This window comes from Azovibrio sp. (genome assembly GCF_049658005.1).
Classification (GTDB): domain Bacteria; phylum Pseudomonadota; class Gammaproteobacteria; order Burkholderiales; family Rhodocyclaceae; genus Azovibrio.
On the sequence record NZ_JBASOH010000119.1, the window covers coordinates 1 to 53,667 of the forward strand.

The following is a 53,667-nucleotide window of genomic DNA, read 5'->3' on the forward strand; positions in this document are numbered from 1 at the left end:
GGCCCGCGACGCGCGCGACAGCCAGCGGCCGGTCGCCCCCCTGCGCCAGGCGCCCGACGCCGTCTTGCTTGATACCGATCATCTGGGGATTGAAGCGGCGGTGCAACAGGTGCTTGACGGATACGCCGCGGCCGTCCCGTAATCCATCATTGCCGCTGCGAATTGACAGTCTCATGGCTGACAGGGAGAATCGGCAGGCTCTGGAGTTTGATGCCAATTGCCCACAGGAGTCGTATATGTCGAAGGCAGAGGGAAGTAACGACGCGGTCCATCCGATGTTTCAGCAATTTTTTCAGGCCGGTCAATCCATGGCCCAGGGCTTCATGGCCTTTCTCAACCAGATGCCCCGGGATGGCGGCTTCACGCCCCCAGCGGTGCAGCTCCCACCGCAGGCAGAGGCGCTGAAATCCCTGCAGCAGGAATTCATGGCCCAGCAGGCAAAGCTCTGGCAGGCCATGCTGGCCCGCAGCCAGGGGGGACAACCCGAATTCCAGGTGGCGCCCGAAGCCGGCGACCGCCGTTTCTCGGCCCCCGAGTGGTCCGAAAGCCCCATTTACGATTACATCCGCCAGAGCTATCTGCTCAACGCCCGCTACCTGAAGGAACTGGTGGAAAAGGTGCCGCTGGAAGATGAGCGGGCCCGGGAAAAGCTGCGCTTTGCCGCCCGTCAGTACGTGGATGCACTGGCCCCCTCCAACTTTGCCGCCACCAACCCTGAATTCGTCAGGCTGGCGGTGGAAACCAAGGGCAAGAGCATCACCGACGGCATCAACAACCTGCTCGCCGACCTGGAAAAAGGCCGTATTTCCATGACCGACGAATCGGTCTTCGAGGTCGGCAAGAACATCGCCACCACCCAGGGCGCGGTGATCTTTGAAAACGAGCTGATGCAGCTGATCCAGTACGAGCCCCTGACCGCCAAGGTGGCCAAGCGCCCCTTGCTGGTGGTGCCGCCCTGCATCAACAAGTTCTACATCATGGACCTGCAACCGGAAAATTCCCTGATCCGCTTCATGGTGGAGCAGGGCCATACGGTGTTCCTGGTGTCCTGGTGCAATCCCGGCGCCGAGCAGGGCCACCTGGGCTGGGACGACTATCTGGAGCAAGGTCCCATTACCGCCATCCGGGTGGTGCAGGACATCAGCCGCCAGAAGGAAATCAACACCCTGGGTTTTTGCGTCGGCGGTACGCTGCTGGCTTCGGCCCTGGCCGTGCTGGCCGCCCGGGGCGAACAGCCAGCCGCTTCGCTGACGCTGCTCACCACCTTGCTCGACTATTCCGATACCGGCGAGATCGGTCTGTTCATCGACGAGCAGTTCCTGGCCGCCCGGGAGGCCGCCATCGGCAAGGGCGGCCTGCTCCAGGCCCGGGAACTGCAGAATACCTTCTCGGCCTTGCGGCCCAACGACCTGATCTGGAATTACGTCGCCAACAACTATCTCAAGGGCCAGAAGCCCCAGGCTTTCGATCTGCTCTACTGGAATTCCGATTCCACCAACCTGCCCGGGCCCTTTGCCTGCTGGTACATGCGCAACCTCTACCACGACAACAGCCTGCGCATTCCGGGCAAGCTGGAAATGTGCGGCGTCAAGGTCGACCTGAGCAAGCTGGAAATGCCCACCTACCTGTTTGCCGCCCGGGAAGATCACATCGTTCCCTGGCATTCTGCTTATCAGAGCACCCGTTTGCTCTCGGGCCGGACCCGTTTCGTACTGGGGGCTTCCGGCCACATTGCCGGGGTCATCAATCCGGCATCCAAGAACAGGCGCAGCTACTGGATTCATGACGAAGTGAAAATGGATTCCGAGTCCTGGCTGGGCGCCGCCCAGGAACAGAAGGGCAGCTGGTGGAACGACTGGGCGCTGTGGATCAAGGAACATGGGGCGGGAGAAAAGGCGGCGCCCAAGAAACCGGGCAATGCCAGATACAAGGCCATCGAGGCCGCACCCGGACGTTATGTAAAGGAAAGAGTGGTTTGATTCCAGCTTGAGTCCAGATTGAGTCCAGCTTTTGAGTCCAGCTTGAGTCTAGATTGAATCGAGATTGAATCCAGCTTGAATCGAGTGAGGCGGTTTCTTTTGCGTGTCATCCTCAGGTGAGACAATATTTTGATGAGGCGGCCTTTGTCACGAATGCCAATGCACGGGCGCCAGTATTTCCATGAACGGAGGCTGGCACAGTTCTGAAGCAGAACGGTGCCTTCTCTGTTAGTTTGTCGTTGCAGTAACTCAATCAACAAAGGAAGGAAAGTCTATGACCCAACGTGTAGCTCTCGTAACTGGTGCAATGGGTGGTCTCGGTACCGCCATTTGTCAGGAACTGGCCAAGGCTGGCCACAAGGTGGTTGCTGCCTATCATCCTCAATTTGATAACAAGGATGAGTGGCTGAAGGAAATGGAAGCTGCCGGCTTCAAGGATTTCATTCCCGTGGCAGGCGACGTCGCCGATCTGGCCTCCGTCCAGGCCATGGTGGCCGAGGCCGAAGCCAAGGCCGGCCCCATCGACATCCTGGTCAACAACGCCGGCATCACCCGCGACAAGATGTTCGCCAAGATGGAAAAGGAACAGTGGGATGCCGTCATCTCCACCAACCTGACCAGCCTGTTCAACGTCACCAAGCAAGTTTCCGCCAAGATGGCCGAGCGTGGCTGGGGCCGCATCATCAACATCTCCTCCGTCAATGGGGTCAAGGGTCAGGCCGGTCAGACCAACTACTCGGCCGCCAAGGCCGGCGTCATCGGTTTCACCAAGGCCCTGGCGCAGGAACTGGCCGCCAAGGGCGTGACCGTCAATGCCATTGCCCCCGGCTATGTGGCGACCAAGATGGTCATGGCCATCAAGCCTGAAATCCTGCAAACCATCATTGATTCCGTGCCCATGAAGCGCCTGGCCAAGCCCGAGGAAATCGGTTTTGCCTGTGCCTTCCTGTCTTCCGACCTGTCCGGCTTCACCACCGGCGCCACCCTGAACATCAACGGCGGCCTGTACTACCAGTAAGCCTGTTGCCTCGCAAGGTGATGGCGGGCTCTCCGGGGCCCGCTTTTTTCATTTATAATGCTGCGCTGCACACAAAAACCCTCCAGGAATATTCCATGATAGAACCGGTCCGGCTGATCAAGAAGTATCCCAATCGCCGCCTCTATGACACCAAGACCAGCGCCTACATCACCCTTGCCGACATCAAGGAACTGGTACTGAAGTTCGAGAATTTCAAAGTGCTGGATGCCAAGACTCAGGAAGACCTGACCCGCAGCATCCTGTTGCAGATCATCCAGGAAGAGGAAACCGGCGGCGTGCCCATTTTCTCCACCGAACTGCTGGGCCAGATGATCCGTTTCTACGGCAATGCCATGCAGGGCATGCTGGGCAAGTACCTGGAAAACAACATCAAGATTTTCGTGGAGTTCCAGCAGAAGCTGCAGGATCAACCCCGTTCCCTGTATGGCGAGAACCCCCAGATGCAGACCGATTTCTGGGCCCAGTTCCTCAATTTCCAGCAGCCGGCCATGCAAAGCATGATGTCCGCCTACATGGACCAGAGCAAGAAGATGTTCCAGCAGATGCAGGACCAGATCCAGAGCCAGACCCGCAACATATTCACTGGCGTTCCCCCCCACCCTCCTGCCGGAGACGACAAGCCGTAAGACCGGCCCGGCTCGGTTCGGCAGCGCCGCGGCCCGTAAAAAGCCCATCCCCTCGCGGGAATGGGCGGCAGGGGTAAGGCGGGGAAAGACTAGACGCCGACCGGGCCGCCGTCGTTACGGGTAATCACCAGCGTGGTGGAGCGGGGCCGGGCCGTGCCGCCATCCGGGTAGTGGCTCTCGTAATGGGCCGGAGTAGCGATGTCGGCGGCGGCAGTGTTTTCACCCGGGTGCTGGATGTTCACGAACAGGGCCTTGCCGTCCGGCGTTTCGGTGATGCCGGTGAGCTCGCAGCCCTTGGGGCCGACCAGGAAGCGCTTTAGCTGGTCGCCGGGCGCCTTGCCGACGTAGGTGCTGACGTTCTGATCCGCGTCGCCATGGGCGGGGACCCCCTTGCTGGTCACCGTGACGGCGCCGCCATCGCCGACCGTGCCGGGGAGGGCGGCCAGGAGCATGCAGTTACTCACGTCCGTGTAGGCGCCATCGTCGGTCTGCAGCCACATCAGGCCCGGAGTCTTGCGACTGAACCAGAGTCCGTCAGGGCTGGAGAAGTCGTTGTCGTCGGTCAGGTCGGAGAGGTTGATGTGGGCCTGGTAGAAGGCTTCGTCATAGTTCACGTTGGCGGCATCGGCCTTGGCCTGGGCCCCGAACAGGTACACGTCCCAGACGAAGCTCAGGGCGGTGGGGTCGCTGCCGTTTTCGCGCCAGCGCACGATGTGGCCATTGACGTTGCCCTTGCTGGGCGCCTTGCCGCCCTTGCTGTCCTGGTAATAGCGGGGGTTGGCCGCGTCCAGGCCCTTGCCGGCGGAGCCGCGGCTGGCGTTGTTGGTCAGGGTCACATAGACATCGCCATTGACCGGGTGGATGCCGGCCCATTCGGGACGATCCATCTTGGTGGCGCCCAGGGCGTCGGCCGCCAGGCGGCAGTGGATCAGCACATCGGCCTGGTCGCTGAAGCGGTAGGTGGCGTAGCCGGCGATGGCGGCCTCGGTGATGTCCAGCTTCAGCCAGTTGCCGCTGCCGTCGGCGTTGAAGCGGGCCACATAGAGGCTGCCGTGATCCAGGTACTTGTCCCCGGCAGCCAGGCCCTTGCTGGTGTCGGCCGGGTCCCAGTTGGCGGCGGAGACATACTTGTAGATGTACTCGTTCTGGGCATCGTCGCCCATGTAGAACACCAGGGGCTTACCGGCGGTGACCTTGGCACAGTTGCAGCTCTCGTGGCCCATGCGCCCCAGGGCGGTGCGCTTACGCGGTGCTGCGGAGGGATTGAAGGGATCCACCTCGACCACCCAGCCGAAGGTGTTGGGGATGTTGCGGTAGTCCAGGTTGGCGCTGGCATGGGTGACGCTGGCATTCCAGCGCTCATGGAGGTCGCCGGCGGGAGTGGCGTTGGCCCAGCCGTAGCTGCCGTTGCTGCTGGTGATGCCGTAACGCTGCATGGCCAGCTGTTCCTGGGCGGTGTGGGTGGCAACGCCGCTCTTGAAATAGCCGGCCCAGTTTTCCTCGCAGCTCAGGTAGGTGCCCCAGGGGGTGTCGCCGTTGGCGCAGTTGTTGAGCGTGCCCCGGGTCTGGGTGCCGTCGGGGGAGTAGGCGGTGACCATCTGGGCATGGCCGCGGGCGGGACCATGGAGGCCACAGGGCGTGGCGGCCGTGATGCGGCGGTTGAAGCTGGAGGCGGTATGCAGTGCGAACGCCCCGGATTGCTTCTGGATTTCGATGACGGACACCCCGTGGGCATGGACTTCCTTGTCCACCTCGGCGGCAACCCGGGCGCTGACGTTGTAGGCGGCCACTTCGGCCGGGGTGTGCAGGAAGATGCGGGTGATGTTCTCGTGGTTGATGCAGAGGATGCCGCGCTCGGAATTGCCCGCATCCCAGCCCTTGCCGGCGCGGTCGAGACCGAAGTAGCTCATGCCGTCATTGTGGTCGCCGCAGCGGTACTGGAAGCTGGCGGCTGTATCGGTGCCGTCGTTGGCGTAGGCGGGCGTGCTGGAGTTGATGGGGTCGCCCAGGCGGTAGAGGGGCGTGGCGGTATAGCCGGCGGGAACCACGACCCTGTCGGCCAGGCTCTTGGCGACGGGATTGAAGCGCAAGGTGAACGGCGGGGGCGGGTCGGGGCGGTCGGCATCCTTGCCGCGGGCGAGGCCAGGGACGAAGAAGGCGGTGCTCAAGAGGCCGAGGCTGCCCTTGAGCAGGCTGCGGCGGCTCATGCGGGCTTCCAGGATGTCGGCAAAGCTGGGGCCGGCGCTAAAGTTGTGGCCGGTATCGTCAGCGCTCTGGAACTCGCGCTTGGTCATGGGGAGTTTGTCGTGCACGCAGAGCTCCTTTGCTCGGTAAAACCTCGGAATCTAGAGCGTCTCGGTTACGCTTTCATGTTGCCAGGAGGGCGGGGATCGAAGTGGAGCCGTCGGGCCGGAGCCGTCGGGCTGAACCCGTCGGGCCGGATCTGTCCCGATGGCGATATTTTTCGCGCCGTCGTTGCGCCGCCGTGATGCCTCGGGATTTCCCTCTGCCATGCGGGCCCGGAAAAGGGGCGTGACTGGGCGCGGCAAGGAGGAGGCGCCGCCTCGAAGGCGGCGGCGGCGTGTCCTGGGGGCGGCAGGCGGTATACTCCCGGCTCGTTCATTTGCTTTTTTTGCCATGTCTCAATCCAAACGTGTAGGGATGGTCTCCCTGGGCTGCCCGAAAGCTTCTTCCGACGCGGAGCAGATTCTCACCCGTCTCAGGGCCGAGGGCTACCTGATCGCTCCTTCCTACGAGGATGCCGACCTGGTGGTGGTCAACACCTGCGGCTTCATCGATGCGGCCGTGGCCGAATCCCTCGATGCCATCGGCGAGGCCCTGGCCGAAAACGGCAAGGTGATCGTCACCGGCTGCCTGGGCGCCCGGGAAAATGTGGTGCTGGAGGCCCATCCCCAGGTGCTGGCGGTGACCGGCCCGCATGCCACCGAGGCGGTGATGGCAGCCGTGCACCAGCATCTGCCGCCCCGCCACGATCCCTTCACCTCCCTGGTGCCGCCCCAGGGCATCCGCCTCACGCCGGACCACTTCGCCTATCTGAAGATTTCCGAAGGCTGTAATCACGACTGCACCTTCTGCATCATTCCCTCCCTGCGCGGCCCCCTGGTGTCCCGCCCGGTGGGGGATGTGCTGGAGGAGGCCAGGAAGCTGGCCGAGGCCGGGGTCAAGGAATTGCTGCTGATCTCCCAGGATACCAGCGCCTATGGCGTCGATCTCAAGTACCGCACCGGCTTTTGGGGCGGCAGGCCCGTCAAGACCCGCCTGAAGGAACTCTGCGAAGCCCTGGCGACTTTGGGCATCTGGGTGCGGCTCCATTACGTCTATCCCTATCCTGCCGTGGATGAGCTGATTCCCCTGATGGCCGAAGGCAAGCTGCTGCCTTATCTCGATGTCCCCTTCCAGCATGCCAGCCCGCGCATCCTCAAGGCCATGAAGCGGCCGGCGGCGACCGAGAACACCCTGGCGCGCCTTCGCCGCTGGCGCGAGATCTGCCCGGACATCACCATCCGCTCGACCTTCATCACCGGTTTTCCCGGCGAGACCGAAGCAGAGTTCCAGGAACTCCTCGATTTCCTCGTGGAAGCCCAGCTGGACCGGGTCGGCGCCTTTGCCTACTCGCCGGTGGCGGGGGCCGCCGCCAATGAAATTCCCGGCCTGCCCGCCGAGGAAGTCCGGGAAGACCGCCGCCGCCGCCTGATGGAATTGCAGGAGGACATCAGCGCCGACAAACTTGCCGCGAAGATCGGCCGGGAAATGACGGTGCTGGTCGATGCACGGGACGAAGAGGGCGTCATGGCGCGCACGCCGGGCGATGCGCCCGAGATCGACGGCCTCGTGTATGTGGATGGCTTTTTTGATGCCGAACCCGGCGATTTCATCGAGGTCCGGATCGTGGATGCGGATGAGCATGACCTCTACGCCGAAGCCCTCTGAGACTTCCCGCTTCCTGGAGCGGCTCGCCGCCATCGTCGGCCCCGGACATCTTTGCACCGACCCGGCCGATCTCGACCCCTGGCTCACCGACTGGCGCGGCCGCTACAAGGGCCGCGCCCTGGGCCTCGCCAGGCCCGGCAGCACGGCGGAAGTCCAGGCCCTGGTCCGGGCCTGTGGCGCAGCAGGAGTGCCGATGGTGCCCCAGGGCGGCAACACCGGCCTGTGCGGCGGCGCCACCCCCGATACTTCCGGCCGCGCCCTGCTCATCCAGCTCGGGCGGCTGAACCGCATCCGCAGCCTGGATGCCGGCAATCACTCCCTGATCGCCGAAGCCGGCTGCACCCTGGCCCAGGTCCAGGAGGCGGCGCAGCAGGCGGGCTTGTTGTTTCCGCTTTCCCTGGCTTCGGAAGGTAGCTGCCAGATCGGCGGCAACCTCTCCACCAATGCGGGCGGGGTGCAGGTGTTGCGCTACGGCACTACCCGGGAGCTCGTCCTGGGTATCGAGGCGGTGCTGCCCAATGGCGAGTGCTGGGAGGGCCTCCAGGCCCTGAGAAAGAACAATACCGGCTATGACCTCCGGCAGCTCCTCATCGGCGCCGAAGGCACCCTGGGCATCATCACGGCCGCCGTGCTAAGACTCTTTCCCCCGCCCAGCATCCGGGTCACCGGCTGGCTGGGCGTGGCCTCCCCGGCCGCCGCCGTCACGCTGTTGAACCGCTTTCAGCAGCGTTTCGATGCCCATCTGACGGCCTTCGAGCTGGTCTGCCCGCTCTCCCTCGCCCTGGTGCGGCGCCACATCGGCGGCATTCCTAAGCTCCCCGATGCTCCCTGGCATGTGCTCTGCGAGCTGGGGGAGAGCGATCCAGCCGCCGATCTGCAAGCCAGGGTGGAAGCCTTTCTGGCGGCAGGCTGCGAGGCGGGCGAGCTGACCGGCGCCGTGCTTGCCCAGTCGGACAGCCAGCGCCAGGGGCTCTGGCGCATCCGGGAAACTATTTCCGAGGCCCAGAAGCAACAAGGCCCCAGCATCAAGCACGACCTCGCCCTACCCATCTCCGCCATCGCCGCCTTCCTGGAGCAGGTCGCCCAGCCGCTGCAGCAGGCGTTTCCCGGCATACGCCATGTAGCCTTCGGGCATCTGGGGGATGGCAACCTGCACTTCAACCTGTCGATGGCCGATGCCGCCGCCAACCGCGCCCTGCTCGAACGCCAGGCCGAAGCCAACCGCATCGTCCATGACCTCGTGCATGCACTGGGCGGCAGCATTTCCGCCGAACATGGCCTGGGGCAGTTGAAGCGGGAGGAGATCCGGCGCTACAAGTCCGCCGTGGAGATGGCGGCCATGCAGGCCATCAAGAACGCCCTCGACCCGGCGGGCCTCATGAATCCGGGCAAGGTCCTGTAACGGCTTGCAGAGCCCTTGCGGCCTTTTTCAACATCTTGATGATCGTGTCGCTGTAGAGTGCCACCAAGGGATCATGGGGCATCAGCCGGATCGGCTCGACAAGCGCTTGGGCCACGAGGATGCGGTCAAACGGGTCTTGCTGGTGCGCAGCGAGTTCTTCAACGGCGAGCGCATGTTCGGTCTCGATTGCCAGGAAACGATCGCCGGATTCGCCAAAATAGCGCACGGCATCCTGGCTAGAGACGGGCATGTTCCCCCGGCCAAGGGCGTACTTGATGGCAATCTCCCACACGCTTGCGGCGCTAATCCAGACGGTCGTCTTCGGAGACAGAATCCGTTCCCGTGTACGGCAGCTTCGGGCTGTCCGTGATCGCCCATAGGGCAACATGGGTGTCCAGCAACAGGTTCAAGCTTGCTCCCCACCCATGAAGAAGCGTGCCACTTCCTCGTCATGGGCGTCGATGGTGTCCAGCACCTCGAACTTCCCCTTGGCGACACCGCTACGCTGAGCTGTCGGCACCGTATCCATCGGAACCAGTCTGGCTGCCGGGCGCCCATTGCGGGCAATGACGATTTCGCGCTCCTGGCCCTGCTCGATAGCGTCCACCAAACGGGACAGCGAGGACTTGGCTTGCAACATATTGACGGCTTGCATGGCATGCTCCAAAAACAATGCGCTCAGTCTAGTCTAGCCAAGCACTGAAGATCAGCGCGTGAAAACCAGCGCGTGAAAACCAGCGCGGATCATGCGATTGCTTTCATCAGGCTCCCATGCGCCCCTTTCAGCTGCGCTGCAAACCCTGCAAGAAGATTTTCACGACAAGGATCACTCGCCATCCGCCCGACACCTTTGACGCTATCCTCATAGCAAAAAATTAAGCCAAACCACATTTTCCGGTCATTGTCCTGTCATTCCCGTTACTGATAATCTGCCTTCGGACCCGGTGGATTTGTTGTGGGTCAAAACTAGGAGGTCCCATGAAAAGCTACGACACGGAGCCGCAGAACGGAACTCTTGCCAACCGCCCTGATGCCCTGGAAATGGGCTTGATCGGAATCATCGAAGTCCCTGCCAAGGAAGTCGAATTCGTGGAGCGGGCCTACCGTTCCAGCATCTTCTGGCTGATTGGTATGGGAGTCGGCTGCCTGGGGCTCGTCGGTTTCGGCTTCCTGGCCTGAAACCCGGGCTGGGAGCCGGGGCTGTCCCTGTCAGTGCAGGGGCTTCTTGGCAAACAGGGCGGCTATCTCTTCGGGCGTGAAGTGGTACTCCCGGTTGCAGATGTCGTCCTTCACCAGGATTTCCCCATGCTCGGCCAGGATGGCCTCGGCTTCCTCGCGGCCCAGGGCAAGCAGCATGTTTTCCACCTTTTCCCGATCCTCCGGGCAGTGGTGGGTGACCGGACGGGGATCATAGAGCCGCACTCCCTTGCTGCCGTCCTGTTCGCCCTGGAGGATTTCCTCGTGAAACAGACGGCTCAGCAGAGTGGCTGCGTCCAGTTCCAGCAGTTCATCCTGTTTCATCGTGGCGGCCAGGTGGCTGATCCGCGTCCAGCCGTCTGGGTCGAGGGCATCGGCACCGGGCATTTTCTGCAGAAAGAGGCAGCAGGCAGCCTGGCCGCTGGCGGCCAGGAACAGGCGGGCGGGCAGCTGTTCGGACTGCTCCAGGTAGTGTTCGAAGATGCTGGCGATGGAATCCCCTACCAAAGGCACGAAGCTCTGGTAGGGATGCCGGGCCGTGGGGAAATCGAGGTTGAGCATCAGCTGGCCGCCCTTGTCGGCACCCAGCAGCTGCGGTACCGGGGCCGGGGTCAGACCCGGCGCGGCCCGGGCCATGCCGCGCAGGCGCAGCTGTTCGTCGCAGTCCATGATCAGCAGGGAAATGGGGCCTTCGCCGCGCAGCTGGAAGGTGAGCCGGCCCGGCTGCTTCAGCTGGGCGGCGATGAGCACGGTGACGGCGGCCATCTCGCCCAGCAGCCGGGCTTCCACGGGGCCGTAGCCCCGGCCCTTTTGCAGACTCTGCCAGCAGGGGCCGAGGTGCACCAGGGCGCCGCGGATATCGAGGCCCTCGAACAGGAAACGGGTGACGGAATCCGGGCTCACGGCAGCTCCCTGGCGTATTGTTCCGGGTCGAAACCCACGAGCAGGGTCTTGCCCGTATCGAGCACCGGGCGTTTGATCAGGGCCGGATAGCGGGCCATCAGGGCCTGGGCCTTGGCGGCGTCCACGTCGGCCCGCTCCGCCTCCGTGAGCTTCTTCCACATCAGGCCCCGGGTGTTGAGCAGGATCTTCCAGTCGCTCCTTGCCATCCAGTCGGGCAGCTGGCTTGCGGCCACGCCGGGCTTCTTGTAGTCGATGAATTCGTAGGCGATGCCCTGTTCGTCCAGCCAGCGCATGGCCTTCTTCATGGTGTCGCAGTTCTTGATGCCGTAAATCTTCAACATGGGAACTCCAGAATGCGTTGCGGCCCGCTCCGGGGGCGCTTGGGGGCAAATGATAGCAGGGCGGGCCAGCCCCTGGCAGCCTGGGCGGCGCTTACAGGAAGCGCATCAGGAATTTACGGCTCTGGCGATCCAGGGCCTGGCGGTCGCGGATCAGGTACTGGAGACCGTGGTGGTCGGCGATGATCAGGGCGCTTCCCCCCAGGCGGCGGATGTCTTCTTCACCTTTCAACACCAGCCGGGTGGGGCCCCGGTCGGTGTCCACTTCCCAGGTGCTGGGCGTGGCGAAGCTGCTGACGTGGCGGATGGCGCGGATTTCCGGCATGAATTCCCGCTGTTCCAGTTCTTCTTGCAGGAGCCGGGCCATGGTTTCCGGCAGTGCCGCCAGGGTGTCGATCCAGAGTAGTTCGTGGCCTTCCGGGCTCATCAGGGCCAGGCCCTGGTCGGGGGCGGTGATGGCGAAGGCGCGCACGGGCACCACGCCCGTGTGGCGCTGGCCAGCCGCGTCGGTGAACACCAGCTGGCCGAAGGCGTTGCGTTCCAGTTGCAGGGTCTTCATGGTGGGGGGTCCTCAGGCTTCGGCGGGCGCCGGGTCCGATACTGCGCCCAGCACTTCGTCCAGCTGCTTGGTCTGGGCCTGGTAGAGGCGGTAATAGTGGTCTTTGCGCGCCATCAGTTCGTCGTGATTGCCGATCTCCACGATCTGGCCCCGGTCCATGACCACCAGCCGGTCGGCCTTTCTCAGGGTGGAGAGGCGGTGGGCGATGGCGATGGTGGTGCGGCCCTGGATCAGGTTGTCCAGGGCGGCCTGGATTTCCAGTTCGGTTTCCGTATCCACGGCGGAGGTGGCCTCGTCCATGATCAGGATCTTCGGGTCGATCAGCAGGGCCCGGGCAATCGAGATGCGCTGGCGCTCGCCGCCGGAGAGGGCCTGGCCCCGTTCGCCCACCAGCGAGTCGTAGCCGTGCGGCAGGCGCAGGATGAATTCGTGGGCGTGGGCGGCCCGGGCGGCGGCGACGATTTCTTCCCGGCTGGCGTCGGGGCGGCCATAGGCGATGTTCTCGGCGATGGTGCCAAAGAACAAGAAGGGCTCTTGCAGCACGAGACCGATGTGCTTCCTGTACTCGGCCACGGGCAGGCTGCGGATGTCCACCCCGTCGATACGGATGCTTCCCTCGGTCACGTCATGGAAGCGGCAGATCAGGTTCACCAGGGTGCTCTTGCCGGAACCCGAATGGCCCACCAGGCCGATCATCTCGCCGGGGCGGATGTCCAGGTCCACGCCGCGCAGCACGGTGCGGCTGCCGTAGCGAAAGCCCACCCGCTCGATGCTGATATGGCCTTCGACCCGCTCCAGGTGCTGGGGCCGGGTGGGTTCGGGGACGCTGGAGACATGGTCGAGAATGTCGAAGATGCGCTTTGCGGCGGAGGCGGCCTTCTGGGTCACCGAGACGATGCGGCTCATGGAATCGAGCCGGGTATAGAAGCGGCCGATGTAGGCGAGGAAGGCGGCCAGCACGCCGACGGTGATTTGATCGTGGGCCACCAGCCAGATGCCAAAGCCCCAGACGATCAAAAGCCCGACTTCGGTCAGCAGGGTGACGGTGGGGGTAAACAGGGACCAGATGAAATTGACCCGGTCATTGACCGTCAGGTTGCGCCGGTTGGCTTCCCGGAAGCGGGCGACCTCGCGCTTTTCCTGGGCAAAGGCCTTGACCACCCGGATGCCGGGGATGGTATCGGCCAGCACGCTCGTGACCTCGGCCCAGACCCGGTCGGCCTGCTCGAAGCCGTGCCGCAGCTTGTCGCGCACGAAGTGGATCATCCAGGCGATGAAGGGCAGGGGCAACAGCGTCACCACGGCCAGCCAGGGGTTGATGGAGATCAGGATGGCCGCGGTCATGGCGATCATCAGCACGTCGGTGGCGAAATCGAGCAGGTGCAGCGACAAGAAGACGCAGATCCGGTCCGACTCGCTGCCGATCCGGGTCATCAGGTCGCCGGTGCGCTTGCCGCCGAAGTATTCGAGGGAGAGGCCCTGCAGGTGTTCGTAGGTGGTGGTGCGCAGGTCGGCGCCGATGCGTTCCGAAACCAGGGCCAGGATGTAGGTCTTGGCCCAGCCCAGGGCCCAGGCCATGAGTGCGGCTAGCAGGAGTCCGCCCAGGTAGAGGGTCACCTTGTCCTGGTCGATGGGCTGGCCGTTCTGGTAGGGAATCAGCACCTCGTCCATGAGCGGCATGGTCAGGTAGGGGGGCACCAGGGTAAAGGCGGTGGCCGCCAGCGTCAGCAGGAAACCGGCCAGGAGCCGCCCCTGATAGGGTTTGGCAAAGCGCCAGAGGCGCAGCAGGGTCCAGGTGGAGGGGGGCTGCAGCAGGGCCTTGGCGCAGGTCGGGCACTCTTCCTGGCCGGGCACCATGGGGTTGTGGCAATGTTCGCAGAGAATTTCTTCCGGCGCCTCGGGAGCCTGGCCGGTCGTCAGTTCGTGGATGCGGGCGGCGAAGGCATCCATCAGCCGCCGGGCCTGCATGTCCTGCCCCAGGGTGTAATGCCAGAAGGCCAGCCGGCCATGGGCATCCATGAGTTCCAGGGTCACCACCCCGGCATGGTCCCGGCGCCGCAGGGCGAGGCCGGGCTGGCAGGTCCATTCCCGGATCGGGCCGGTGCCGCATTGGCTCAGCAGCCGCCGGGCGCTGAGCAGCAGCAGGCCGGGGGTGAAATGCAGGTTTTCATCGAGGTCGAGGGTCATGCTGGCCAGAACGCTTTCTTCCGGACTCAGCAGGGATTCGAGACGCTTGCGCAGATCGTCAAAGGGCATGGGTTGCATCAGCAAGGGAGGGCGGCAGGGCGCCCTGGGGGGAAACCGGGGGCGGCATTATCCGTAAAATGCCGGATGCCAGGGTTAACTGGCGATGGGGCCCCAGGTTGACCAGGGCCCGGGGTTTATTTGCCGGGCCGGGGCTCAGAAGGGTTCCGGCTGGTGCAGGGCATAGCCCTGGGCGTAGTCCACGCCCAGTTTGCGCAGGATGGGCAGGAGTTCCGGCACGGCCACGTATTCGGCCACGGTTTTCAGCCGATGGGCGCGGGCCAGGCCGACGATGGCTTCCACCGTGGCCCGGTCGATGGGGTCCTGCAGCAGATTGTGCACGAACTGGCCGTCGATCTTCAGGTAATCCACATGGAAGCGCTTCAGGTAGCCGAAGGAGGACAGGCCGCTGCCGAAGTCGTCCAGGGCCATGGTGGCGCCCATGCGGTGGGCATCGTCGATGAGGGCCAGGGCGCCGGCCAGATTGCCGATGGCCTGGCTTTCGGTGATCTCGAAGCAGATCAGGCGGGGGTCGATGCGGTAATGGGTGATGCGCTCGGCGATGAAGTGGCGCAGTTCCTCCTCGGCCAGGCTGCCGCCGGAAAGGTTGATGTTGAGATGGTGAAAGGGTAAATCTCCCGCATCGAGCCGGGCCCGGATGCGGGCCAGGGCATGGTCGATGACCCAGCGGTCGATGAAGGGCATCAGATTGTAGCGTTCGGCGGCCGGGATGAATTCGCCGGGAGGCACGATGTGATCATCCTGGCCGCGCATGCGGATCAGGATTTCGGCGTGATCGGCGCTGCGGCCATCCAGGCTGCTGATACGCTGATGGTAGAGCACGAAGCGATCTTCCTGCAGGGCGGCGGTGATGCCGGTCAGGGATATGAGTTCCTGCTGGCGCTGGCGGAAATAGTCATCGCCCGGCGCATAGACTTCCACCCGGTTGCGGCCATGCTCCTTGGCGGCATAGCAGGCGGTATCGGCGGCAATCAGCAGGCTGGTCACCGTGTTGATCTGGGGCGAGGCCTGAACGAGGCCGATGCTGGCGCCTAGCTGGAAAGACTTGTCTTCCCAGATGAAGGGCAGGGTGCGGATCTCCTCGGTCATCCGCTGGGCGCTCTGGCGGGCCTCTTCCTGGGTCTGGTTGAGGAGGACGAGGCCGAACTCGTCGCCCCCCAGGCGGGCCACGAAATCGGCGTCGAAGCGCTCGCTCATGACCTGGGCCAGGTTCTGCAGCAGGCGGTCCCCGGCGGCGTGGCCGCAGCTATCGTTGACGGCCTTGAACTGGTCCAGGTCGAGATAGAGCACATACAGGGGCTGGTTGCGGCACAGGCGCAGGGCTTCCTCGAGATAGGCCTCGAAGGCGCGGCGGTTGTGCAGCCCGGTGAGGGGGTCGTGGCCGGCCTGGTGGGCCAGTTCCTCCACCCGGGTTTCCACGGCGCTGGTCATGGCGTTGAAACTGCGGGCCAGAAGGCCGATTTCATCCTGGGTGGGGATGTCCACATGCACCTGGTAGTCGCCTTCGGCAACCCGGCTCGCCGCTTCGGCCAGGGTGCGCAGGTGGCGGGTCAGCCACAGGCTGCTGACAAGGAGCATGAGGGCCGTGAGCAGGATGCCCGCCAGGGCCACGCTCAGGCCCTGCCAGATCTGGCGGCTGCGGGCGGCGGCAATGAATTCGGTCGAAAGGCCGAGCTGCACTTTGCCATAGGTCTGGCCGAGGTAGCTGACCGGAAAGCGCACGTGCAGGGTCTGCCCCCAGGGGACGCTGGCCTGGGGCTCCGGCAGGGTCTGGCCGGCAGCGATGCCGGAGGCGGCGAGGATCCGGCCCTGGAGGTCGCTCACCGCGATGTAATGCAGTTCGTCGGTCTGGCGCCAGCCATCGAGAATGTCGCGCAGGGTGGCATAGTCGCGGGCCACCAGCGGCACCGAAATGGCGGTCTGATAGGCTCGTTCGAGGGAAACCACATGCTGCTGCAACTGGCGGCCGAGTTCCTCCTCCATGCGCAGCAGGCCGCTGAACAACATGCCGGCCAGGGCCAGGAGTTCGACAACGAGGGCAGCAAAGAGGAGGCGGGAACGCAGGGAGCGGAAAAAGGGGACGGCGCTCATGCCATCCTGTTTCATCGGGTTTCGAGGCGCATCTGCTGGCGCACGATGGCGACATAGGGCGTCAGGGCCTCGAGATCGGCATGACTGACCGGCTCATAGCCCTGGTAGCCGGTATCCTGGAAGAAACGCTGGCCTTCCGGGCTTTCGGCAAAGTTCCAGAGGGCCTTCCGGATCGCGGCGATGCGCGGGTCGCCGAGGCGGCGGTGGGCGAGAGTCATCAGATGGGGCATGCGGATTTCCGAGGGCAGCTCCACCACCTTGTTGCGCACGTCGGCAGGAATCTGCTGCAGGGGGGTGTAGGTGGTCAGGGCGGCATCGGCCTCACCCACCGCCACCGCGGCGATGGCGGCGCCATGGGTGGGATATTCGCGGATGCGGTAGTCGCGCCCGGCCTGCATGCCCTTGTCCGCCAGCCATTTCATGCCGCCGATGGAGGAGACGGAAAACAGGCTGGACAAGGCGACGACCCGGCCGCGCAGGTCCCTGGCGGCCTCGATGCCGCTCCCCGGGCGGATCACGAAGATGGGCTGCAGGGTGGCCCGGTAACGGACCAGGGGCACATAGCCCTTTTCCACCGACATCACCGCGAAATGGGGGCCGGTGATCAGCAGGTCGTAGCGTCCGGCCAGGGATTCGCGCAGGAAGGAAGTATAGTCGGAGGTCGTATGGACATCGATGGCGGTACCGAGTTGTGCTTCCAGGAATTGGCGCAGGGGCTGGTGGGTCTTGATCAGGGCCAGAGCGCTGTTGAAGGGCATGATGCCCAGCGTGAGGCGGCTGCCGGTATCGGCCTGGGCTCCGGCAAGCAGCAGCGGCAGAACGGCCAATCCTGCCAATCCTGCCAATCCTGCCAGGAGGGTCCGGCGGTCTGTATTCATCTTCTCTCCCGGTTTTTTTTCGCAATCTAGCACTTCGGACCGGGTTTGTCTTGCGCTCCTTTTCATGCCAAATGCATCATCCGGGGTCTCCGGGGCGTCCTCTCCGGGGCGTCCATCCGGAGGGTGGACAACAATTATTTCCAGGGTGGGTAAACCGGGCGCGGGGTGGCGCGTTTATTTCGGCACCGATATGCTCGGCAACATGGCACTGCTGAAACCTCACGACGACATGACCCATAAAAGCATCGAATTTCGCCGCATCCAGTATCTGCGTGGTCCCAATGTCTGGACCTACCGCCCGGTCCTGGAGGCCCTGGTGGATATTGGCGAACTGGAGGATTTTCCCTCCAGCAAGATTCCCGGTTTCTACGAGCGTCTGTCGGCCTGGCTGCCCTCGCTGATCGAACATCGCTGCAGCTATGAAGAACGCGGCGGTTTCCTGCGCCGGGTCCAGGAAGGCACCTGGCCCGGCCATATCCTCGAACATGTGACCCTGGAACTGCAGAACCTGGCCGGCATGCCCGGCGGCTTCGGCAAGGCCCGGGAAGTTTCCGAACGGGGCGTCTACAAGGTGGTGGTGCGGGCCTGGAACGAGCACGTGACCCGCGCCGCCCTCCAGTACGGCCGCGATCTGGTGATGGCGGCGATCGAGGACAAGCCCTTTGATGTGGCGGCCTGCGTCGACCACCTGAAGGACCTGGTCGATGCCCATTGCCTGGGTCCGAGCACCGGCTGCATCGTCGATGCCGCCGACGACCGGGGCATTCCCGCCATCCGCATCACCGACGGCAACCTGGTGCAACTCGGCTACGGCTGCCGCCAGCGCCGCATCTGGACGGCGGAAACCGATCGCACCAGCGCCATTGCCGAGAGCATTTCGCGCGACAAGGACCTCACCAAGACCCTGCTCCAGTCCTGCGGCCTGCCGGTCCCCGGGGGACAACTGGTGAGCACGCCCGAGGCTGCCTGGGAAGCGGCCGAGGACATCGGCCTGCCGGTGGTGGTCAAGCCCGATGACGGCAACCACGGCCGGGGCGTGTTCCTCGACCTGAACAGCCGGGAAGAAATCGAGGCCGCCTACCGGGTCGCCAGTGAAGAAGGTAGCCATGTCATCGTCGAGCGTTACATTCCCGGCAGCGAACACCGGCTCCTGGTGGTGGGCAGCCAGGTCGTCGCCGCCACCCGGGGCGAAATCGCCGAGGTGGTGGGGGATGGCCGGCACAGCATCCGCGCCTTGATCGACCTGCAGATCAATGCCGACCCCCGCCGGGGCCGGAGCGAGGAGCATCCCCTCAACTTCATCGGCCTCGATTCCGCCGTGCGCCTGGAACTCCAGCGCCAGGGTTTCACCCCCGATGACGTGCCGGCAGCAGGCCGGAAAGTGGTGGTGCAGCGCATCGGCAACCTGGCCATCGACTGCACCGACGCGGTGCACCCGGACACGGCCCGCACCGTGGCCCTGGCCGCCCGCATCGTGGGTCTCGATATCGCCGGGGTGGACCTGGTGGCGCAGGACATTTCCCAGCCCCTGGAGGCCCAGGGGGGGGCGATCGTCGAGGTCAATGCCGGCCCCGGCCTCCTGATGCATTTGAAACCCGCCGAGGGCAAGCCCCGGCCCGTGGGCCAGGCCATCGTCGAACTGCTGTTCCCCAATGGCGACAGCGGCCGGGTGCCCGTGGTGGGCATCACCGGGGCCCGGGGCAAGACCGCCACGGCGCGCTTGCTGACTCATATCCTCGACCTCACCGGTCAGTACATCGGCATGGCCTGCAGCGACGGCATCTTCCTCAACCGTCGCCAGGTGGAAACTGGAGCCCGGACCGCCAAGGTCCAGTGGGAGGCGGCCCGCCGGGTGCTGATGAACCGCCAGGTCCAGGCCGCCGTGATCGAAAACGGCGCCGATGCCATCCTGCAAGAGGGCCTGGCCTATGACCGCTGCCAGGTGGGCATCGTCCTGAACAGCGCTCCCATGGCCGATCTTTCCCACCATTACGTAGAAACGCCCGAGCAAATCTGCAACGTGCTGCGCACCCAGGTGGACGTCGTGCTCGAAGGGGGCGCCGCCGTGCTCAATGCGGCGGATGCCCAGGTGGCCGACATGGCCCGTCTGTCCGATGGCGAGGTGATCTTCTTTGCCCGGGACGGGGAGCTGCCGGTGCTGCGCGAACATGGCGTCCAGGGGGGGCGGGCGGTGTTCATCCGCGCCGGCCAGCTGGTGCTGTCCGAGGCCGGTCACGCAACCCCGTTCCTGGAGATGGCCAGCCTGCAGCCCCATCGGCTGGCTGGCGGCATGGCCAGCGGCATGGCCAGCGACATGGCCGACAGCCTGCTGGCCGCCGTGGCCGCTGCCTGGGCCCTGGGTCTGGGCACCGACGTGATCCGCGCCGGCCTGGAAACCTTCCCTGCTGCGGCCTGATCATCCGAAAAAAAAGAATATCCCGAGGATTCCCGTCATGGAAATTTCCCGTATCCGCGCCCTGCGCGGTCCCAATCTCTGGAGCCGGCACACCTCCATCGAGGCCATCGTCAGCTGTGAGGAAAGCGAGCGGCAACTGAGCCGTCATCATCCGCAATTCGAAACCCGCCTGCGGGCCCGCTTTCCCGAGATCGGCCTGGTTGCCCTGGCCGACACGGCCCAGACCTATTCCCTGGCCCACGCCCTGCAGCTGTCCGCCCTGGGGCTGCAGGTCAGCGCCGGCTGCCCGGTGACCTTCGGGCGCACCACCCAGACCGTGGAGCCCGGGGTGTATCAGGTGGTGGTGGAATACACCGAGGAAGCCGTGGGCCGCCGCGCCCTGGCCCTGGCCGAGGACTTGTGCCGGGCCGCCCTCGCTGACAGGCCCTTCGATCTGGAAAAAGCCCTGGCCGAGCTGCGCGAACTCGACGAGGACGAGCGCCTGGGGCCCAGCACCGGCGCCATCGTCCATGCCGCCATCGTCCGCAACATTCCCTGCCGCCGCCTGACTTCCGGCAGCCTCGTGCAGTTCGGCTGGGGCAGCCGCCAGCGCCGCATCCAGGCGGCCGAGATCGACCAGACCAGCGCCATTGCCGAGGCCATCGCCCAGGACAAGGATCTGACCAAGGATCTGCTCCGGGCCGCCGGGGTGCCCGTGCCCCTGGGGCGGGCCGTGCAGGATGCCGAAGAGGCCTGGGCCGCCGCCCAGGAAATCGGCGGGGCGGTGGTGGTCAAGCCCCAGGACGGCAACCAGGGCAAGGGGGTGGCGGTGAATCTCGGCAGCCGCGCGGAAGTGCTGGCCGCCTATGCCGTGGCAGCCGGGATCAGCTCGAAGGTGCTGGTGGAACGCTACCTGCCGGGCCAGGATTTTCGCCTCCTGGTGGTGGGCAAACAGATGGTGGCCGCCGCCCGGCGCGATCCGCCCCAGGTGATCGGCGACGGCGTGCATACCATCCGCGAACTGGTCGATCAGGTCAATAGCGACCCGCGCCGGGGGGAAGGGCATGGCACGGCGCTCACCAAGATCCGCTTCGATGACATCGCCCTCGCCACCCTGGAAAAGCAGGGCTACCAGGCCGACAGCGTGCCCCCCAAGGGCGCCCTCGTGGCGCTCCGTAACAATGCCAACCTGTCGACCGGGGGCGCCGCCACCGATGTCACCGACGATGTGCACCCCGAACTCGCTGCCCGGGCCGTGGATGCGGCCCAGATGGTGGGGCTCGACATCTGCGGCGTGGATGTGGTCTGCCAGACCGTGCTGAAACCGCTGGAAGAGCAGGGCGGCGGCATCGTCGAAGTGAATGCGGCGCCGGGCCTGCGCATGCATCTGCAACCTTCCTTCGGGCGCGGCCGGCCCGTGGGCGAGGCGATCATTTCCCTCTTGTTCGAGGACGGCAACAATGGCCGCATTCCCGTGGTGGCCGTGGCCGGCACCAACGGCAAGACCACCACCGTGCGCCTGATTTCCCATTTGCTCACCGGCAACGGGCTGCGCGTCGGCATGACCACCACCGACGGGGTTTACATCCAGGATAAACGCATCGACACCGGGGACTGCAGCGGCCCACGGAGCGCCCGCAACGTGCTCATGCACCCGGAGGTCGATGCCGCGGTGCTGGAAACCGCCCGGGGCGGCGTGCTGCGCGAAGGGCTGGGTTTTGACCGCTGCAATGTCGCCGTGGTCACCAATATCGGCCAGGGCGACCATCTCGGCCTGGCCTACATCAACAGCGTCGAGGACCTGGCCGTGGTGAAGCGGGTCATCGTCGAGAACGTGGCGCCGGACGGCATGGCCGTGCTCAATGCCACCGACCCGGTGGTGGCGAAGATGGCCGAACACTGTCCGGGCGGCGTCACCTTCTTTGCCCAGGACCCGCATCATCCGGTGCTGTCCACCCACCTCGCCCAAGGCAAGCGGGGGCTTTATGTCGCCGACGGCCAGATCGTCTGCTTTGCCGGGGGCGAAGAGCAGCAGCGCCTGGCCCTGGCCCAGGTGCCCCTCACCCAGGGCGGCCGCATCGGTTTCCAGGTCGATAACGTCCTGGCTGCCGTGGGCGCCGCCTGGGCCCTGGGCCTCGACTGGCTCACCATCCGCCGCCAGCTCTCGAGTTTCGTCAGCGATGCCAGCACCGCGCCGGGCCGTTTCAACCTGTTCGACTACAAAGGCGCTACCCTGATCGCCGATTACGGCCACAACCCGGATGCCATCCAGGCGCTGGTGCAGGCCATCGCGACCCTGCCTTCGCGGCGCCGGGTGGTGGTCATCAGCGGGGCGGGGGACCGGCGTGACGAGGACATCCGCCAGCAGACCCGGATCCTTGGCGCCGCCTTTGACGATGTGATTCTCTATCAGGACCAGTGTCAGCGCGGCCGGGCCGATGGCGAGGTGCTGAGCCTGCTGCGCCAGGGCCTGGAAGGGGCGAGCCGCACCACCCATGTGGATGAGGTGCGGGGCGAGTTTCTGGCCATCGACCGGGCCCTGGAGCGGCTGGGTGAAGGGGACATCTGCCTGATCCTGGTGGATCAGGTGGAAGAAGCCCTGGCTCATATCGCCAGCCGGGTACAGCCGTCCGCATGAGCGGCCCCGCTCAGCGCCTGGTCTTTGTCGATCTGCTCAAGGCGGGTGCGGTGCAACTGGTGGTGTTGCACCACCTGGCCTTGTACGGCCCCCTTTCGGATTCGGCGGCAGAACTGCTGCCCGAACTGATGGCATGGCTAAGCCAGCAGGCCCGCATCGCGGTGCAGGTGTTTCTCGTGGTGGGCGGCTTTCTGGCGGCCCGTGGCCTTGCGCCCGATGGCGTCTGGAAGCCGGGTCGCCGGCTGCAGCCCCTGATCGCGCAGCGCTACCTGCGCCTGGCCGGCCCCTATGTGATCGCCCTGATGCTGGCCGTGGCCGGTTCTGCCCTGGCCAGCCAGTGGATGGAGCACGATTCCATCCCGGCGCCGCCGGGGCCGGGGCAGTTCCTGGCCCATGTGCTGCTGTTGCATGACCTGCTTGGTTTCGAGGCGCTCTCCGCCGGGGTCTGGTACGTGGCGATCGACTTTCAGCTTTACAGCTTGTTGGTGCTGCTGCTCTGGCTGGGGCAAACCGGCAGGTGGCGCGGGCCGATCCTGGTGACGGCGCTGGTGCTGGCCTCCCTGTTTCATTTCAACCGGGATGCCGACTGGGATGTCCTGGCCCTGTACTTTTTCGGGTCCTACGGACTCGGCGCCCTGGCCTGGTGGTGCACAAGGCAAGCCGGAAACAGATGGCTGGGGGTGCTGACGCTGGCTCTGGCCTGCCTGGCGCTGGCTCTGGACTTCCGCAGCCGCATTGCCGTCGCCCTGATCGTCGCGACGAGTCTGGCCATGGTGCAGTTCAGCGGCCTGCAGCAACGCTGGGCCGCTCATCCGCTGATCGCCTGGCTTTCCCGTATTGCTTACGGAGTATTCCTGGTTCATTTCCCGGTTTGCCTGGTGGTGAATGCGGCCTTCACCCGTTTCGTGCCGTTGACGCCTGAACGGGCGCTGTTGGGCATGGCCTTGGCCTGGGCGTTCAGCCTCCTGGCTGGGGCCCTGTTCCATGACCGGGTTGAGCAGGGCGTCGGCTGGCGTGGATTTGTGCGCCTGGATCCGGCCGGGTGAGGTTTGCAAAAGTTGGCCATCAAAAGTTGCCAATCCTTTGTTTGCGATTCACCGTCCTGGGCATAAACTTCATCGACCCGCACCCCACAAGCAGTACCACGAGCCGTGGCTGCGTTTCTCACTGGAGGCACATCATGCAGAAAAACGAATTCAACTCCCTCAAGGCGGCAATCCTTGGCCTGGCCCTGGGCTTGATGGCGACCCCCGTACTGGCCGACAAGCCGGATCACGCCGGGCAGGGCGGCGCCCAGCATGGCGAACGGGGGCAGAATCAAAAAGACCACAAGGGACACGAGGAGAAGCAGCAGGGCAAGGGACATGGGGGGCAGCACGAATACTCCACCCAGGACCGGCGTGATGACCGGGGCCGTGATGGTGACCGGGACCATCCACCTGCCGGCACCTACTTTCACGCGGACAAGCGGGTCGTGGTGCGCGACTACTTCGACCATGAAATCCGTTCCGGCCATTGCCCACCGGGCCTGGCCAAGAAGCACAACGGCTGTCAGCCCCCCGGACAAGCCAGGAAATGGCGTAAAGGCTACCCCTTGCCCCGGGATGTGGTCTATTACGATCTGCCTGAAGCCCTCATCATCCAGTTGGGCCGTCCGCCCGCCTCGCATCGCTATGTCCGGGTCGGCGCCGACATCCTGCTGATCGCCATCGGCAGCGGCATGGTGGTCGATGCCATCGAGGATCTGGGAAATCTGTGAAAGGCGGGTCGATGCCGCTGCCAAACCGTTTTTCAAACCAGGGCTGCCCCTTCTTTGCCCTCTTCTTTGCCCTCTTTCTTGCCTTCTTCCTGGCCGTTGTGCCTTGCCCGGTCATGGCGCAGCAAGAGGACTTGGCGATGCCCGATGCGAAGGCGACGGACAGTAAATTCCTGGAAAAGGAGCTGCAATCCCTCGATTGGGCCCAGTTCCGCTTCGTATTGCACAGCGTGCCGCAGCTTCGCGCCGAGGTGGATGCTTACGGCCCTCTGGGCTGGCAGTATGTGGAGCGCCATTACCGCCGTTATGGCTGGAGCCGTTCCCTCGACAAGCTCGATCAAGCCCGGAGGCGCGAACTGGCGGATCTCATCGTCCGGGCCAAGGCCGTTACCCGCTGACCGGAGTCCGCATGCGTCTCGACAAATGGCTCTGGGCCGCCCGTTTTTTCAAGACCCGCAGTCTGGCCAGCACAGCAGTAGTCGGCGGCAAGGTGCGGCTCAACGGCCTCTCGCCCAAACCTGCCAAGGAAGTGAAGCCGGGGGACGAACTGCAGATTCGGGCCGGGGAACAACTCTGGACCGTGATCGTCCAGGGCCTTTGCGAACAGCGCCGCCCGGCCCCGGAAGCCCGGCTGCTCTATCAGGAAACCCCGGAAAGCCAGCAGGAGCGGGAGCGCCAGGCCGAATTGCGCAAGGTGGCGCCCGCCCCTCTGGCCGATCACAAGGGGCGGCCCACCAAGCGGGAGCGGCGCCAGCTCATCACCTTCCGTCAGGGCTGACGGGGCCCCAACCCCCGCCATTCTCCCGGCGCCGCTCAACGCCAGCCAACCCCGCCCTGAAAGTGGGCATCAAGTGGGCATCCTGAGTCTCGACGAGGCCGTGCAGCAAGGCATTTCCCGCTGCCAGGACAAGCAGCAGGCCGCCGCCAGCCTGCGCCGGATTCTGGCGGGTCTCCCGGGGTTTGGATACCCGCATCGAAGCCCGGCGTTGACTGGGGTGCGCCGGGTAGGGATATACTTCCGATCTTGCCGCCAGACCGAGGGCGAGGGAATGCGCACTGCCAGAGCGGGAGCGCAACCCGGAGTTGCAACCCGGAGTTGCAACCCGGAGTTGCAACCTGGAGTTGGTCTGGCCCGGATCAATCAATCAAAACCGAGTCAATCAAAACCGAGGGAATGTCAATGGCTTCAGGGAAATCCAAGATCATCTACACACTCACGGACGAAGCGCCGCTCCTGGCGACCTGTGCGTTCTTGCCGATCATCCGGACCTTCACGGGTCCCGCCGGCATCGAAATCGAGAAGGCGGACATTTCCGTTTCTGCTCGTGTTCTCGCCGAATTCCCTGAATATCTGACCGAAGCGCAGCGCGTTCCCAATACCTTGTCCGAACTGGGCAAGATGACCCTGGACCCCGACGTCAACATCATCAAGCTGCCCAACATCAGTGCTTCCCTGGCGCAGTTGAAGGCCTGCATCAAGGAACTGCAGGAGAAGGGCTACGCCATTCCCGACTATCCTGAAGCGCCTTCCAGTGACGAGGAAAAGGCCATCAAGGCCCGCTACGACAAGTGCCTGGGCTCTGCCGTGAATCCGGTGCTGCGCGAGGGGAATTCGGACCGTCGCGCGCCCCGGGCGGTAAAGGAATACGCCCGCCGCCATCCCCATGCCATGGGTGAATGGAAGCAGTGGTCCCAGACCCATGTTTCCCACATGAATGGCGGTGACTTCTACCACGGGGAAAAGTCGATGACCCTGGACAAGGCCCGCCGCGTGCGCATGGAGCTGATCGCCAGGGGCGGCAGGATCACCGTGCTCAAGCCCGAGACCCGGCTGCTGGAAGGCGAGATCATCGACTCCATGTTCATGAGCAAGAAGGCGCTCTGCGATTTTTATGAGCGGCAACTGGAAGACTGCCGCGAAGCCGGCATCCTCTTTTCCCTGCACGTCAAGGCCACCATGATGAAGGTGTCCCATCCCATCGTGTTTGGCCACTGCGTCAGGATCTACTACAAGGATGCCTTCGAGAAGCACGCCAAGACTTTTGCCGAACTGGGCGTCAATGTGAATAACGGCATGGTGGATCTGTACGAGAAGATCAAGACCCTGCCCGAATCCAAGCGCGACGAGATCATCCGCGACCTGCATGCCTGCCAGGAGCACCGGCCCCGTCTGGCCATGGTGGATTCGGCCAAGGGCATCACCAACTTCCATTCGCCCAACGACATCATCGTCGATGCCTCCATGCCGGCCATGATCCGCGCCGGCGGCAAGATGTGGGGGGCCGATGGCAAGCAGTACGATGCCAAGGCCGTCATGCCTGAATCCACCTTCGCCCGCATCTATCAGGAGATGATCAACTTCTGCAAGTGGCACGGCAATTTCGACCCCCGCACCATGGGAACCGTGCCCAACGTCGGTCTGATGGCCCAGCAGGCCGAGGAATATGGTTCCCATGACAAGACCTTCGAGATTCCCGAAGCGGGCATCGCCAACATCGTCGACATCGACACCGGGGAAGTGCTGCTGACCCAGAATGTGGAAGAGGGCGATATCTGGCGCATGTGCCAGGTCAAGGATGCGCCGATCCGCGACTGGGTGAAGTTGGCCGTGACCCGCGCCCGCAACTCCGGCATGCCCGCCGTGTTCTGGCTCGATCCCTATCGTCCGCATGAAAACGAGCTGATCAAGAAGGTCGAGAAGTATCTGGCCGAGCATGACACCACCGGTCTTGAAATCCACCTCATGTCCCAGGTGCGCGCCATGCGTTACACCCTGGAACGCGTCTTCCGCGGCCTCGACACCATCTCCGTCACCGGCAACATCCTGCGCGACTATTTGACCGACCTGTTCCCGATCATGGAACTGGGCACCTCCGCCAAGATGCTCTCGATCGTGCCCTTGATGGCAGGGGGCGGCATGTATGAAACCGGCGCTGGCGGTTCTGCCCCCAAGCATGTGCAGCAACTGGTCCAGGAAAACCACCTGCGCTGGGATTCCCTCGGCGAGTATCTGGCCTTGGCGGCCTCCCTGGAGGACCTCGGCATCAAGGTAGACAATCCGCGCGCCCGGCTGCTGGCCAAGACCCTCGATGCCGCCACCGGCAAGTTGCTCGATAACGACAAGTCTCCCTCTCCCAAGACCGGCGAGCTGGATAACCGCGGCTCCCAGTTCTATCTGGCCATGTACTGGGCCCAGGAACTGGCGGCCCAAAAGGAAGATGCCGAACTGGCCGCCCATTTCGCCAAGCTGGCAAAGACCCTCACCGAGAACGAAGCCCAGATCGTGGCCGAGATGAAGACGGTGCAGGGTAAGCCCGTGGATATCGGCGGCTATTACAAGGCCGATCCGGAAAAGTGCAAGGCGGTCATGCGCCCGAGCCCCACCTTCAATGCCGCGCTGAAATCGGTCCGGGCGGCAGCCTGAGCGGCTTTGCAGCAGGAAAAACGCCAGGGCGGCTGATCCCTGGCGTTTTTTTTACCCCTTGTTTTACCCCTTGGGCAGGGGCGGGTTTCAGGCTGCCTGGAGGGCCTGGTCGAGGTCGGCGATCAGGTCGTCGATGTGCTCGATGCCCACCGAGAGGCGGATCATGTCTTCCGAGACGCCGGCCGTGGCCAGTTCTTCCGGCGAGAGCTGGCGGTGGGTGGTGGAGGCCGGGTGGCAGGCGAGGGTCTTGCAATCGCCGATGTTGACCAGCCGGGTCACCAGTTTCAAGGCATCCTGGAACTTGCCGCCGCCTTCGCGGCCGCTGCAGTTGGTGCCCTTCACGCCGAAGTTGAGGATGCCGGACGCGCGTCCGCCCATGTACTTTTGCACCAGGGCGTGATCCTTGTGCTCGGGCAGGCCAGCGTAGTTTACCCAGCTCACCTTGGGGTGGTTCTCGAGGAAGCGGGCGATCTCGAGGGCGTTGTCGCAGATGCGTTCCATGCGCAGTGCCAGGGTTTCGATGCCCTGCAGGATCAAGAAGGCGTTGAAGGGGCTGATGGCGGCGCCCATGCTGCGCAGCGGCACGACCCGGGCGCGGCCGATGTAGGCGGCAGGGCCGAGCGCTTCGGTATAGACCACGCCGTGGTAGGAGACATCGGGTTCGTTCAGGCGCTTGAACTTTTGCTTATGCTCGGCCCAGGGGAATTTGCCGCTGTCGACGAGGATGCCGCCGAGGGAATTGCCGTGGCCGCCCAGGTATTTGGTCAGGGCATGCACGACGATGTCGGCGCCGTGTTCGAAGGGGCGGCACAGGTAGGGCGAGGGTACGGTGTTGTCGACGATGACCGGCACGCCATGACGGTGCGCCACTTCGGCGAGCTTCTCGAAATCGGTGATGTTGCCCAAGGGGTTGCCGACCGATTCGCAGAACACGGCCTTGGTTTTGGCGTCGATCAGCTTCTCGAAGGCTTCCGGGTCGCGGTAGTCGGCAAAGCGCACTTCGATGCCGTACTGGGGCAGGGTGTGGGCAAACAGGTTGTAGGTGCCGCCGTACAGGGTGCTGGAGGTGACGATGTTGTCGCCGGCCTCGGCGATGGTCTGGATGGCGTAGGTAATGGCGGCCATGCCCGAGGCCACCGCCAGGGCGGCGATACCGCCTTCCATGGCGGCGACGCGCTTTTCCAGCACGTCCTGGGTCGGGTTCATGATGCGGGTGTAGATGTTGCCCGGTACCTTCAGGTCGAACAGGTCGGCGCCATGCTGGGTGTTGTCGAAGGCATAGGAGGTGGTCTGGTAGATGGGCACCGCCACGGCCTTGGTCGTGGGATCGGGGGAATAGCCGCCATGCACGGCCAGGGTTTCGAGTTTCATGTCACTCCTCTGAGAGGCTGGTTTGGGAAAAATGAAAGTCTAGCAGGTGCAGGAAAACCGTTCAGATGGCTTGCCTATATCCATATCCATATCATCCCGAATCCGGCCGTTACCCCGTCGATGCGAGCGGCTCTGGCGGGAGCCAGGGCGGGGGCGGTCAGGTGATTTCCGCCACCCCTTCGTTTCGCCACCCCATCGTTTCGCCACCCCATCGTCCACGAACGCCTTCCAGCGCCTGGCCTGGGGCAACGGCTCCGCAACTGCGCTGACATGACGCAAGGCCGCCCGGATATGGGCGATGCGCGCCACCCGTTTGTCCACGGCGGCAGGCATCGGCGTCACGCTCCCCACCAATTGGGCACGAGCCTGGCCTGGCTTTGCGCTTGGCTCATGCGGGCTCAGGGCTCAGGGCATCGCCCCGCAGGCCCATGATATGGGCGTGACGTTTGTGTCCGGGGAGACGCCTGCAAATCCGTTGAAACGGGCTTCCATTCCAGCGTTGCGCGGCTTTACCTGAGTGCAACTGCCGGAAGCAGGATAAATACGCTCAGTCTTCCTGTGCCGCAGGTCTGATCTGCTAACATGCGGCCCACTTCCTGAAGGTGTTCGACGTGGATTCCCTGACTTCTGCTTTTTCTCCCGAAGGCCCTCTGGCCACCGCCATTCCCGGTTTTCATGTGCGTAGCCAGCAGGTGGAGATGGCGGCGCGCATCGCCGCGGCCATCCGGGAACAAAAGGTGTTCATCGCCGAAGCCGGCACCGGCACCGGCAAGACCTTTGCCTATCTGGTGCCGGCCCTGGCCTCGGGCGGCAAGGTGATCATTTCCACCGGCACCAAGACCCTGCAGGACCAACTCTTCAACAAGGACCTGCCCTTGGTGCGCCATGCCCTCAAGGCTCCGGTGCAGGTGGCGCTTTTGAAGGGGCGGGCCAACTATGTCTGCCACTATTACCTGCGCCGGGCGGTGGAGGAGGGGCGCTTTCACAGCCGCGAAGAAGTCAGCCACCTGGCGAAGATCCAGCGTTTTTTCAAGATCACCCGCACGGGCGACAAGGGCGAATGTGGCGACGTGCCCGAAAGCTCGCCGGTCTGGCATGCCGTCACTTCCACCCGCGACAACTGCCTCGGGCAGGAATGCCCGGACCACAAGGACTGCTTCGTCATGGCCGCGCGCCGCGAAGCCATGGAGGCGGATCTGGTGGTGGTCAATCACCACCTCTTCTTTGCTGACGTGATGCTGCGCGAGGAGAGCATGGCCGAACTCCTGCCCGCCTGTAATACGGTGATTTTCGACGAGGCGCACCAGTTGCCGGAAGTCGCCACCCTGTTCTTTGGCGACAATGTCTCCACCTCCCAGGTCATCGACCTGGTCCGGGATACTCAGGTGGAAGGGCTGGCCTCGGCCCGGGACTGCCTCGATTTGCAAAACTGCCTGCCCGGCCTGGAAAAGGCGGCGAAGGACTTGCGCCTGGCGGTAGGCATCGACAGCGGTCGCTTCTCGGCCCAGCAACTCGAAGAAAAACCCGGCTTCAAAGCCGCCCTCGAACAGGTGCGGCAGAGCCTGGAGGGCGTGGCGGCGATTCTAAAAACCCAGGCCCAGCGCTCCGAAGGGCTGGAAAAATGCTGGCAGCGGGCGATCGAACTGGCCCAGCGCTTCACCGCCTGGGGGGAGGGGGGCGGCGATGGCGTGGTGCGCTGGGGCGAAGCCTTCACCCATGCCCTGCAATTGAATGCCACCCCCTTGTCGGTCGCCGATATTTTCCAAAAGCAGATGGGCGGCCACCCCCGCGCCTGGATCTTTACTTCGGCGACCCTGGCCGTGCAGGGCAGGTTTGATCATTACCAGGCCGAACTGGGGCTCTGGCAGGCGGAAACCGGCTTCTGGGAAAGCCCCTTCGACTACGGCAGGCAGGCCATCCTCTATGTTCCCCAAGCCATGCCCGAACCCAATTCCTACGGCTATACGGACGCGGTGGTGGAAGCGGCCCTGCCGGTGCTGGCCGCCTGCGGCGGGGGCGCCTTCTTTTTGTGCACCAGCCTTAGAGCCATGCGCCGCACCCACGAATTGTTGCAGCAATTCGTCGAGGACCATGCCCGGCAAAGCGGGGAGCGGCTGCCCCTGTTCTTGCAAGGGGAGAGCGGCAAGAACGAATTGCTGGAACGCTTTCGCGCGGCCGGCAACGGCATTCTGGTCGGCAGCCAGAGTTTCTGGGAAGGGGTGGATGTGCGCGGCGAGGCCCTTTCTCTGGTGGTCATCGACAAGCTGCCGTTTGCCCCGCCCGACGACCCGGTGCTTTCGGCCCGGATCGAGGAAATGAACCGGGCCGGGCGCAATGCCTTCGTCGAATACCAGCTGCCCCGGGCCGTGATCAACGTCAAGCAGGGGGCCGGGCGGCTGATCCGCACCGAGGCCGATCGAGGCGTGTTGATGATCTGCGACCCGCGCCTCATCACCAAGCCTTATGGCAAGCGCGTCTGGCGCAGCCTGCCGCCCATGAAGCGCACCCGGGAACTGGCGGTGGTGCTCGATTTCTTTCGCTCGCCGTCGCCATGCACGAACTGATCGCCTCCCTGCCGGACGATAGCTGCGCGGCCGCGACCCGTCTCAATCGGGAATGCCTTTGCCTGGCCACCGACCACGCCGCCCTGGAACGGGCCCTCAAAACCTGCGCCGGGCTCGATTACCCGGCCCTGCGCCAGAGCCACCCCCATCTCTTTTCCGATACCGTGGTGTTCGTGGGCGAAGCCTGCCTGCGGCGCATGGCGGACCTCATCGCCGCCATCGAAACCGTGGTCGCCCTGCCGGCCTATCAGGCCGCGGTGCTGGCCTGGGCGCCGCCCATCGCCCGCTTCGATCCGGGGCATCCCGGCGTGTTCCTGGGTTATGACTTTCACCTCGACCCGGATGGGCCGCGCCTGATCGAAATCAACACCAATGCCGGCGGCGGCCTCCTCAATGCCCATCTGGCCCGGGCCCAGCAGGAATGCTGCGGCCCCCTCACGGCGCTCCTCGGCCTGCGACCGCCCCATCCGGACCCGGAAGAGGCCTTCATCGCCATGTTCCGAGAGGAATGGCGGCGGGCCAAAGGCAGCCAGCCCCTGGAGCGCATTGCCATCGTCGATACCGACCCGGCCCAGCAGTACCTGGCGCCGGAATTCGAACTTTTCCGCCAGCGCTTCGTGGCGGCCGGCATCGACGCCTGCATTGCCGACCCGGCCGAACTCTCCTGGGATGGCCGGCGCCTGATGCACGCCCGGGGGCCGGTGGATCTCGTCTATAACCGCCTTACCGATTTCGCCCTGGAAGCGGCCACCCACGCCCAGCTCAAAGCCGCCTATCTCGCCGGGGCGGTCCTGCTCACGCCCCATCCCCGCGCCCATGCCCTTTATGCCGACAAGCGCAATCTGGTGCTGCTCACCGACCCGGACTGGCTCGCCGCCGCCGGGGTGGCGCCGTCCACGCAAGCGCAACTGCTGGCCGCCATTCCCCGCACCCTGGCGGTGACGGCAGAGGCCGCCGAGCGCTTCTGGCAAAGCCGGCGGCAGTGGTTCTTCAAGCCGGCCGCAGGCTTTGGCAGCCGCGCCGCCTACCGCGGCGACAAACTCACCAAGCGGGTGTTCGAGGCTATCCTCGCCGGCAACTACGTCGCCCAGGCCCTGGTGCCGCCCTCCGAGCGCCGCCTGCAGGTGGGGGAGGAGTTTGCCGATCTCAAACTCGACCTGCGCAACTATGTCTATCAGGGCCGGGTCCAGTTGGTGGCGGCCCGGCTCTACCAGGGCCAGACCACCAATTTCCGCACCCCCGGCGGCGGTTTTGCGGCCGTGCTGGAAGTGCCCGAGGGCAGGGCGGAGTCTCGATGATGGCCGCCATCGCCCGTCCCCCGGGTTTTGCCAAGCCCGGCAGGTCGGTCTTTTCGGCGCATGGCTCGTTCTGGCTTTGCCACCGCCAAGCCCTTGCCACCTCCCCCCTTGCCATCCCCTTTTTGCCACGGGAGAAATCTTGTCCATGTTGAGTTATCCAGAAGCCCTGGCGCGCCTGCTTGCGGCGGCCGTCCCGGTGTCGGAAATCTGTACCCAGCCGCTCTTTGCCGCCACCGGCCGGGTGCTCGCCCAGCCGCAGTTTTCCCGCGTCGCCGTGCCCTCCCTCGATAATTCCGCCATGGATGGCTATGCCGTCCGGGCCGCCGACGTCAGTGCTCCCGGCATTTGCCTGCCGGTGACGCAGCGCCTGCCCGCCGGTTGTGTCGGCCAAGCCCTGCAACCCGGTAGCGCCGCCCGCATCTTTACCGGCGCCCCGCTGCCGCCGGGCGCCGATGCAGTGGTGATGCAGGAACTGTGCGAACCCGGCGCAGACGGGGTGATCCTCCGGCATGTCCCGAAGGTGGGGGAGAACATCCGCCGCCGTGGCGAGGACATGCAAGAGGGCGAGGAAATCCTTGCGGCCGGCACCCTGCTGCGGCCCCAGGAGATTTCCCTTGCCGCCTCGGCGGGCCTGGCCGAACTGCCGGTGCGGCGCCGTCTCGAGGTGGCGGTGTTGTCGACCGGCGATGAACTCGTCGAACCCGGCCAGCCCCTGCCGCCCGGCGGGGTCTATGACGCCAACCCGTTCGCCCTCGTCGGCCTGCTCAAAAGCCTGGGCTGCGAAGTGCGTGCCCCTCTTCGCATCCCCGATGATCTCGAGGCCACCCGCGCCGCCCTTTGCCAGGCGGCCGCCGAAAACGACTTGATCCTCACCAGCGGCGGCGTCTCGGTGGGGGAGGAAGACCATGTCAAGCGCGCGGTGCAGGCCGAGGGTCGCCTCGACCTCTGGCGGGTGGCGATCAAGCCCGGCAAGCCCCTCGCTCTGGGCCGCCTGCGCCGCCCCGAAACCGCGGCCGGGCCAGGCGGGATGGCCTGGTTCATCGGCCTGCCGGGCAATCCGGTATCGGCCTTCGTCTCCTTCCTGGTGCTGGTGCGGCCCTTCATCCAGCGCCTGCAGGGCAGGACCGTGCGGCCCTTGCAAGCCTACCGCCTGCCCGCCGCCTGGCGCTGGAGCGAGGCTAGCCCGCTGCACGAATTCCTGCGGGTTCGCCGGGATGCGGAGGGCCGCCTGGAAGCTTTCCCGAATCAGGGCTCGGGCGTACTGAGTTCCCTGGTCTGGAGCGAGGGGCTCGCCATCAAGCCGCCCCATGCCTGCATCGAGCCGGGCGATCTGGTCGATTTTTTGCCTTTTGCGGAGTTGCTCTCATGAGTGTGCGCATCCTTTATTTCGCCAGCTTGCGGGAACGCCTCGGTAAGCGCGAGGAAATCCTCGACCTGCCGGAGGGCCTGGGCACGGTCGAAGAGTTGATCGTCTGGCTCGCCAGCGAGGGGCGCGCAGCCCTGCGCGAAGTGCCCAGCCTGCGCTTTGCCGTGAATCAGGAAATGGCCCGGGCAAGCGACCCGGTGCTGGATGGCGACGAAGTGGCCTTCTTTCCGCCGGTCACGGGCGGCTAGACGATGCCGGTCCGGGTCCAGCTCGAAGATTTCGACCTTTCTGCCGAAGTGGCGGCGCTCCGGGCTGCCGATCCCCGCATCGGGGCCGTGGCCGCCTTCATCGGCCTCGTGCGCGAGGTCAATGCAGGTAGCCAGGTGTCCGGAATGTTCCTGGAACACTATCCAGGCATGACCGAAAAGGCGCTCATGGCCATCATCGCCGAAGCCCGGGCGCGCTGGGCGCTGTTCGATGCCCTGGTGATCCACCGGGTCGGGCCGCTCAGGCCCACGGACCCGATCGTGCTCGTCGCCGTCACCTCCGCCCACCGAGGCGAAGCCTTTGCCGCCTGCGAATTCATCATGGACGCCCTGAAAACCCGGGCGCCGTTCTGGAAACGGGAAGAGACCCCCGCCGGCCATCGCTGGGTGGACGCCCGTGCGGGCGACGCCAAGGCCGCCGCGCGCTGGAGCGGCGAGTCCGATCCGGGACCCAAAGCCTGAGCCGCAAAGCCTGAGCCAGAACCCCCCGCGGTTTTTACTTCGGCGTTACCCGCGTGACCTGGACGTCACTTCGGGACGTAATTTCGGGACGTAACTTCGGGACGTAACTTCGGGACGTAGCTTCGGGACGTAGCTTCGGGACGTGACTTCGGCGCGGCCGCGTCTGCATGAACCCGGCCGGACGCGGCCAGTCCGGGCATGGCGCCGGGGCCGGGGATTTCCCGGCCGGCGGCCCAAAGCGAAAACTTGAAATGTCAGGGAGTGTCCCCATCTCCAGGCCGAAGCCCCCAAAAAAGGAATCCATCATGCGTCTCGACAAGCTCACCACCATCTTCCAGCAGGCCCTGGCCGACGCTCAAAGCCTGGCCATCCGCAACGATCAGCAATTCATCGAGCCCACCCACCTGCTCCTGGCCCTGCTCAATCAGGAAGACGGCGGCAGCGCCTCCCTGCTGGCCCGGGCCGGGGTCAATGTGCCCGGTCTCAAGGCGGACCTGGAAGCCGCCATCAAGCGCCTGCCCCAGGTTTCCGGCCACGGCGGCGAGGTCAGCATCGGCCGCGAGCTGGGCAACCTGCTCAACCTGACCGAGAAGGAAGCCCAGAAGCGGGGCGACCAGTTCATTGCCTCGGAAATGTTCCTGCTGGCCCTCACCGAAGACAAGGGCGATGCCGCCCGTCTCGCCAAGCAGCACGGGCTTTCCCGCCGTGCCCTGGAAACCGCGGTGAATGCGGTGCGCGGCGGGCAGGCCGTGGATAACCAGGAGGCCGAAGGCCAGCGGGAATCCCTGAAGAAATACTGCATCGACCTCACCGAACGGGCCCGTCAGGGCAAGCTCGACCCGGTGATCGGCCGGGACGACGAAATCCGCCGCGCCATCCAGATTCTGCAACGCCGCACCAAGAACAATCCGGTGTTGATCGGTGAACCCGGGGTGGGCAAGACCGCCATCGTCGAAGGCCTGGCCCAGCGCATCGTCAATGATGAAGTGCCCGAGTCCTTGAAAGGCAAGCGGGTGCTGACGTTGGACATGGCCGGCCTGCTCGCCGGCGCCAAGTATCGCGGCGAATTCGAGGAGCGTTTGAAGGCCGTATTGAAGGAGATTGCCCAGGAAGAAGGCCGCATCATCCTCTTCATCGATGAAATCCACACCATGGTGGGCGCCGGCAAGGCCGAGGGTGCCATCGATGCGGGCAACATGCTCAAACCCGCGCTGGCCCGGGGCGAGCTGCACTGCATCGGCGCCACCACCCTGGACGAATACCGCAAATACATCGAGAAGGACGCCGCTCTGGAGCGCCGCTTCCAGAAGGTGCTGGTCGATGAACCTTCCGTGGAATCCACCATCGCCATCCTGCGCGGCCTGCAGGAGCGCTACGAACTGCACCATGGCGTCGAGATTACCGACCCGGCCATCGTCGCCGCGGCCGAACTTTCGCACCGCTACATCACCGACCGCTTTCTGCCGGACAAGGCCATCGACCTGATCGATGAGGCCGCCGCCCGCATCAAGATGGAAATCGATTCCAAGCCCGAGGTGATGGACAAGCTCGACCGGCGCATCATCCAGCTCAAGATCGAGCGGGAAGCCGTGAAGAAGGAAAAGGACGAGGCCTCGAAGAAGCGCCTGGCCCTGATCGAGGAAGAAATCGCCAAGCTGACCAAGGAATACTCGGACCTCGAAGAAATCTGGAAGGCCGAGAAGGCCCAGGTCCAGGGCGCCGCCCACATCAAGGAAGAAATCGAGAAGGTGCGCCTGCAGATGGCCGAGCTGCAACGCCAGGGCGCCTTCGACAAGCTCGCCGAACTGCAGTACGGCAAGCTGCCCCAGCTCGAGGCGCAGCTCAAGGCTGCGGAAAAGAGCGGGGGCGGGGAATCCAGACAGTACAAGCTCCTGCGCACCCAGGTCGGCGCCGAGGAAATTGCCGAGGTGGTGAGCCGCGCCACCGGCATCCCGGTCTCCAAGATGATGCAGGGCGAGCGGGATAAATTACTGAAGATGGAAGAACGCCTGCACGAGCGGGTGGTGGGCCAGGACGAGGCCGTGCGCCTCGTGTCCGATGCCATCCGCCGTTCCCGGGCCGGGCTTTCCGACCCGAACCGGCCATATGGCTCCTTCCTGTTCCTCGGCCCCACGGGCGTCGGCAAGACCGAACTGTGCAAGGCCCTGGCCGAGTTCCTGTTTGATTCCGAGGAACACATGATCCGCATCGACATGAGCGAGTTCATGGAGAAACACTCCGTCGCCCGCCTGATCGGCGCCCCTCCGGGCTATGTCGGCTACGAGGAAGGCGGCACCCTGACCGAGGCCGTGCGCAGGAAGCCCTATAGTGTCATCTTGCTCGATGAGGTGGAAAAGGCCCACCCGGACGTGTTCAACGTGCTCTTGCAGGTGCTCGACGACGGCCGCATGACCGACGGCCAGGGCCGCACCGTGGACTTCAAGAACACCGTGGTCGTCATGACCAGCAACCTCGGTAGCCAGATGATCCAGCAGATGGCCGGCGACGATTACCAGGTGGTGAAGCTGGCGGTGATGGGCGAGGTGAAGAGTTACTTCCGGCCCGAGTTCGTCAATCGCATCGACGAGGTCGTGGTGTTCCACAGCCTGGACGAGAAGCAGATCCGCAACATCGCCCGGATTCAGCTCGGCTATCTGGAAAAGCGGGTGCAGCAACTCGAAATGCAGCTCCGGGTGGAAGACAGCGCCCTGGACGAACTGGCCAAGGCTGGCTTCGATCCCGTCTTTGGCGCCCGTCCTTTGAAGCGCGCCATCCAGCAGCACATCGAGAATCCGCTTGCCAAGCAGATCCTCGAAGGCAAGTTCGGGCCCAAGGACACCATCGTGGTGAGTTGCGAAGGCGGGGTGATGCGGTTTGCACAGGGCTGATCTGCTCAATCGAGTCCCGAGTCCGTGTTCCTGATGCGGTGTTGCTGATGCAGCGGTAGCGCTTACGCAGGAGGGGGATGGAGGTGGGTGCAGCCAAGCCTGCCCTGCTGGGGAAGGTCCATCACCGCCTGCGGATGCTGGCCGTGGCCGATGAAGTTCTGGCTACCGCAGGTAAGGCAGGCGGTCGGCCGACCTTAACAATAAGAAAACCCCCGGCAGTAGCGCTGCGCGGGGGTTGGTTTTGCCTGTTCGGCCATGGCGGCACAGATCAAGTTGTCAGCCCGAGCTTCGATGTGTGGCTCAGGTGAGCAGCAATTTGCTGCCAATCAAAACCAGCATTACGCCGAGGAGGCGCCGCAGGATGTGTTCGGGTATCCGGGTGGACAGATGGCTGCCGATATAAATCCCGGGGAGGGAGCCCAGCAGGAGCGCGCCCAGCAAGTTCCAGTCGACACTGCCCAGCCACCAGTGCCCCAGCCCCGCTGTCAGGGTCAGGGGAACCGCGTGAGCCACATCCGACCCCACGATTTTGACCGGGGACAGTTTGGGGTAAAGGAAAAACAGGGCCGCAACGCCCAGGGCGCCTGCGCCTACCGAGGAAATGGAGACCAGGACGCCCAGCAGGATGCCGACCATTACCGTGATTTTGTCCAGGTGCCTGGAGCGCCAGGCCGCGTTTTCATGTTGGATGGCGTATTGCTGTACGCGGCGGCCGTAGAACAGTGCCAGTGAAGTGAGCAGCAGCGCGATCCCGAGAATGAACGCGATCACATCGGTCAGCTGCTCGCTGCGCCTGGGCAGCCGTGAGAGGGCGTAGAGGGTGAGGGCGGAGGCAGGGAGGCTGCCCAGCGCCAGCAATCCGGTGAGTCGCCATTCGACATGACCTTTGCGGCCATGAACGACAGTTCCGCCTCCTTTGGTGATGGCCGCGTACAGGAGGTCGGTGCCCACTGCGGTCGCCGGGCTGATCCCGAACAGGATGACCAGCAGGGGGGTCATCAGTGATCCACCGCCCACCCCGGTCAATCCAACGACAACGCCTACGGTAAAGCCAGAGAGGGTGTACAGCCAGTCCATGACGCGCTTGATCCTGAATTTGTCTGCACGCATGGTAACAAGGGCTGTGTATTCCTATATAGAATGATGACTTAAATGAATATGCTTGAATCGAATAAGCTGTACGGGGGAATCCGGGTCTCTGTACCTGGATGTCATTCCATCATGCTGCCTGCCATCGCCCGGAAATCACGCCTCTACATCTGCCCAGCAGTTGGGGGTTTCGTAGAGGCGGATTTTCTGGAGTCGCAGCTGCTTGCCGTAGCAGTTCTGGTAGGCGGGGCGGAGCCGATCGAAGGCGATCTGCGCCAGGTTTTCCGCAGTGGGGATCCGGTCCAGCTTGACGGTTTTGTGGCCAGGCAGGGTGGCAAGGAAGTCGACCACGGATTGGTCTCCGGCGTAGACCAGGAAAGCGTGATCCCATTGGTCGACCAATTCGGCTTTGGCAATGGACTTGATGTCGGAAAAATCCATGATCATGCCATTGGAGGAATCTCCCGCCGTCTCGATGACTTCACCTGCGAGGGTGATTTCGATAAGGTATCGGTGTCCATGCAGGTTGCGGCATTGGCTTTTGTGATCTGGAATCCGGTGTCCTGCGTCGAATTCCAGCCGGCGGGTGATCAGCATGTTCATTCCGGGTCGAAAGGTCCGGGGTCGAAAGGTCCGGGGTCGAAAAGCGATGAATTATAACACCCACTTCTTCCTCCCATGAATTCAGGGAACTGCATGACAAATCAGATCTTGAGTGTGATGGATCATCGCCGGGATGGTGCGGGATTGGTGTATGTCTATCCCGTTGTTTCCCGCCGGGCCGCCGGTCTTTCCATCGGCATCAATCTGAATGTAAACCGGGCTTGCAACTGGGCTTGTGTGTATTGCCAGGTGGAGGGGCTGAGCAAGGGGGGGCCACCTCCGGTGGATCCGGGTCTGCTTGAGCGTGAATTGGCCGGTTTTCTGGAGCAGGTTCTGGTGGGAGACTATCTCTCCCGCCATGTACCCGAGGCCTGTCGCCGTCTTGCCGACATTGCTTTTTCTGGAGACGGGGAGCCGACGAGTGCCCGTGAATTTCCTGAAGTGCTCCAGGTGTCGGCCCGTGTGATGGAGTCGTTCGGGATACTCGGCAAACTCCCGGTGCGCCTCATCACCAATGGCAGTTTCATGCACCGGGACGAAGTGAAGCGGGGGTTGATGAACCTGGCTGCCATGGCGGGAGAGGTCTGGTTCAAGGTGGACCGGGGCGATCCTGAAGGCATGCTGAGCATCAATCAAAGCAGAATCCCCGTTGAGCGGGTAGTGGCCAATTTACGGGATTGTGCCGAAAGGGTGCCGACCTGGGTGCAAAGCTGCTGGTTTGCCTGGGATGGACAGGCGCCTGGAAAGGAAGCACGGCAGGCGTATCTGGAATTGCTGAGCCAGGTCGCCGACGTGGTAAAAGGGGTTCATCTCTATGGCTTGGCGCGTCCTTCACAGCAGCCTGAGGCAGGTCGGCTGGGCAGGCTTTCCGGAGCGGAGCTGGAGAATTGGGGAAGATGCATCGAAAAAGAAACAGGCATCAGCGTGGTGGTGTCACCCTGATGCCTGTTCATCATCCGCCATGTCAGGCGGCTGCTTTCATTTTGCTGCGGGCGGACTTTTTCAGGGACTTGAAGAGCTCGGCTTCGTGTTCTTTCATGTATTCCAGCACTTCAAAGTCTTCGCGCTTGATCCGCTGAATGTCGATTTGCTCGACATGGACCAGACGCAGCAGTTCGCGGACGGGTTTGGGCATGTTGCGACCGCTTTCATAACGGGAGCCGCCGCTCTGGGTGACGCCGATTCTGGACCAGAATTGCTGCTGATTGAGGCCCAGCTTGCGACGAATCTCGCGCGGGTCGATCTTTTCCAGGGTCTTGATGTTGCTCATGTTTTTCCTCTCGTGGGTCAAGTGCCATGAATCTTGGCTTTGTCTGCATATATAACTAAAGTCATATGGCTCGAAGTATATACACTCGTTGGACATAATTGCAAGCGGCATGTTCAATTTTTTTGACGTAACAGAACGTTTCCTTGTTTTCGACCATGCGCTAGAATTCCCAGGTTTTCCTGCACGAATGTCATGATTGGATAGCGGAATGGCTTTGATTGTTCAAAAATACGGCGGCACTTCGATGGGAAGCCCCGAGCGCATCAAGAATGTTGCCAGGCGGGTTGCACGGTTCCAGGCTCAGGGGCACCAGGTGGTGGTGGTGGTTTCCGCCATGAGCGGAGAGACCAATCGTCTCATTGCCCTGGCCAGGGAAATTCAGGCCGATCCCGACCCGCGGGAACTGGATGTGGTGATTTCCACCGGTGAGCAGGTCGCCATTGGCCTGCTGTGCATGGCCTTGAAGGATGCCGGTTTGAAAGCCAGGAGCTATACCGGCGGGCAGGTTCGCATCCTGACCGACGATGCTTTCAACAAGGCACGCATCTTGTCCATCGACGAAGCCGACATCCGTGCCGATCTGGATTCCGGTCATGTCGTGGTGGTGGCGGGTTTCCAGGGCGTGGACGAGGCCGGCAACATCACCACCCTGGGACGGGGCGGCTCCGACACCACGGGTGTGGCACTGGCGGCTGCGCTCAAGGCCGATGAGTGCCAGATCTATACCGATGTGGATGGCGTCTACACCACCGATCCCCGTATTGTCCCCGAGGCCAGAAAGCTGGATACGGTCACCTTCGAGGAAATGCTTGAAATGGCCAGCCTGGGATCGAAGGTGCTGCAGATCCGCTCGGTTGAGTTTGCGGGCAAGTACAAGGTCAAATTGCGAGTCCTGTCCAGCTTCCAGGATGAAGGGGAGGGGACGCTGATTACTGTTGAGGAAGGCAAAAAAATGGAACAACCGATTATCTCCGGCATCGCTTTCAACCGTGATGAGGCCAAGCTGACGGTGCTGGGCGTGCCTGATCGTCCAGGGGTTGCCTACCAGGTGCTGGGCCCCATCGCGGATGCCAATATCGATGTGGACATGATCATTCAGAACGTGGGTCATGATGGTTCCACCGATTTTTCCTTTACCGTGAACCGTTCCGAATTCGAGAAGGCCAAAGCTGTTCTGGAAAGTGTGCGCCAACACATCGGTGCCCGGGAAATCATCGGGGACAACAGGATCTGCAAGGTATCTGCCGTGGGTGTCGGCATGCGCTCCCATCCCGGGGTTGCCAGCCAGATGTTCCGTGCCCTGGCCGAGGAAGGCATCAACATCCAGATGATTTCCACCTCTGAAATCAAGATTTCCGTGGTGCTCGATGAAAAGTACCTGGAACTTGCCGTGCGCGTGCTGCACAAGTCTTTTGATCTGGACAAGTAAAGGTAAGGGTAAGTCCCGGAGTTGAAAGCCAATCCTGCGCGATTGGCTTTTTTCATAGGCTGGAGATTTTCATGATAAGCTTTACAATCCAGATCTAAGCTGATGAAATATAAGCGTAAGCATCTGTTCGACCACACGGATCAGTCGTTTGAATAGATCAAAATTTCCGGAATCACCCCATGGCTGCATCTTCCCGACGACTGGAAAAACCCAGTCCCCTGCCTGAAAAAATTGGCGTCCTGCTGCAGGAATCGCGCTGGCTGGTGATCGGTGCCTTGGCCCTGTTTCTCGCACTTTCCCTGTGGGGTTACCACCCGGGTGATCCGGGGTGGTCGCATGCGGTCGGCGCTGCGGGGTTGCAGAACCCGGCGGGCCGGGCCGGCGCCTGGATTTCCGATTTGCTGTTGTTTCTTTTTGGCTTTTCTGCCTGGTGGTGGATCGTCCTGTTGCTGATGTTCGTCTGGTGGGGCTATCGGCATCTGAATGGACTAGGAGAGGAGAAGGGCGCCGATCGTCGCCCGCTCTATATCGCCATGGCCGGGTTCCTGCTGCTGCTGTCTGCCAGCTCCGCCCTGGAATCCTTGCGTTTCCATTCTCATCAGGGCCGTCTGCCCATGGCACCGGGCGGCATGCTGGGGGTGGAAGTGGGAGGCGCGCTTGGGGCCAGCATGGGTCATACCGGCGCCACCCTGTTGCTGCTGGCGGCCATGGCGGTGGGCTGGAGCGTGTTTTCCGGCATGTCCTGGCTGTGGTTCTTCGAGCGCCTGGGGGCTGGGCTGGAATCTGCTTGTCAAGGAGTGTTGGGTGTTTACGAACGGTGGCAGGACAAGCGTATCGGCCGGGAAGTGGCCCAGCAACGGGAAGCGGTGGTGGAGGTCGAGAAGAAACGGGTGGAGTTCCAGGAGCCGGTCTTCATCGAGCCGCCAGCCCCCATGGAAGTTGTCATCTCGCCCAAGGCAGAGCGACGCATCGAACGGGAAAAACAGGCCACCCTGTTTCCGGAGGAGGCCATCGGTGGGCGGTTGCCACCCCTGCATCTGCTCGACCCGGCGCCGCCGCACATGGAATCAGTGGCCGCCGATACCCTGGAATTCACTTCGCGCCTGATCGAACGCAAGCTGGCCGACTTCGGCGTTCTGGTGAAGGTGCTGGCAGCCCTGCCCGGGCCGGTGGTCACCCGCTACGAGATCGAGCCGGCAACCGGGGTCAAGGGCGCCCAGATCGTCAATCTGGCGCGCGACCTGGCCCGGGCGCTGGCCCTGATTTCGGTGCGGGTGGTGGAAACCGTGCCGGGCAAGTCCTGCATGGCTCTGGAACTGCCCAACCCGCGCCGCCAGACCGTGAAACTGGCCGAGATCATTTCCAGCAAACCCTGGAATGACATGAACAGCCCGCTGACCGTGACCCTGGGCAAGGACATCGGCGGCCAGCCCGTGGTGGCCGACCTGGCCAGGATGCCCCACCTGCTGGTGGCCGGCACCACCGGTTCCGGCAAGTCCGTGGGGGTCAACGCCATGATCCTGTCGCTGCTCTACAAGGCCGAACCGGAAACCGTGCGCCTCATCCTGATCGACCCCAAGATGCTGGAACTGTCGATCTACGAGGGCATTCCCCATCTGCTCGCCCCGGTGGTCACCGACATGCGCCAGGCCGCCAACGCCCTGAACTGGTGCGTGGGCGAAATGGAAAAGCGTTACAAGCTCATGAGTGCCATGGGGGTGCGCAACCTGGCCGGTTACAATGTCAAGATCCGCGAGGCGGAAAAAAAGGGTGAGCACATTCCCAATCCTCTTTCCCTGACCCCGGAAGCCCCTGAACCCCTCACCGTGCTGCCTCATATCGTCGTGGTCATCGACGAACTGGCGGACCTGATGATGGTGGTCGGCAAGAAGGTGGAAGAACTCATCGCCCGCCTGGCCCAAAAGGCCCGCGCCGCCGGCCTGCACCTGATCCTGGCGACCCAGCGTCCCAGCGTCGATGTCATCACCGGCCTGATCAAGGCCAACATCCCCACCCGGATTTCCTTTCAGGTCTCCAGCAAGATCGACTCCCGCACCATTCTCGACCAGATGGGCGCCGAGGCCTTGCTGGGTCAGGGCGACATGCTCTACCTGGCGCCAGGCACAGGCTACCCGACCCGGGTACACGGCGCCTTTGTGACGGATGATGAAGTGCACCGGGTGGTGGAATACCTTAAAGAAACCGGCACGCCCGATTACATCGAAGACATCCTTTCCGGCTCCCTCGATGATGAAGGCAGCGGTCATGGCGAGGAGGGGGGCGATGCCGAGAATGATCCCCTCTACGATCAGGCCGTGGAGATCGTTCTGAAAAGCCGCCGTGCTTCCATCTCCCTCGTGCAGCGCAATCTGCGCATCGGCTACAACCGGGCTTCCCGCCTGATCGAATCCATGGAACAGGCCGGCCTGGTATCCGCCATGGATGGGCGGGGCGGGCGCGAGGTGCTGGCCCGCAAGGAAGAGGAATGAGCCGCCCCTGCCAGGTCACAAATGAATGCAGTTTTTTTGCGCCGGGTTTGGCAAACCGGGCCCCATCTTGCCCATGAGATTTCAACCATGAAGCGTCGCCTGTTCCTGCTGGCCGCCCTCTGTTGCCCCCTGCTGGCCCAGGCCGGGGCAGTGGATTTCCTGAAGCAGTTTCTTGACAATACCCAGAGCTTCCGTGCCGGATTTTCCCAGTCCGTCCTCTCCAGAAGCGGGCGCAAACCGCAGCAATCCACTGGCAAACTGGCCTTCCTGAAACCCGGCAAGTTTCGCTGGGAAGTGGAGCAGCCTTACCCTCAGCTGATGGTGGGAGATGGCAAGAAAGTCTGGATTCACGACCCGGAACTCGAACAGGTCACCGTCAAGAAAATGGACCAGGCCCTGGGCGCCACTCCTGCCGCGCTCCTCTCCGGCAGCAGCGACACCCTGAAGAACTTCAGCCTCAGCGAAGGCGGTAACAGCGATGGCCTGGACTGGGTCGAAGCCAGGCCCAAAAATCAGGAAGCCAGCTTCGACCGGGTGCGCCTCGGTTTCACCCCGGACGGAAAACTGCAAGCCATGGAAATGTTCGATAACTTCGGCCAGACCACCACCTTGCGTTTCCACCAGGCCGAAAGCAACCCCGCCTTGCCCCTCAGCCTGTTCCAATTCACCCCGCCCAAGGGCGCCGACGTGATCGGTGAATGAGCCTCGAAGTGAGGCACGCCCATGGCCTGCCGTGGGTAGGCCCGATGGCGCGCCTTGCTGCCAATTGCGAGCTTCAGGACCTTTCCCACGGCGAAATCGACGCCCGGCTTGGGCGCTCCGGCGGCGGTAGCCGTGGAACGCTGCCTCGCCCGCCTGGATGACGCCATCGCCCGCCGCCTGCGCTGAAGACGGCATCGAGCCTCTTGCAAACCCCACTGCAAACCCCACTGCAAACCCCTTTACCGGTCTGATTTTTTCGCATCGAGAGGCGAAATCGGAGGGGGGCAGATTCGGGCATACCCATTTTGGGCATGATGAGTTTGCTGAATGCTCGAGCGCATCCCCATCACTGCGAAATTCTCGAACCGGCAACGATGCCTTGCCGCTGCAAACAGCGGAAAAAATCCGTCAAATCAGCCCGGGAAACCGGATGGATTCGGACGCTGGCACCTGGAAATGATTGGGCTTTGATTGACACCGACAGGCGGCTGGATGACCCGCTGAATTTGTGCACTGCAGCTTGCAGCATCGCAAAAAATCGATTATCTTTAATCAAACGAGTTTAATTTTTCACCCGAAGGGTAAATCATGAGCCTGGCACTGGAACTGGATGGCCCCGAAAGCAGCAGAGCAGCCGGACCCAAGAAGCCGCGCAGCCTGACCGAGGCGGTATTGCACAAGCTGCGGACCGAAATCGTGCAAGGAGTTCTGGCCGCCGGATCGAAGCTGCTGATCGATGATCTCCAGCGTCGCTATGACGTGAGTGGCGGGACTGTTTGTGAGGCGCTGAGTCTTCTTGTTTCCGATGGGCTAGTGCAGACGAAGGCGCAGCGGGGGTTTTTCGTAATGCCCATGTCATTGGATGACTTGGGCGACCTGACTCGTGCCCGTATTGCGCTGGAGTGTGAAGCGGTCCGTGAAAGTGTGAAAAACGGAGGGAGCGGATGGGAAGACAATCTGCGCGCGGCTTACCTCAGCCTCACAGAGCTTGACGAGCAAGTCATGCGTGATCCGGAGGGGCAATTTGACCGGTGGGAGATTGCCAACCGCAACTTTCACCGCGCCCTGATCGCTGCTGATTCGTCTAACTGGACGTACAAATTTCTGGCGGTACTGAACATTCATCTGGAGCGCTACCGGCGCCTGAGCTCCGTCCATACCTTGCCGGACCGGGACGTTCTCGCTGAACACGAAGTGATCTTCCAGAGCGCCATGGAGCGTGATGCCGACCGCTGCGCCCAACTGCTGCGCGAGCATATCGGGACGTCGGCAGCCGTGATCCGTAAATTTTCATTGATCCGGTGATGCGCCTGCACCGGATGATTCTGATAGGCGCACCTAATGACCTTCATCGATGTTAAATAGAGGAGACTCAAATATTATGAATTCGACAATGAATGAAATCCCGAACGCTGTGGTCAGGTTGTCCCGGAAGTGGACGCCGGATGAAATTCGCGGGCTCGTCGACCAGGATCAGGGTTTGCTCGACCCGCGCATCTACAGTGATCATGACCTCTACGAGCTGGAACTGGAGCGGATCTTCGCACGTTCGTGGTTGCTGGTCTGCCACGAAGGACACATTCCGAATCCCGGTGACTACATCACGACCTACATGGGCGAGGATCCGGTCATCGTGGTCCGGCAGAAAGATCGCTCGATCAAGGTATTCCTGAATCAGTGCCGCCATCGTGGCATGACCATCGAACGCGCGACTTTCGGGAACGCGAAGTCCTTCACCTGTACCTATCATGGTTGGGCCTACGACATTGCCGGCAACCTGGTCAATGTTCCCTTCGAAAAGGAAGCGTTCTGCGACAAAAAAGAAGGTGATTGCGGGTTCGAGAAGGCTGACTGGGGGCCGCTCCAGGCGCGGGTCGATACTTACAAGGGGCTCGTTTTCGCCAACTGGGACAAAAAAGCCCCGACGCTGATCGACTACCTCAGTGACGCAACGCCGTACATGGACGCCATGCTGGATCGTACCGAGGCCGGCACGGAGGTGATTACCGGGATGCAGCGGACGGTCATTCCATGCAACTGGAAGTTTGCCGCCGAGCAATTCTGCTCCGACATGTACCACGCTTGCACGATGTCGCATGTGGCCGGTGTGGTCTCCAGTCTGCCGCCCGATGTGGACCTTTCGCAGGTGAAGCTGCCTGTGACCGGTAACCAGTTCCGTGCCCAGTGGGGTGGCCATGGTACCGGCTGGTTCAACGATGATTTTGCGCTGCTCAAGGCCATCATGGGGCAGAAGATCGTCGACTACTGGACCAAGGGAGCTGCCGCAGATCGCGCCAATGCCCGGCTTGCAGATCGGCTGCCGGTGCATCGCATGGTTGCACAACACATGACGATATTCCCGAGCTGCTCGTTCCTTCCCGGTATCAATACGGTCCGTACCTGGCATCCTCGTGGGCCGAATGAGATCGAAGTCTGGTCGTTCATCGTGGTTGATGCGGACGCGCCCGAGGAAATCAAGGATGAGTACCGCAAGATGAATATCTTCACGTTCAACCAAGGCGGAACCTTCGAGCAGGACGATGGCGAGAACTGGGTTGAGGTGCAACGCGTATTGCGGGGCCATGTCGCCCGCAGCCAACCGTTCTGCGCACAGATGGGGCTCAACAAGCCAAACGCCAACAACCCTGATTTTCCGGGAAAAACCAGCTACGTCTATGGCGAAGAGGCGGCCCGGGGTTTCTATCATCACTGGAGTCGGATGATGTCCGAACCGACGTGGGATTCCCTGCGCCCTTGAGGGTGGAGCAATGCACCGGCAAATTCCTTGATGGAAATGAGTTTGCCTGAAAAATACTTCGATCGACTTCTATGGTGAAACCAGAGATCCGGTCAAAAGCTACTGAACAAGGAGATTTATAATGCAAACAGCGTTGGAATTGGTTGAGCCTTTCAAATTCCCTGAAAAGCCCGTAAGTCTGGAAGTACAGCATGCCGTCGAGCAGTTCTATTACAGAGAGGCGCAGCTTCTCGATCATCGCAAATATCAGGAATGGCTTGGGCTGCTGACGGAAGACATTCATTACTGGGCCCCCATCCGGACCACTCATTCGACCAAGAACATCGAGCGTGAATATTATGGTCCTGGCTGCAATGCGCATTTCGACGAGGACTATGACCGTTTGCGTGCCCGTATCCGCGGCAGACAGTCGGGTTTGAACTGGACGGAAGATCCTCCGTCACGCAGCCGCCACATCGTGTCCAACGTCATCGTCCGTGAAGTCTCGGCGGCAAAGTTCGAAGTCAGTTCCGCTTTCCTTTGCTACCGCAATCGTCTCGAGCGAATGACCGACATTTATGTTGGAGAAAGGCGTGATGTTCTACTCAGAACTGATGACGGGTTCGGGTTCAAGATCGATAAGCGTACCGTCCTTCTCGACCAAAGTACGATTACCGCAAACAACCTGAGCATGTTCTTCTGATATCAACGCGCGAGATCTGATGCGTTGAGCAAGGCCCTCTGACAAAAAGCAGGGAGGAGGGCCTTGCTTATCTGGAGATTGGAAATGAATGAGCGAAGTGTGCGCTGGTTTTTTGTGGCAGTCGGTGTTTTTTACCTGCTCAACTTCATCGGCCTCCTGCCGGGTTTGAGCGAACCTCTGCTGACTGTCATGTATCCCGAAGCCGGTCTCCCAGTGGGAGGGGAGGGCTCCTCCTTGCTTCAGGATGCTTGGGCGGTCATCGGAGCGCAACTGGGGGCGATCGGCGTCGTCGCCTTGTGGGGTGCGCGTGAACCTCGCCGATACGCTGCGGTCATTCCGGTGGTGATTGCCGTCGAGGTATTCGATGCGTTCTGGGACATCTACAGCATCGTTTTCAGCGGCGAGGCGCTCTGGTTTGGCTTGACGACGCTGTTCATTCACATCGTCTGGATCGTCTGGGCCTATGCAGCATGGGTCGGCCTGAGTGCTCGCTCGCCGCAGGTGCAATGAAGTAAGTTTGGATACGGTGATTAGTTATGAGCTTTGAAAGAGTATGTGAGGCAAGCGACCTGCCGGACGGAGAGGCGCTCAAGGTCGAACGAAATGGGATTGAAGTGGCGGTATTCAATGTCGATGGAGAGTTTTTCGCAACCCAGGACCGATGTTCGCACGGTGATTGGTCATTGTCCGAAGGCGGCTTTCTTGACGGCGATGTTGTCGAGTGTTCACTCCACTGCGGAAAATTCTGTGTTCGAGATGGAAATGTAAAAGCATACCCGCCCACTGAACCCTTGAAGGTGTTTCCGGTCCGCCTCGAGGGTGGAGTGGTCTATGTCGACTTTAGTGCAGGACACATCACACCATGATTGAGACAATTGTCATTGTAGGGGCTGGCCTTGCCGGCGCGACGGCTGCGCGGGCGCTACGGGCCGGCGGTTATGAGGGGAAAATTCACCTGATTGGTGAAGAGGGTCAGTTTCCGTATGACCGGCCGTCGTTATCGAAGAACGTCCTGTTGGGTGAGGCCGAGACACCACCTCTTCTCATGGAGCCTTCCTGGTATCAGGAGGCAAATATCGATCTTTGCCTTGACGATGCGGTTGAGAGTATCGATAGAGAACGGCACAGGGTCATGTTGCGGTCCGGGGCAGCGCTGCCGTTTGACCGGCTGATCTTTGCCACTGGCATGCGACCCCGCAAGCTACCGTTTCCTGGTGCCGATCTTCAAGGAGTCTACTACCTGCGTGACTATGCCGATTGCGAAGCTCTGCGCAAGGCTTTCAGTGAGGCTCGTTCGCTGGTCATCGTCGGGGGTGGGCTGATCGGTTGCGAAGTAGCCACGGCGGCCCGGAAAGCGGGTCTTCAGGTCACCATTCTTGACTGCGCTGACGAGTTGCTTGTCCGTGTCCTGGGCGACAAAGTCGGAGGGTGGTGTCGTCAGCAGCTGCTCGATCTGGGGGTGCGTATCGAACTCAATGCGCGCCTCGAAAGAATGGTGGGCGATCAGACCGTTCGCGGCGTGGTGTGCTCCGATGGACGGGAGATTGAAGCCGATATCGTTCTAGTCAGCATTGGCGGCGAACCGGCCGATGCCTTGCTCAAGGCGGCGGGCGTTGACTGCGAGAACGGCGTGCTTGTTGACGCCTGCGGACAAAGTTCGAGTGCCGAAATTTATGCGATTGGCGACGTTGCGGCATGGCCAATCAAGGGCGGAGGGCGTCGATCGCTCGAGACCTACATCAATTCCCAGCAGCAAGCAGAGACGGCCGTCGCCGCCCTGCTTGGCCACTGCAAGCCAGCCCCGCAGATCGCAACGTCCTGGACGGAGATTGCCGGGCATCGCATCCAGATGATCGGCGATATCAATGGGCCGGGCGAATTTGTGCTGCGCGGTGACTTGAGTGGCGGTCAGGCAGCGCTGCTTTTCCGTGTTCATGAGGGAAAGGTCGCGGCCGCGGTGTCAATCGATGCAACAAAAGATTTCGCGATAGCGACCCGGTTGGTGTCGTCTGACCTTGCCGTATCACCGCAGTTGCTTTCGGATACATCTTTTGCGCTTCGAGAATTGCTCAAGACGTCGACCCGGGCGGGAGTATCTGCCTGAAGTTTTCCGTGAAGCCTTCTGTGTATTGAAAGGGAGAAGAATGAAGCTAAAAGATCAGGTTGTGTTGATAACAGGTGGAGCGTCCGGCCTTGGGCGTGCCCTTGTCGATCGCTTTGTTGCGGAGGGTGCGAGAGTTGCCGTGCTCGACAAGTCTGCGGAGGGCATCCGGAAACTGGAGTCGGATCATGCCGGTAATGTCGTCGGTTTTACAGGTGATGCGAGATCACTCGATGACAACAAGGCCGCTGCCCGCCGGTGTGTTGATGTTTTTGGAAAGATCGACACCTTGATCTCGAATGCCGGGATCTGGGACTACAACACGGCGCTGGTAGATATCCGGGAAGACAAGTTCGACACGTCTTTTGACGAAGTTTTTCACGTTAACGTCAAATCCGGGCTGCTGGCCGTGAAGGCTTGCCTGCCCTATCTGGTGCAAAGCCGGGGCTCGGTCATATTCACGATCTCGAATGCGGGGTTTTACCCTAATGGCGGGGGTCCCCTTTACACGGCATCAAAACATGCATTGGTCGGCATCGTTCGCGAGTTGGCATTTGAGCTTGCGCCTTATGTGCGGGTCAATGGTGTTGCGCCGGGAGGAATGGCGACTGATTTGCGCGGTCCGGCATCCATGGGGATGAATGATCGTTCAATCTCGAGCATCCCGCTTGGCGAATTGCTCGAAACGGTTTTGCCGATCGGGCGCATGCCCAACGTCGAAGAGTACACGGGGGCCTACGTGTTTTTCGCGACCCGTGGAGATGCTGCGCCCGCAACCGGTGCCGTGTTGAACTATGACGGAGGGATGGGTGTTAGAGGCCTTTTTGCTTCAGTAGGCGGAAAAGATCTTGAAGAGAAACTAGGCCTCTCGAAGTAGTTCAATATTCACAACGAAAGAGGAGATGACATGAAAATCAAGGCACTGGGGTACATGGGGTTTGCCGTCAAGGATGTTGGTCTCTGGCGTGATTTTCTCGCCAGGAAGATCGGCCTGATGGAGACACCGTCTTCCACGAATGAGGACGCGCGTTATCGCATGGACTCGAGAGGCTGGCGCATCGGCGTGACGCAGGGAGATCTGGACGATCTGGCCTTCGTGGGCTTCGAAGTATCGAACCCGCAGGAGCTGGCTGCGATGCGTAGCCGGCTGCAAGAAGCAGGAATCAAGGTGGAGGATGCAAGTCCGGAACTTTTGGCGGATCGAGACGTGCTTGGCATGATCAGGTGTATGGATCCCTTTGGAATGCAGGTTGAAATTTTCTATGGCGCGGCCGATCAGTACGAGAAACCGTTTGTTTCACCCACCGGCATCAAGGGGTTTGTGACCGGGAGCCAGGGAATGGGGCACTACTTTTATGCGGTCCCGGACATTTCAAAAGCCTTGCGCTTCTATTCCGACGCACTTGGGTTACAGCTATCGGACTACATTGACATTTCGCTTTCCCCGGAATTGACCGTACGTGGACATTTTTTCCACTGCAACGGCCGCCATCACACCATGGCGATCGCCGAGGCGCCGATGCCCAAGCGCATTCACCATTTCATGATCCAGGCCACGTCTTTCGACGATGTGGGCTTTGCCTGCGACCGCCTCGATGGCCGCGACAACGATGCCATCGACAGCAATCTTCGCGTAGCCGATGCCGATGGGGAAAGCTGCCTGACCACCACGATTGGTCGCCATGTCAACGACCACATGGTGTCTTTCTACGCCAAAACTCCTTCGGGATTTGAAATTGAATTTGGCTGGGGTGCGCGTGAAGTCGACGACAATTCGTGGTCAGTGACTCGTCATAGCCGCACTGCAATGTGGGGACACAAGTCCCTCCGCAGTAAATAACAGCCTTCCACCCTGCACGGACGTCGAATTCAAATCCGGCGTCCGTGATTGAGCCTCAGGGATGTAACGCCAGGGATTTAACGAATATGAAAGATGTATATGGCGATAGACACTGATATCGTGGAAAGAGTCGGCGACGAGCTCTACGAGGCATTGATCTCGAAAAATGCACGGGACCCGCTTAGCGACCAGTATCAGGATATGACCATTGACGATGCCTACGCAATTCAACAACGCCTGATATCCAGACGAGTTGATTCCGGCGAGAAGATTGTCGGGAAAAAAATCGGCATCACAAGCCAAGCAGTCATGAACATGCTGAACGTGTTTCAGCCGGACTTTGGCTGCCTGCTTGACGGAATGTCGCTCAGCGACGGGGCTCGTGTGCCTGTCGAGCGGCTGATCCAGCCCAAAATCGAGGGCGAGATAGCCTTCGTTTTGAAGAAAGATTTGATCGGGCCTGGCATTTCCAGCGCCGATGTTTTGGCAGCAACGGACTTTGTCATGCCCTGCATTGAAATCGTCGATTCGCGTATCCGGAACTGGCGGATCAAGATTCAGGACACGATTGCTGACAACGCCTCGTGCGGCATGTTCGTACTCGGAAATACGGCGGCGGATCCACGCGCTCTGGACTTATCGACTTGCGGCATGGTCCTTGAAAAGAACGGTGCGGTGGTTGCGACTGGCGCGGGCGCAGCCGCGTTGGGGTCTCCAATCAATTCCGTCGTCTGGCTTGCCAATGCACTTGGCAGTCGCGGTATTCCCCTCCGGGCCGGTGAGGTCATACTATCCGGGGCGCTGGCGAATATGTTCGATGTTTGTGCCGGCGAGCACTATCGCGTAACGATCAGTGGGATGGGCAGTTGTTCTGTTAGTTTTTTTTAACATATCGGCGAACAAATCAAGGAATTTCTCATGGAAAAAATCAAATGCGCGCTCATCGGTCCGGGCAACATCGGCACCGATCTGCTCTACAAGTTGAAGCGCAGCCCCGTTCTCGAGCCGGTCTGGATGATCGGCATCGACCCTGAATCCGAAGGTCTGA

The 53,667-nt window shown here is 62.5% G+C and carries 47 protein-coding genes and 1 pseudogene; 35 read left to right on the plus strand and 13 right to left on the minus strand.

The features are described from left to right. From WBH99_RS11035 to phaR, 4 genes are all read left to right on the plus strand, one after another. The coding region (locus WBH99_RS11035; RefSeq protein WP_424220186.1) for a (d)CMP kinase at nt 1–142 on the plus strand (142 nt) is incomplete at its 5' end. A 94-nt stretch (nt 143–236) separates the two neighbouring features. After that, complete coding sequence (phaC, locus tag WBH99_RS11040) at nt 237–1,979, plus strand: class I poly(R)-hydroxyalkanoic acid synthase (RefSeq protein WP_424220141.1); 1,743 nt, start codon at nt 237–239, stop codon at nt 1,977–1,979. A 274-nt stretch (nt 1,980–2,253) separates the two neighbouring features. Then, a complete protein-coding gene (locus tag WBH99_RS11045; RefSeq protein WP_424220142.1) occupies nt 2,254–2,997 on the plus strand; it encodes a beta-ketoacyl-ACP reductase in 744 nt (247 codons plus the stop codon). Between the two features lie 95 nt (nt 2,998–3,092). Continuing rightward, nucleotides 3,093–3,644 carry a polyhydroxyalkanoate synthesis repressor PhaR gene (gene phaR / locus WBH99_RS11050; RefSeq protein ID WP_424220143.1) on the plus strand — a complete coding sequence of 184 codons (552 nt, stop codon included), beginning with the start codon at nt 3,093–3,095 and terminating at the stop codon, nt 3,642–3,644. An 89-nt stretch (nt 3,645–3,733) separates the two neighbouring features. On the opposite strand, the gene WBH99_RS11055 is transcribed toward phaR, so the two are convergent. Beyond that, on the minus strand, nt 3,734–5,956 hold the full coding sequence (locus tag WBH99_RS11055) for a PhoX family protein (protein ID WP_424220144.1): 2,223 nt from the start codon (nt 5,954–5,956) through the stop codon (nt 3,734–3,736). Nucleotides 5,957–6,281: 325 nt separating this feature from the next. Between WBH99_RS11055 and rimO the strand changes: the two genes are divergently transcribed. Next, on the plus strand, nt 6,282–7,595 hold the full coding sequence (rimO, locus tag WBH99_RS11060) for a 30S ribosomal protein S12 methylthiotransferase RimO (protein ID WP_424220145.1): 1,314 nt from the start codon (nt 6,282–6,284) through the stop codon (nt 7,593–7,595). Then, the gene (locus WBH99_RS11065) at nt 7,570–8,997 is read left to right on the plus strand and encodes an FAD-binding oxidoreductase (protein WP_424220146.1); all 1,428 of its coding nucleotides are present in this window, start codon (nt 7,570–7,572) and stop codon (nt 8,995–8,997) included. The genes rimO and WBH99_RS11065 overlap by 26 nt, the downstream gene beginning before the upstream one ends. Here WBH99_RS11065 and WBH99_RS11070 read toward each other — a convergent pair. Together WBH99_RS11070 and WBH99_RS11075 are read right to left on the minus strand one after the other, a co-directional pair. Then, nucleotides 8,972–9,289, minus strand: a complete 318-nt coding sequence (locus WBH99_RS11070) for a type II toxin-antitoxin system VapC family toxin (protein WP_424220147.1) — start codon at nt 9,287–9,289, stop codon at nt 8,972–8,974. The two genes, WBH99_RS11065 and WBH99_RS11070, sit on opposite strands and share 26 nt — an antisense overlap. Nucleotides 9,290–9,403: 114 nt before the next feature. Continuing rightward, entirely contained in the window at nt 9,404–9,652 is a 249-nt protein-coding gene (locus WBH99_RS11075) for a type II toxin-antitoxin system Phd/YefM family antitoxin (protein WP_424220148.1), read from the minus strand. Between the two features lie 323 nt (nt 9,653–9,975). Here WBH99_RS11075 and WBH99_RS11080 point away from each other — a divergent pair, with 323 nt between their 5' ends. Further along, nucleotides 9,976–10,176 (plus strand): hypothetical protein, encoded by a 201-nt coding sequence (locus WBH99_RS11080; protein ID WP_424220149.1) that lies wholly within the window; start codon nt 9,976–9,978, stop codon nt 10,174–10,176. Between the two features lie 30 nt (nt 10,177–10,206). Here WBH99_RS11080 and WBH99_RS11085 read toward each other — a convergent pair whose 3' ends face one another. The 6 genes from WBH99_RS11085 to WBH99_RS11110 form a co-directional block, all read right to left on the minus strand. Further along, nucleotides 10,207–11,097: an Hsp33 family molecular chaperone HslO gene (locus WBH99_RS11085; protein WP_424220150.1), complete on the minus strand. Its 891-nt coding sequence runs from the start codon at nt 11,095–11,097 to the stop codon at nt 10,207–10,209. Further along, the gene (locus tag WBH99_RS11090) at nt 11,094–11,438 is read right to left on the minus strand and encodes an ArsC family reductase (RefSeq protein ID WP_424220151.1); all 345 of its coding nucleotides are present in this window, start codon (nt 11,436–11,438) and stop codon (nt 11,094–11,096) included. The genes WBH99_RS11085 and WBH99_RS11090 overlap by 4 nt, the downstream gene beginning before the upstream one ends. Before the next feature lie 91 nt (nt 11,439–11,529). After that, on the minus strand, nt 11,530–11,994 hold the full coding sequence (locus WBH99_RS11095; RefSeq protein ID WP_424220152.1) for a DUF1854 domain-containing protein: 465 nt from the start codon (nt 11,992–11,994) through the stop codon (nt 11,530–11,532). A gap of 12 nt (nt 11,995–12,006) precedes the next feature. Next, on the minus strand, nt 12,007–14,250 hold the full coding sequence (locus tag WBH99_RS11100) for an ABC transporter ATP-binding protein (protein WP_424220153.1): 2,244 nt from the start codon (nt 14,248–14,250) through the stop codon (nt 12,007–12,009). 144 nt (nt 14,251–14,394) lie between these two features. Then, nucleotides 14,395–16,350: a putative bifunctional diguanylate cyclase/phosphodiesterase gene (locus WBH99_RS11105; protein ID WP_424220154.1), complete on the minus strand. Its 1,956-nt coding sequence runs from the start codon at nt 16,348–16,350 to the stop codon at nt 14,395–14,397. Nucleotides 16,351–16,361: 11 nt separating this feature from the next. Next, on the minus strand, nt 16,362–17,228 hold the full coding sequence (locus WBH99_RS11110) for a phosphate/phosphite/phosphonate ABC transporter substrate-binding protein (RefSeq protein ID WP_424220156.1): 867 nt from the start codon (nt 17,226–17,228) through the stop codon (nt 16,362–16,364). 202 nt (nt 17,229–17,430) lie between these two features. On the opposite strand from WBH99_RS11110, the gene cphA (WBH99_RS11115) reads away from it, so the two are divergent. From cphA (WBH99_RS11115) to WBH99_RS11145, 7 genes are all read left to right on the plus strand, one after another. Further along, entirely contained in the window at nt 17,431–19,644 is a 2,214-nt protein-coding gene (gene cphA / locus WBH99_RS11115; RefSeq protein ID WP_424220157.1) for a cyanophycin synthetase, read from the plus strand. A gap of 37 nt (nt 19,645–19,681) precedes the next feature. Continuing rightward, nucleotides 19,682–22,261 (plus strand): cyanophycin synthetase, encoded by a 2,580-nt coding sequence (gene cphA, locus WBH99_RS11120; protein ID WP_424220158.1) that lies wholly within the window; start codon nt 19,682–19,684, stop codon nt 22,259–22,261. Beyond that, nucleotides 22,258–23,307, plus strand: coding sequence for an acyltransferase family protein (locus WBH99_RS11125; protein ID WP_424220159.1), 1,050 nt, complete (start codon nt 22,258–22,260; stop codon nt 23,305–23,307). Before cphA (WBH99_RS11120) ends, WBH99_RS11125 begins: the two co-directional genes overlap by 4 nt. Nucleotides 23,308–23,441: 134 nt before the next feature. Then, nucleotides 23,442–24,020 (plus strand): RcnB family protein, encoded by a 579-nt coding sequence (locus WBH99_RS11130; protein WP_424220160.1) that lies wholly within the window; start codon nt 23,442–23,444, stop codon nt 24,018–24,020. 11 nt (nt 24,021–24,031) lie between these two features. Beyond that, the gene (locus tag WBH99_RS11135; RefSeq protein ID WP_424220161.1) at nt 24,032–24,415 is read left to right on the plus strand and encodes a hypothetical protein; all 384 of its coding nucleotides are present in this window, start codon (nt 24,032–24,034) and stop codon (nt 24,413–24,415) included. An 11-nt stretch (nt 24,416–24,426) separates the two neighbouring features. After that, nucleotides 24,427–24,795 carry an RNA-binding S4 domain-containing protein gene (locus WBH99_RS11140; RefSeq protein ID WP_424220162.1) on the plus strand — a complete coding sequence of 123 codons (369 nt, stop codon included), beginning with the start codon at nt 24,427–24,429 and terminating at the stop codon, nt 24,793–24,795. 402 nt (nt 24,796–25,197) lie between these two features. After that, a complete protein-coding gene (locus WBH99_RS11145; RefSeq protein WP_424220163.1) occupies nt 25,198–27,441 on the plus strand; it encodes an NADP-dependent isocitrate dehydrogenase in 2,244 nt (747 codons plus the stop codon). 87 nt (nt 27,442–27,528) lie between these two features. On the opposite strand, the gene WBH99_RS11150 is transcribed toward WBH99_RS11145, so the two are convergent. Beyond that, nucleotides 27,529–28,812 carry a bifunctional O-acetylhomoserine aminocarboxypropyltransferase/cysteine synthase gene (locus WBH99_RS11150; protein ID WP_424220164.1) on the minus strand — a complete coding sequence of 428 codons (1,284 nt, stop codon included), beginning with the start codon at nt 28,810–28,812 and terminating at the stop codon, nt 27,529–27,531. 611 nt (nt 28,813–29,423) lie between these two features. Between WBH99_RS11150 and WBH99_RS11155 the strand changes: the two genes are divergently transcribed. From WBH99_RS11155 to clpB, 6 genes are all read left to right on the plus strand, one after another. Beyond that, nucleotides 29,424–31,376, plus strand: coding sequence for an ATP-dependent DNA helicase (locus WBH99_RS11155; RefSeq protein WP_424220165.1), 1,953 nt, complete (start codon nt 29,424–29,426; stop codon nt 31,374–31,376). Next, nucleotides 31,364–32,674 (plus strand): hypothetical protein, encoded by a 1,311-nt coding sequence (locus WBH99_RS11160; protein ID WP_424220166.1) that lies wholly within the window; start codon nt 31,364–31,366, stop codon nt 32,672–32,674. The genes WBH99_RS11155 and WBH99_RS11160 overlap by 13 nt, the downstream gene beginning before the upstream one ends. Before the next feature lie 145 nt (nt 32,675–32,819). After that, on the plus strand, nt 32,820–34,043 hold the full coding sequence (gene glp, locus WBH99_RS11165; RefSeq protein WP_424220167.1) for a gephyrin-like molybdotransferase Glp: 1,224 nt from the start codon (nt 32,820–32,822) through the stop codon (nt 34,041–34,043). Beyond that, nucleotides 34,040–34,288, plus strand: a complete 249-nt coding sequence (moaD, locus tag WBH99_RS11170; RefSeq protein WP_424220168.1) for a molybdopterin converting factor subunit 1 — start codon at nt 34,040–34,042, stop codon at nt 34,286–34,288. Before glp ends, moaD begins: the two co-directional genes overlap by 4 nt. 3 nt (nt 34,289–34,291) lie before the next feature. Then, on the plus strand, nt 34,292–34,768 hold the full coding sequence (gene moaE, locus WBH99_RS11175) for a molybdopterin synthase catalytic subunit MoaE (RefSeq protein ID WP_424220169.1): 477 nt from the start codon (nt 34,292–34,294) through the stop codon (nt 34,766–34,768). A 305-nt stretch (nt 34,769–35,073) separates the two neighbouring features. Then, nucleotides 35,074–37,656: an ATP-dependent chaperone ClpB gene (clpB, locus tag WBH99_RS11180; RefSeq protein ID WP_424220170.1), complete on the plus strand. Its 2,583-nt coding sequence runs from the start codon at nt 35,074–35,076 to the stop codon at nt 37,654–37,656. Nucleotides 37,657–37,956: 300 nt separating this feature from the next. Here the strand turns inward: clpB and WBH99_RS11185 are convergent, their stop codons facing one another. After that, on the minus strand, nt 37,957–38,733 hold the full coding sequence (locus WBH99_RS11185) for a sulfite exporter TauE/SafE family protein (RefSeq protein WP_424220187.1): 777 nt from the start codon (nt 38,731–38,733) through the stop codon (nt 37,957–37,959). 168 nt (nt 38,734–38,901) lie between these two features. Further along, nucleotides 38,902–39,342, minus strand: a complete 441-nt coding sequence (queD, locus tag WBH99_RS11190; protein ID WP_424220171.1) for a 6-carboxytetrahydropterin synthase QueD — start codon at nt 39,340–39,342, stop codon at nt 38,902–38,904. Between the two features lie 315 nt (nt 39,343–39,657). Here queD and WBH99_RS11195 point away from each other — a divergent pair, with 315 nt between their 5' ends. Then, nucleotides 39,658–40,290 (plus strand): radical SAM protein, encoded by a 633-nt coding sequence (locus WBH99_RS11195; RefSeq protein WP_424220172.1) that lies wholly within the window; start codon nt 39,658–39,660, stop codon nt 40,288–40,290. Nucleotides 40,291–40,312: 22 nt separating this feature from the next. Here WBH99_RS11195 and WBH99_RS11200 read toward each other — a convergent pair whose 3' ends face one another. Next, nucleotides 40,313–40,618, minus strand: coding sequence for a helix-turn-helix domain-containing protein (locus tag WBH99_RS11200; protein WP_424220173.1), 306 nt, complete (start codon nt 40,616–40,618; stop codon nt 40,313–40,315). 208 nt (nt 40,619–40,826) lie between these two features. Between WBH99_RS11200 and WBH99_RS11205 the strand changes: the two genes are divergently transcribed. The 14 genes and pseudogenes from WBH99_RS11205 to WBH99_RS11270 form a co-directional block, all read left to right on the plus strand. Next, nucleotides 40,827–42,047 (plus strand): aspartate kinase, encoded by a 1,221-nt coding sequence (locus tag WBH99_RS11205; protein WP_424220174.1) that lies wholly within the window; start codon nt 40,827–40,829, stop codon nt 42,045–42,047. 179 nt (nt 42,048–42,226) lie between these two features. Further along, on the plus strand, nt 42,227–44,536 hold the full coding sequence (locus tag WBH99_RS11210) for a DNA translocase FtsK (protein ID WP_424220175.1): 2,310 nt from the start codon (nt 42,227–42,229) through the stop codon (nt 44,534–44,536). Between the two features lie 87 nt (nt 44,537–44,623). Further along, entirely contained in the window at nt 44,624–45,238 is a 615-nt protein-coding gene (gene lolA, locus WBH99_RS11215; RefSeq protein WP_424220176.1) for an outer membrane lipoprotein chaperone LolA, read from the plus strand. A 54-nt stretch (nt 45,239–45,292) separates the two neighbouring features. After that, a complete protein-coding gene (locus WBH99_RS11220; protein ID WP_424220177.1) occupies nt 45,293–45,424 on the plus strand; it encodes a hypothetical protein in 132 nt (43 codons plus the stop codon). Nucleotides 45,425–45,826: 402 nt separating this feature from the next. Next, nucleotides 45,827–46,543 (plus strand): GntR family transcriptional regulator, encoded by a 717-nt coding sequence (locus tag WBH99_RS11225; protein ID WP_424220178.1) that lies wholly within the window; start codon nt 45,827–45,829, stop codon nt 46,541–46,543. An 88-nt stretch (nt 46,544–46,631) separates the two neighbouring features. After that, nucleotides 46,632–47,996: an aromatic ring-hydroxylating dioxygenase subunit alpha gene (locus WBH99_RS11230; protein ID WP_424220179.1), complete on the plus strand. Its 1,365-nt coding sequence runs from the start codon at nt 46,632–46,634 to the stop codon at nt 47,994–47,996. Nucleotides 47,997–48,117: 121 nt separating this feature from the next. Continuing rightward, nucleotides 48,118–48,678 carry an aromatic-ring-hydroxylating dioxygenase subunit beta gene (locus WBH99_RS11235; protein ID WP_424220180.1) on the plus strand — a complete coding sequence of 187 codons (561 nt, stop codon included), beginning with the start codon at nt 48,118–48,120 and terminating at the stop codon, nt 48,676–48,678. Nucleotides 48,679–48,762: 84 nt separating this feature from the next. After that, nucleotides 48,763–49,188, plus strand: a complete 426-nt coding sequence (locus WBH99_RS11240; protein WP_424220181.1) for a BphX family protein — start codon at nt 48,763–48,765, stop codon at nt 49,186–49,188. Between the two features lie 26 nt (nt 49,189–49,214). Then, nucleotides 49,215–49,544, plus strand: a complete 330-nt coding sequence (locus WBH99_RS11245) for a non-heme iron oxygenase ferredoxin subunit (RefSeq protein ID WP_424220182.1) — start codon at nt 49,215–49,217, stop codon at nt 49,542–49,544. After that, a complete protein-coding gene (locus tag WBH99_RS11250) occupies nt 49,541–50,782 on the plus strand; it encodes an NAD(P)/FAD-dependent oxidoreductase (protein ID WP_424220183.1) in 1,242 nt (413 codons plus the stop codon). The genes WBH99_RS11245 and WBH99_RS11250 overlap by 4 nt, the downstream gene beginning before the upstream one ends. A 40-nt stretch (nt 50,783–50,822) precedes the next feature. Continuing rightward, complete coding sequence (gene bphB, locus WBH99_RS11255) at nt 50,823–51,656, plus strand: cis-2,3-dihydrobiphenyl-2,3-diol dehydrogenase (RefSeq protein ID WP_424220184.1); 834 nt, start codon at nt 50,823–50,825, stop codon at nt 51,654–51,656. A 30-nt stretch (nt 51,657–51,686) separates the two neighbouring features. After that, a complete protein-coding gene (locus tag WBH99_RS11260; protein WP_424220185.1) occupies nt 51,687–52,619 on the plus strand; it encodes a VOC family protein in 933 nt (310 codons plus the stop codon). A gap of 105 nt (nt 52,620–52,724) precedes the next feature. After that, nucleotides 52,725–53,507: a 2-oxopent-4-enoate hydratase gene (dmpE, locus tag WBH99_RS11265; protein ID WP_424220188.1), complete on the plus strand. Its 783-nt coding sequence runs from the start codon at nt 52,725–52,727 to the stop codon at nt 53,505–53,507. 30 nt (nt 53,508–53,537) lie between these two features. Next, a pseudogene (locus WBH99_RS11270) lies at nt 53,538–53,667 on the plus strand (acetaldehyde dehydrogenase (acetylating)); the annotation flags it as partial.

What these genes read in the sequence shown, in the direction of transcription:
- WBH99_RS11150 (WP_424220164.1), bottom strand. Translation starts at nt 28,812, where the DNA reads ATGAAACTCGAAACCCTGGCCGTGCATGGCGGCTATTCCCCCGATCCC.
- moaD (WP_424220168.1), top strand. Translation starts at nt 34,040, where the DNA reads ATGAGTGTGCGCATCCTTTATTTCGCCAGCTTGCGGGAACGCCTCGGT.
- clpB (WP_424220170.1), top strand. Translation starts at nt 35,074, where the DNA reads ATGCGTCTCGACAAGCTCACCACCATCTTCCAGCAGGCCCTGGCCGAC.
- WBH99_RS11100 (WP_424220153.1), bottom strand. Translation starts at nt 14,250, where the DNA reads ATGCCCTTTGACGATCTGCGCAAGCGTCTCGAATCCCTGCTGAGTCCG.
- rimO (WP_424220145.1), top strand. Translation starts at nt 6,282, where the DNA reads ATGTCTCAATCCAAACGTGTAGGGATGGTCTCCCTGGGCTGCCCGAAA.
- WBH99_RS11135 (WP_424220161.1), top strand. Translation starts at nt 24,032, where the DNA reads ATGCCGCTGCCAAACCGTTTTTCAAACCAGGGCTGCCCCTTCTTTGCC.
- WBH99_RS11235 (WP_424220180.1), top strand. Translation starts at nt 48,118, where the DNA reads ATGCAAACAGCGTTGGAATTGGTTGAGCCTTTCAAATTCCCTGAAAAG.
- WBH99_RS11250 (WP_424220183.1), top strand. Translation starts at nt 49,541, where the DNA reads ATGATTGAGACAATTGTCATTGTAGGGGCTGGCCTTGCCGGCGCGACG.
- lolA (WP_424220176.1), top strand. Translation starts at nt 44,624, where the DNA reads ATGAAGCGTCGCCTGTTCCTGCTGGCCGCCCTCTGTTGCCCCCTGCTG.
- WBH99_RS11200 (WP_424220173.1), bottom strand. Translation starts at nt 40,618, where the DNA reads ATGAGCAACATCAAGACCCTGGAAAAGATCGACCCGCGCGAGATTCGT.
- WBH99_RS11045 (WP_424220142.1), top strand. Translation starts at nt 2,254, where the DNA reads ATGACCCAACGTGTAGCTCTCGTAACTGGTGCAATGGGTGGTCTCGGT.
- WBH99_RS11065 (WP_424220146.1), top strand. Translation starts at nt 7,570, where the DNA reads ATGACCTCTACGCCGAAGCCCTCTGAGACTTCCCGCTTCCTGGAGCGG.
- queD (WP_424220171.1), bottom strand. Translation starts at nt 39,342, where the DNA reads ATGCTGATCACCCGCCGGCTGGAATTCGACGCAGGACACCGGATTCCA.
- WBH99_RS11160 (WP_424220166.1), top strand. Translation starts at nt 31,364, where the DNA reads ATGCACGAACTGATCGCCTCCCTGCCGGACGATAGCTGCGCGGCCGCG.
- phaC (WP_424220141.1), top strand. Translation starts at nt 237, where the DNA reads ATGTCGAAGGCAGAGGGAAGTAACGACGCGGTCCATCCGATGTTTCAG.
- WBH99_RS11205 (WP_424220174.1), top strand. Translation starts at nt 40,827, where the DNA reads ATGGCTTTGATTGTTCAAAAATACGGCGGCACTTCGATGGGAAGCCCC.
- WBH99_RS11230 (WP_424220179.1), top strand. Translation starts at nt 46,632, where the DNA reads ATGAATGAAATCCCGAACGCTGTGGTCAGGTTGTCCCGGAAGTGGACG.
- WBH99_RS11130 (WP_424220160.1), top strand. Translation starts at nt 23,442, where the DNA reads ATGCAGAAAAACGAATTCAACTCCCTCAAGGCGGCAATCCTTGGCCTG.
- cphA (WP_424220158.1), top strand. Translation starts at nt 19,682, where the DNA reads ATGGAAATTTCCCGTATCCGCGCCCTGCGCGGTCCCAATCTCTGGAGC.
- phaR (WP_424220143.1), top strand. Translation starts at nt 3,093, where the DNA reads ATGATAGAACCGGTCCGGCTGATCAAGAAGTATCCCAATCGCCGCCTC.
- WBH99_RS11185 (WP_424220187.1), bottom strand. Translation starts at nt 38,733, where the DNA reads ATGGACTGGCTGTACACCCTCTCTGGCTTTACCGTAGGCGTTGTCGTT.
- WBH99_RS11095 (WP_424220152.1), bottom strand. Translation starts at nt 11,994, where the DNA reads ATGAAGACCCTGCAACTGGAACGCAACGCCTTCGGCCAGCTGGTGTTC.
- bphB (WP_424220184.1), top strand. Translation starts at nt 50,823, where the DNA reads ATGAAGCTAAAAGATCAGGTTGTGTTGATAACAGGTGGAGCGTCCGGC.
- WBH99_RS11110 (WP_424220156.1), bottom strand. Translation starts at nt 17,228, where the DNA reads ATGAATACAGACCGCCGGACCCTCCTGGCAGGATTGGCAGGATTGGCA.
- WBH99_RS11260 (WP_424220185.1), top strand. Translation starts at nt 51,687, where the DNA reads ATGAAAATCAAGGCACTGGGGTACATGGGGTTTGCCGTCAAGGATGTT.
- WBH99_RS11075 (WP_424220148.1), bottom strand. Translation starts at nt 9,652, where the DNA reads ATGCAAGCCGTCAATATGTTGCAAGCCAAGTCCTCGCTGTCCCGTTTG.
- WBH99_RS11210 (WP_424220175.1), top strand. Translation starts at nt 42,227, where the DNA reads ATGGCTGCATCTTCCCGACGACTGGAAAAACCCAGTCCCCTGCCTGAA.
- cphA (WP_424220157.1), top strand. Translation starts at nt 17,431, where the DNA reads ATGGCACTGCTGAAACCTCACGACGACATGACCCATAAAAGCATCGAA.
- WBH99_RS11245 (WP_424220182.1), top strand. Translation starts at nt 49,215, where the DNA reads ATGAGCTTTGAAAGAGTATGTGAGGCAAGCGACCTGCCGGACGGAGAG.
- WBH99_RS11240 (WP_424220181.1), top strand. Translation starts at nt 48,763, where the DNA reads ATGAATGAGCGAAGTGTGCGCTGGTTTTTTGTGGCAGTCGGTGTTTTT.
- moaE (WP_424220169.1), top strand. Translation starts at nt 34,292, where the DNA reads ATGCCGGTCCGGGTCCAGCTCGAAGATTTCGACCTTTCTGCCGAAGTG.
- WBH99_RS11225 (WP_424220178.1), top strand. Translation starts at nt 45,827, where the DNA reads ATGAGCCTGGCACTGGAACTGGATGGCCCCGAAAGCAGCAGAGCAGCC.
- WBH99_RS11140 (WP_424220162.1), top strand. Translation starts at nt 24,427, where the DNA reads ATGCGTCTCGACAAATGGCTCTGGGCCGCCCGTTTTTTCAAGACCCGC.
- WBH99_RS11105 (WP_424220154.1), bottom strand. Translation starts at nt 16,350, where the DNA reads ATGAGCGCCGTCCCCTTTTTCCGCTCCCTGCGTTCCCGCCTCCTCTTT.
- glp (WP_424220167.1), top strand. Translation starts at nt 32,820, where the DNA reads ATGTTGAGTTATCCAGAAGCCCTGGCGCGCCTGCTTGCGGCGGCCGTC.
- WBH99_RS11090 (WP_424220151.1), bottom strand. Translation starts at nt 11,438, where the DNA reads ATGTTGAAGATTTACGGCATCAAGAACTGCGACACCATGAAGAAGGCC.
- WBH99_RS11080 (WP_424220149.1), top strand. Translation starts at nt 9,976, where the DNA reads ATGAAAAGCTACGACACGGAGCCGCAGAACGGAACTCTTGCCAACCGC.
- WBH99_RS11125 (WP_424220159.1), top strand. Translation starts at nt 22,258, where the DNA reads ATGAGCGGCCCCGCTCAGCGCCTGGTCTTTGTCGATCTGCTCAAGGCG.
- WBH99_RS11145 (WP_424220163.1), top strand. Translation starts at nt 25,198, where the DNA reads ATGGCTTCAGGGAAATCCAAGATCATCTACACACTCACGGACGAAGCG.